28 protein-coding genes and 8 pseudogenes (1 of these 36 only partly in view) are annotated in these 42,644 nt (G+C 52.2%); 12 read left to right on the top strand and 24 right to left on the bottom strand.

Annotated elements, in window-relative coordinates; translation table 11 throughout:
• Positions 1 to 138: 138 nt before the first annotated feature.
• A pseudogene (locus ACMZI0_RS02260) lies at positions 139 to 303 on the bottom strand (YacL family protein); the annotation flags it as partial.
• A gap of 546 nt (positions 304 to 849) precedes the next feature.
• Positions 850 to 3,450 (bottom strand): bifunctional aconitate hydratase 2/2-methylisocitrate dehydratase, encoded by a 2,601-nt coding sequence (gene acnB / locus ACMZI0_RS02255; protein ID WP_415671787.1) that lies wholly within the window; start codon positions 3,448 to 3,450, stop codon positions 850 to 852.
• Positions 3,451 to 3,897: 447 nt separating this feature from the next.
• Between acnB and ACMZI0_RS02250 the strand changes: the two genes are divergently transcribed.
• The 3 genes and pseudogenes from ACMZI0_RS02250 to ACMZI0_RS02240 form a co-directional block, all read left to right on the top strand.
• Positions 3,898 to 5,097, top strand: coding sequence for a Tar ligand binding domain-containing protein (locus tag ACMZI0_RS02250; RefSeq protein WP_415671786.1), 1,200 nt, complete (start codon positions 3,898 to 3,900; stop codon positions 5,095 to 5,097).
• Positions 5,098 to 5,304: 207 nt separating this feature from the next.
• Positions 5,305 to 6,044, top strand: a pseudogene (locus ACMZI0_RS02245) (SIS domain-containing protein); the annotation flags it as partial.
• A pseudogene (locus ACMZI0_RS02240) lies at positions 6,043 to 6,756 on the top strand (PfkB family carbohydrate kinase); the annotation flags it as partial. The pseudogenes ACMZI0_RS02245 and ACMZI0_RS02240, both read left to right, overlap by 2 nt.
• A gap of 521 nt (positions 6,757 to 7,277) precedes the next feature.
• Here ACMZI0_RS02240 and ACMZI0_RS02235 read toward each other — a convergent pair.
• The 7 genes and pseudogenes from ACMZI0_RS02235 to ACMZI0_RS02205 form a co-directional block, all read right to left on the bottom strand.
• Positions 7,278 to 7,424: a hypothetical protein gene (locus ACMZI0_RS02235; protein WP_415671785.1), complete on the bottom strand. Its 147-nt coding sequence runs from the start codon at positions 7,422 to 7,424 to the stop codon at positions 7,278 to 7,280.
• A 674-nt stretch (positions 7,425 to 8,098) separates the two neighbouring features.
• Complete coding sequence (locus tag ACMZI0_RS02230) at positions 8,099 to 9,085, bottom strand: Gfo/Idh/MocA family protein (protein WP_415671784.1); 987 nt, start codon at positions 9,083 to 9,085, stop codon at positions 8,099 to 8,101.
• Between the two features lie 168 nt (positions 9,086 to 9,253).
• On the bottom strand, positions 9,254 to 10,678 hold the full coding sequence (gene lpdA / locus ACMZI0_RS02225) for a dihydrolipoyl dehydrogenase (RefSeq protein WP_415671796.1): 1,425 nt from the start codon (positions 10,676 to 10,678) through the stop codon (positions 9,254 to 9,256).
• A 215-nt stretch (positions 10,679 to 10,893) separates the two neighbouring features.
• A pseudogene (aceF, locus tag ACMZI0_RS02220) lies at positions 10,894 to 12,177 on the bottom strand (pyruvate dehydrogenase complex dihydrolipoyllysine-residue acetyltransferase); the annotation flags it as partial.
• Between the two features lie 16 nt (positions 12,178 to 12,193).
• Positions 12,194 to 14,857 (bottom strand): pyruvate dehydrogenase (acetyl-transferring), homodimeric type, encoded by a 2,664-nt coding sequence (gene aceE, locus ACMZI0_RS02215; RefSeq protein ID WP_415671783.1) that lies wholly within the window; start codon positions 14,855 to 14,857, stop codon positions 12,194 to 12,196.
• Positions 14,858 to 15,008: 151 nt separating this feature from the next.
• The gene (gene pdhR / locus ACMZI0_RS02210; RefSeq protein WP_415671782.1) at positions 15,009 to 15,776 is read right to left on the bottom strand and encodes a pyruvate dehydrogenase complex transcriptional repressor PdhR; all 768 of its coding nucleotides are present in this window, start codon (positions 15,774 to 15,776) and stop codon (positions 15,009 to 15,011) included.
• A 537-nt stretch (positions 15,777 to 16,313) separates the two neighbouring features.
• A complete protein-coding gene (locus tag ACMZI0_RS02205) occupies positions 16,314 to 17,306 on the bottom strand; it encodes a hypothetical protein (protein ID WP_415671781.1) in 993 nt (330 codons plus the stop codon).
• A gap of 470 nt (positions 17,307 to 17,776) precedes the next feature.
• On the opposite strand from ACMZI0_RS02205, the gene ACMZI0_RS02200 reads away from it, so the two are divergent.
• Together ACMZI0_RS02200 and ACMZI0_RS02195 are read left to right on the top strand one after the other, a co-directional pair.
• Positions 17,777 to 19,147 carry an amino acid permease gene (locus tag ACMZI0_RS02200; protein ID WP_415671780.1) on the top strand — a complete coding sequence of 457 codons (1,371 nt, stop codon included), beginning with the start codon at positions 17,777 to 17,779 and terminating at the stop codon, positions 19,145 to 19,147.
• Between the two features lie 616 nt (positions 19,148 to 19,763).
• Positions 19,764 to 20,507, top strand: a pseudogene (locus ACMZI0_RS02195) (helix-turn-helix transcriptional regulator).
• An 85-nt stretch (positions 20,508 to 20,592) separates the two neighbouring features.
• Here ACMZI0_RS02195 and ampE read toward each other — a convergent pair.
• Together ampE and ampD are read right to left on the bottom strand one after the other, a co-directional pair.
• Positions 20,593 to 21,432, bottom strand: a pseudogene (gene ampE, locus ACMZI0_RS02190) (beta-lactamase regulator AmpE).
• A gap of 15 nt (positions 21,433 to 21,447) precedes the next feature.
• Positions 21,448 to 22,006 (bottom strand): annotated as a pseudogene (gene ampD / locus ACMZI0_RS02185) (1,6-anhydro-N-acetylmuramyl-L-alanine amidase AmpD).
• Between the two features lie 279 nt (positions 22,007 to 22,285).
• On the opposite strand from ampD, the gene ppdD reads away from it, so the two are divergent.
• The 3 genes and pseudogenes from ppdD to hofC all read left to right on the top strand — a co-directional run bounded on the left by ppdD (position 22,286) and on the right by hofC (position 25,228).
• Positions 22,286 to 22,723: a prepilin peptidase-dependent pilin gene (gene ppdD, locus ACMZI0_RS02180; protein WP_415671795.1), complete on the top strand. Its 438-nt coding sequence runs from the start codon at positions 22,286 to 22,288 to the stop codon at positions 22,721 to 22,723.
• A gap of 2 nt (positions 22,724 to 22,725) precedes the next feature.
• Positions 22,726 to 24,150: pseudogene (gene gspE / locus ACMZI0_RS02175) on the top strand (type II secretion system protein GspE).
• A 19-nt stretch (positions 24,151 to 24,169) separates the two neighbouring features.
• Complete coding sequence (hofC, locus tag ACMZI0_RS02170; protein ID WP_415671779.1) at positions 24,170 to 25,228, top strand: protein transport protein HofC; 1,059 nt, start codon at positions 24,170 to 24,172, stop codon at positions 25,226 to 25,228.
• Between the two features lie 183 nt (positions 25,229 to 25,411).
• Here the strand turns inward: hofC and ACMZI0_RS02165 are convergent, their stop codons facing one another.
• The gene (locus tag ACMZI0_RS02165; protein ID WP_415671778.1) at positions 25,412 to 26,458 is read right to left on the bottom strand and encodes a GMP reductase; all 1,047 of its coding nucleotides are present in this window, start codon (positions 26,456 to 26,458) and stop codon (positions 25,412 to 25,414) included.
• A gap of 185 nt (positions 26,459 to 26,643) precedes the next feature.
• Between ACMZI0_RS02165 and coaE the strand changes: the two genes are divergently transcribed.
• From coaE to yacG, 3 genes are read left to right on the top strand one after another with little or no spacing between them, the layout of a single operon-like run.
• Complete coding sequence (gene coaE, locus ACMZI0_RS02160) at positions 26,644 to 27,261, top strand: dephospho-CoA kinase (RefSeq protein WP_415671777.1); 618 nt, start codon at positions 26,644 to 26,646, stop codon at positions 27,259 to 27,261.
• A 2-nt stretch (positions 27,262 to 27,263) separates the two neighbouring features.
• A complete protein-coding gene (zapD, locus tag ACMZI0_RS02155; protein ID WP_415671776.1) occupies positions 27,264 to 28,016 on the top strand; it encodes a cell division protein ZapD in 753 nt (250 codons plus the stop codon).
• A gap of 24 nt (positions 28,017 to 28,040) precedes the next feature.
• Positions 28,041 to 28,241 (top strand): DNA gyrase inhibitor YacG, encoded by a 201-nt coding sequence (gene yacG / locus ACMZI0_RS02150; protein ID WP_415671775.1) that lies wholly within the window; start codon positions 28,041 to 28,043, stop codon positions 28,239 to 28,241.
• Between the two features lie 17 nt (positions 28,242 to 28,258).
• Here yacG and mutT read toward each other — a convergent pair whose 3' ends face one another.
• The 3 genes from mutT to secM form a co-directional block, all read right to left on the bottom strand.
• On the bottom strand, positions 28,259 to 28,699 hold the full coding sequence (gene mutT, locus ACMZI0_RS02145) for an 8-oxo-dGTP diphosphatase MutT (protein ID WP_415671774.1): 441 nt from the start codon (positions 28,697 to 28,699) through the stop codon (positions 28,259 to 28,261).
• Between the two features lie 35 nt (positions 28,700 to 28,734).
• The gene (gene secA, locus ACMZI0_RS02140; protein WP_415671773.1) at positions 28,735 to 31,443 is read right to left on the bottom strand and encodes a preprotein translocase subunit SecA; all 2,709 of its coding nucleotides are present in this window, start codon (positions 31,441 to 31,443) and stop codon (positions 28,735 to 28,737) included.
• A 178-nt stretch (positions 31,444 to 31,621) separates the two neighbouring features.
• Positions 31,622 to 32,134: a secA translation cis-regulator SecM gene (secM, locus tag ACMZI0_RS02135; RefSeq protein WP_415671772.1), complete on the bottom strand. Its 513-nt coding sequence runs from the start codon at positions 32,132 to 32,134 to the stop codon at positions 31,622 to 31,624.
• A gap of 34 nt (positions 32,135 to 32,168) precedes the next feature.
• Here secM and ACMZI0_RS02130 point away from each other — a divergent pair, with 34 nt between their 5' ends.
• Positions 32,169 to 32,699: a DUF721 domain-containing protein gene (locus ACMZI0_RS02130; RefSeq protein ID WP_415671771.1), complete on the top strand. Its 531-nt coding sequence runs from the start codon at positions 32,169 to 32,171 to the stop codon at positions 32,697 to 32,699.
• A 44-nt stretch (positions 32,700 to 32,743) separates the two neighbouring features.
• On the opposite strand, the gene lpxC is transcribed toward ACMZI0_RS02130, so the two are convergent.
• The 9 genes from lpxC to murD all read right to left on the bottom strand — a co-directional run.
• Positions 32,744 to 33,661 (bottom strand): UDP-3-O-acyl-N-acetylglucosamine deacetylase, encoded by a 918-nt coding sequence (lpxC, locus tag ACMZI0_RS02125; protein WP_415671770.1) that lies wholly within the window; start codon positions 33,659 to 33,661, stop codon positions 32,744 to 32,746.
• Positions 33,662 to 33,763: 102 nt separating this feature from the next.
• On the bottom strand, positions 33,764 to 34,915 hold the full coding sequence (gene ftsZ, locus ACMZI0_RS02120; protein ID WP_415671769.1) for a cell division protein FtsZ: 1,152 nt from the start codon (positions 34,913 to 34,915) through the stop codon (positions 33,764 to 33,766).
• Between the two features lie 66 nt (positions 34,916 to 34,981).
• Positions 34,982 to 36,238 (bottom strand): cell division protein FtsA, encoded by a 1,257-nt coding sequence (gene ftsA, locus ACMZI0_RS02115; protein ID WP_415671768.1) that lies wholly within the window; start codon positions 36,236 to 36,238, stop codon positions 34,982 to 34,984.
• A 29-nt stretch (positions 36,239 to 36,267) separates the two neighbouring features.
• Positions 36,268 to 37,110: a cell division protein FtsQ gene (ftsQ, locus tag ACMZI0_RS02110; protein WP_415671767.1), complete on the bottom strand. Its 843-nt coding sequence runs from the start codon at positions 37,108 to 37,110 to the stop codon at positions 36,268 to 36,270.
• A gap of 1 nt (position 37,111) precedes the next feature.
• The gene (locus ACMZI0_RS02105; RefSeq protein ID WP_415671766.1) at positions 37,112 to 38,032 is read right to left on the bottom strand and encodes a D-alanine--D-alanine ligase; all 921 of its coding nucleotides are present in this window, start codon (positions 38,030 to 38,032) and stop codon (positions 37,112 to 37,114) included.
• A gap of 2 nt (positions 38,033 to 38,034) precedes the next feature.
• Positions 38,035 to 39,495, bottom strand: coding sequence for a UDP-N-acetylmuramate--L-alanine ligase (gene murC, locus ACMZI0_RS02100; RefSeq protein WP_415671765.1), 1,461 nt, complete (start codon positions 39,493 to 39,495; stop codon positions 38,035 to 38,037).
• 96 nt (positions 39,496 to 39,591) lie between these two features.
• Positions 39,592 to 40,656 carry an undecaprenyldiphospho-muramoylpentapeptide beta-N-acetylglucosaminyltransferase gene (gene murG, locus ACMZI0_RS02095; RefSeq protein ID WP_415671764.1) on the bottom strand — a complete coding sequence of 355 codons (1,065 nt, stop codon included), beginning with the start codon at positions 40,654 to 40,656 and terminating at the stop codon, positions 39,592 to 39,594.
• A complete protein-coding gene (ftsW, locus tag ACMZI0_RS02090; RefSeq protein WP_415671763.1) occupies positions 40,653 to 41,855 on the bottom strand; it encodes a cell division protein FtsW in 1,203 nt (400 codons plus the stop codon). The genes murG and ftsW overlap by 4 nt, the downstream gene beginning before the upstream one ends.
• Positions 41,855 to 42,644 carry the 3' portion of a UDP-N-acetylmuramoyl-L-alanine--D-glutamate ligase gene (murD, locus tag ACMZI0_RS02085; RefSeq protein WP_415671762.1) on the bottom strand. Its footprint extends 521 nt past the window's final position, so only the last 790 of its 1,311 coding nucleotides appear in the window; the start codon falls outside the window, past its right edge; it ends in the stop codon at positions 41,855 to 41,857. The genes ftsW and murD overlap by 1 nt, the downstream gene beginning before the upstream one ends.

Here is a 42,644-nt window from a genome sequence, read left to right as displayed (position 1 = left end):
ACCTCCAAGCCCATTTTTGTTTATTTTTTATCCATTGATATCAAATCGATAAATTAGCATTAACTCTATGAAATCCCATGAGTTCCCGCTAGATCCCGCCAATTCCCGGAAGTATCAAATAAATCACCTCTCTATACATTGGCGCTCACTTCCTGCCACATCGCGCGCCGCCTCTTCTACCTCGTCAAGCAGAGTAAGCTGTTCTTTGACTTCTTCATTAAACCAGTGGCCAACGGCTTCGTGCCCCATTGACATACGCACAATGACCTGGCCTGAGACATCCCGTAAAAATTCATAATCCATGACGCCATCCTCCCATGGTAGTGCTTACTATCAAGTGTAGCGGGCCACACTGCATCGCACAGTGATAGCCTGCAAATATTGCAAGGTCGCGTAGCGCGGCGGGGATGATACCCGTTATTGCTGTCAAACGCGCACGTTTCTCTGGAAGAAAGAAACAATCAATACAGTGACAATAAGCCAGTAGCTTCCCCCCGGCTTAAAAAAGAAATGTTTTACACTCGCCACACATGAAATCGTGCACGGAGCCAACATATGGATATACCTGGCGTAGCGGTAGGGGAAATCCCCCCCGAGAGACGACCGTATTTATGAGGATTCAAAAGGAAGGCCGGTTGGCATCGCCGCCATCATTAACCGTATCACCAACACCATTGAGCTCCCCCCAGATAACACCCTCAATGACACCGGAGGATAAACGCATTCTGGATTATCTGTTTAAGCGTTGCATGGACCATGCAGAGACCTGTCTGCGTTCTCATCGGCGATCGGCCAAAAAAAAGAGCCCATATCATCATGGGCTCTTGTCTTATCCATCAAGCGAAGAAACTAGACGGCGCTTTGGAAAATCACCCCGTCCGCTTTCGCCGTATACTGATCCAGCCGATCGAAATTCAGGTAGCGATAGGTATCCTGCGCGGTTTTATCCACCTGGGCCATCGCGGCGAGATATTCGTCAGGCGTCGGCAGTTTGCCCAGCAGTGAAGCCACCGCCGCCAGCTCAGCAGATGCCAGATACACATTAGCGCCGGTACCCAAACGGTTCGGGAAGTTACGGGTGGAGGTAGATACCACCGTTGCGCCATTGGCCACACGCGCCTGGTTGCCCATGCACAAGGAGCATCCCGGGATCTCAACGCGCGCCCCGCTCTTGCCAAACACGCTGTAATAGCCCTCTTCCGTCAGTTGCGCCGCGTCCATTTTGGTCGGCGGTGCTACCCACAGGCGCGTCGGCAGTTGGCCTTTGTGCTGATCCAGCAGTTTACCCGCTGCACGGAAGTGGCCGATGTTGGTCATGCAGGAGCCGATAAACACTTCATCAATCTTCTCGCCCTGAACATCCGACAGCCAGCGTGCATCGTCCGGATCATTCGGTGCACACAGAATCGGCTCTTTGATTTCTGCCAGATCGATATCGATCACCGCGGCATATTCTGCATCAGGATCGGCTTCCAGCAGTTGCGGATCGGCCAGCCATTTTTCCATGCCCTGCACGCGACGCTCCAGCGTACGACGATCGCCATAGCCTTCGGCAATCATCCACTTGAGCAGCACAATGTTAGAGTTCAGATACTCAATGATCGGGGCTTTATCCAGCTTGATGGTACACCCGGCGGCAGAACGCTCTGCTGACGCATCGGTCAGTTCAAACGCTTGCTCCACTTTCAGGTCAGGCAAACCTTCGATTTCCAGAATGCGACCAGAGAAGATGTTCTTCTTGCCTTTCTTCTCAACGGTTAGCAGACCCTGTTTGATGGCATACAGCGGAATGGCGTGCACCAGATCGCGCAGGGTAATCCCCGGTTGCATCTTGCCTTTAAAGCGCACCAGCACCGATTCCGGCATATCCAGCGGCATCACGCCGGTGGCGGCGGCAAAGGCCACCAGCCCTGAGCCCGCCGGGAAAGAGATACCGATCGGGAAACGGATATGGGAGTCACCGCCAGTGCCTACCGTATCCGGCAGCAGCATGCGGTTAAGCCAGGAGTGGATAACGCCATCGCCCGGACGCAAGGAAACACCGCCGCGGTTCATGATAAAATCCGGCAGCGTGTGATGCGTGGTGACGTCAACCGGCTCCGGATAAGCGGCCGTATGGCAGAATGACTGCATCACCAGATCGGCGGAGAAGCCGAGACAAGCCAGATCTTTCAGCTCATCACGGGTCATCGGGCCGGTGGTATCCTGAGAGCCTACGGAGGTCATCTTGGGTTCGCAATACTGATCCGGGCGAATCCCGGCAACGCCACAGGAGCGCCCCACCATCTTCTGCGCCAGCGAGAAGCCGCGCGTGCTCTGCGCCACATCCTTCGCCTGACGGAAGACATCACTCGGCGGCAGGCCCAGCGCTTCACGCGCTTTGGTCGTCAGGCCACGCCCGATAATCAACGGAATACGACCGCCCGCTCGCACTTCATCGAGCAGTACGTCGGTTTTCAGTTCAAAGGTTGCCAGCACTTTGTCGCTGTCGTGCAGGCGAACTTCGCCTTTGTAGGGGTAGTAGATGTCGATAACATCGCCCATGTTTAATTCATTAACATCGACTTCGATCGGCAACGCGCCCGCATCTTCCATGGTGTTGAAGAAGATAGGCGCGATTTTGCCGCCCAGCACCACGCCACCACCGCGCTTGTTCGGCACGTGAGGGATGTCTTCACCCATAAACCACAGCACCGAGTTGGTGGCGGATTTACGGGAAGAACCGGTACCGACCACGTCACCCACATAGGCCAGCGGGTATCCTTTCTGGTTGAGCGCTTCAATCTGTTTGATGGGGCCAACGGCACCGGGTTGATCCGGCGTAATGCCATCGCGGGCGTTTTTCAGCATTGCCAACGCGTGCAGCGGGATATCCGGGCGGGACCAGGCATCGGGTGCCGGAGAGAGATCATCGGTATTGGTTTCACCGGTGACTTTGAAAACGGTGACGGTAATTTTATCCGCCAGTTGAGGGCGAGACAGGAACCACTCGGCATCGGCCCAGGATTGCACGACACGTTTGGCGTGCACATTGCCCGCTTTGGCCTTCTCTTCGACATCGTAGAAGTTATCGAACATCAATAGCGTGTGCGACAGCGCATCGGCGGCGATCGGCGCCAGTGCATCATTATCCAGCGCTTCAATCAGCGGATGAATGTTATAACCACCTTGCATGGTGCCAAGCAGTTCAACGGCTTTTTCCGGGCTGACCAACGGAGAATGGGCCTCCCCTTTAGCGATAGCCGCCAGAAAACCGGCTTTTACATAGGCCGCTTCGTCAACGCCCGGCGGCACGCGGTTTACCAGCAGATCCAGCAACACCTCTTCTTCGCCAACAGGCGGTTTCTTCAGCGCATCCACCAGCGCTGCCATCTGTGAAGCGTCTAACGGCTTGGGTACGATGCCCTGTGCAGCCCGGTCGGCCACGTGCTTGCGATATTCTTCTAGCACGATTCTCTCCTCGCTCTCATTGTCTTCATTATGTCCGGCGCTCTTGCTCCCGGTTGTGATGTCCATACCCGGTTACGCGTCAGGCGATGTTCCCTCCGCCTGTGAAAATGTAGGGTGGCGTACCCGGCAGTAAGATCGTCATGCACTCCAGCATATCAATTTTTGAACGCTTTGTTAATTCCGTTTACATAAACGCAACATTGCCTGCCCGCGCAAATGCACAAGCCCTATGAAGTATGACGGGTATAAACGTTTTTTTACTTGAGCATACCACGAGCGCCCCTCGTCGACATATCCCCCACGCGCGATTGGGGTTTACATTGGGTAACTTTCAACAATTTCAGCTTGTTATGTCGTAATCGACCTATAAAAAAGACGTATGTAAGAATTCTCGTATCTTGCCGTAGCTTAACATCACTAGGGGTTAGAAAATGGATAGGTATAATCATGTCTTTTTTACGCAATATGACCATCAGAAAGGTGCTGCTGATGGTATTGACGCTGTTTCTTTTGCTGTGGGGAGGCGTGGCATGGTTTACGCTCTCCGCCCTTAATCAGGCAACGCACTATTTGATCGTAGGCAATACCCAGGTGGAGGGGTTGAATACGCTGACCAAGGGCGCGAACCAATCCATGAACACGGCAATCCGCCTTAATCAGGTGGTGACACTGATGCAAAGCGGCAAACTGACCGATGTCGATGCCACGCTGGCGCAGGCCGTCGACGAATATAACAACAGTGCGGCCAGTCTGGACGCCTTTAAAGTCATGCACCATCCTCAGGTTGCACAGCAAACGGTAGATGAAACGGCGCAGAACTGGCAGAACGTCCTGCAACAGGGTCTGCAACCGATGATGAGCGCGCTGCAAGAGAAAAAATTTGCCGAATATCGGCGCGTTTTCCGCGATGATTTTCATCCGCTGAATGAAAAATTCATTGCGGCCGTCAATAGCTATCAAGCGGTAGCCGCCGATAACCAGACAGTGCAAACCATCGATCGTCTGGTGTCATGGTGCAAAAACATCCTGATTGTGGCACTGCTGGCGGGGGCCTTGATCCTGCTGCTTACCGATCGCTATCTGGTCGGTTACGTCATCAAACCCCTCACCGCTATCCGCCGCCACTTCCGCACCCTGACCGAAGGCAAACTGGAGAAGAATCTGGACGGTTTTGGTCGCAACGATGCCGGACAACTGGTGCCCTATTTACGTGAAATGCAGGACAGCCTGAAGGCGACGGTGATTGCCATTCGCGGCAGCGCAGATGCCATCTACGTGGGTACGTCAGAGATCTATGCAGGCAATAACGATCTCTCCAGCCGCACCGAGCAGCAGGCTGCCGCATTGCAACAAACGGCGGCCAGCATGGAGCAACTGGGTACCACGCTCAAGCACAACACCGACAATGTCCATCAGGCAACGCGTTTGGCAGAAAAGGCCACCGGCGTGGCGAAACAGGGCTGGGAAATGGGCAAAGAGTTGGGTGACATTATGGACAGCATTGCCGCCAGCTCGCATAAAATTACTGACATCACCGAGCGCTATCCGCTCATCTCCATCAAGAGTGAAATGGTGGACAACCACCGCAATATCTCGTGCATTTCCCACCAATTAGTCGTCGGTGACAAGCTGCGCTTCACCGTGTAATCACTTTTTCGTTCTGTTCATCGCTTCCTGTTACGGCTTAAATCGGGATCCGCATCGCGGGTCCCGATTTTTTATAGTCGCGTGTATTGCTATAAATGTATCTCAATATTATACACATTAAAAAATACATTTAAATATATTTAAGACTCAATGTGAAAGACACGACGTGATAACGCCAATGTCAGCAGCGACCGAAGAGGAAAAGTGATGAGTATTAAAGACATTATTAGCGGCATCGTAGCAAGCAGAGCGGAGAAAGGGGGCGTAAAACACATTTACTACGTCGCCTGCGGGGGCTCCTATACGGCGTTTTATCCGGCGAAAGCCTTCCTTGAGAAAGAAGCGCAAACGGTTTCTGTCGGGTTGTATAACAGCGGGGAATTTATCCATAACCCGCCGGTAGCGCTGGGTGAAAATGCCATCGTGGTTGTGGCGTCTCACAAGGGAAATACGCCGGAAACCATTCAGGTGGCAGCGCTGGCGCAAAGTCGAGGCGTGCCGGTTATCGGGTTAACCTGGGTGACGGATTCCCCGTTGGTGGCTCACTGCGATTTTGTGGAAACCTACAGCTTTGGCGACGGCAAAGATATCGCGCAGGAGAAGACGCTGAAAGGGCTGATCAGCGCCGTAGAAATTCTGCACCAAACGGAAGATTATGCCCATTATGATGATTTCCAGGATGGTCTGAGCAAAATAAACCGCATTGTTTATCGTGCCTGTGAACACCTGAGCAAACGGGCTGCGGCGTTCGCTCAGGAATATAAAGATGACAAGGTGATTTACACCATGACCAGCGGAGCCGGTTACGGTGCGGCCTATTTGCAAAGTATCTGTATTTTTATGGAAATGCAATGGATCCACTCCGCTTGTATTCACAGCGGCGAGTTTTTCCACGGTCCTTTTGAAATTACTGATGCCAACACCCCCCCTTCTTCTTCCAGGAGAGTGCGTTTCTTGGGGGCATTCGGTCATGACGATGCTGCTCGCCACGTGCGGGCGACACTGCGCGAATTGGCCATCGATACGCAGCGTTGCCGTCACTACGACGGCGAGAACGGTTATGCCCGCATTCGGTTGAATCAGGGAGACCGGGAGTTTGTCACCAGCAATAAGAATGGCGTACTGCGCGAACATCCTCTGCATTTGACACCCGAGGATTTGGATTATATCGCGCAGTTCGACATGGCGCATTCCAGTTTAAACGGACACCTCGAAACGGAACTGGAGAAAATAAAACAACGCAACATCACGCTGTCATTTGATTTCTCCGCACGCGGAACGGATGACTATTTTAAACAGGTTTGCCCGTGGGTGGATTATGGTTTTGTCTCCTGCGGTGCGCTAACACCCGATGAAACACAAACAAAAATAAGGCAGCTTTATGATTACGGTTGCCGCCATATTATCGCCACACGGGGACATGAACATGTTTATTACTATTCTGAAAAAACACGCATCACCTGGCAGCCTGAATATATCGAACCGGTAGATACGCTGGGAGCCGGAGATGCATTTTTAACCGGCTTTATGCTATCGCTGTTAACCGCCAAACAGTCCGAACCGAACGAAGACACCGTTCTTCGCGCCATGACGGCTGGCGGAATATCGACACGCCATGTTCTTAATCACTATGGTGCCTTCGGGTTCGGGAAACCTTACAACAAAATCCACACAGGGAAGCATTGTTGTAGAATAATGCCCTGGGTAAGAAAATTCTATATTTACTTAGTGCTGATACTGTTGATAGTCTGGGGGAATCCTTTAAGCAAGCTGGTTTTGGTGGTCAGATTAAAGCGTTATCCAGTAAAACCAGTAAACAATTTCAAGAACAGAGTGTTTACAAATCGCATAACTAAATAGGTGATTTCATTAAACGAGGCGACATATTGGGTAATGAAGAGCAAGTCATCAGAGATTAAATATCAATAGAAACTGCAGGCAGATTTTATAGCCGCAACAGTACTTATAGCCACTCTAAACCAGCGGCGGCTATAGTTCGTTAATCGGTTATCGCTTTCAGGGGCATGTCATTGGATTGGCTATCACATAATCTTTATCACTAAAACATTGTGAGTTCATTCCTCCACCACTGCCATTCCAGCTCGGCCCAATTAAAACGGGGACAGGAACACTGACCGGACCATTATTTATAGCCCCATGGATAACACTGGCTGCGGCACCTAACCCTGCACCAACCCATGGTGCCGCTGGGCTCCCAATCCAGCGTCAATAGTAATATCCTTGATAATTTGTGCGTTTGCCGGGTCAATTGCTGGGCCGTTACCACCTGAAACTAAATCAACTTCAAAAGAGCTTAATTCTTTCATTTTTAATCCCTAATCTTTAATAGTATTAGAAAACACCCATAAAATAATCAAGTTAAACGAGACAAGAATAAAAGACCCTATTAAATTCGCAATGCTAAAAAAACTTCTGATATTATACATTGAGAATTCATTAAAAAATAGTGAGTAACAAAATACAAAAACATAGCCAAGACTGCTATAGCAAAAGAAAAAAATAATTTTTACCATTAGTTTCTTATCTTTCAAAAACAACGCAAGGACCAAATAATTTAAACACTTAAAAAACAAAGGGACAACATAGATGCTAAATATCATTTAATAGCCCTCATTGATCAAAGCGAACCCCTTGTTTAAGGCTTTCTTATGGTTAATGACCGTTCCTTTCCAGCCAAACTTGGAACTCAGTCTATATGTCTTGCTCTTCCCTAATTAATCGAATTTAGGTTATATGTCATCAGCCAAAATACCTAGAAAACGCTGTATTGTGCGCAAGTATGCCCTATTGCGATAGAGATACCTGTTCAAAAAACAGGCTTACTGTAAAATATTTTCCAATCTGCAATCTGCCCCCAATTCGGGCTGATAGCGATAATAAACGTATTTTATTTTCGCCGTTTTAATCCCCCCCCTCCCCCTGACCAGTGGTCGGGGGGAGGGGGGGGATTAACGCCATAGTTCCAATAGGAACTACATCATCAACCGCCCTCACCCGGAAACACAACCCCCCACTGCCGCCGCAGTTCATCCATCTGTGCCATAATCTCCAGACCCTCATCCAGCGGCATAAGCTCGCATTCGGTTTTGCCTGCGCGCAGGCACGCCATGACGGCGGCTGCCTGGTAGTTATAGCCATTTCCCTCAAGCGGGAATGTTACCGTTACGGGTTCTTCACCTATCACCGCCAGCGTGGCGGAGGTCGCTTTGGAGAATTCAGGAATAACGATCGTCCCTTTATTACCGATAATTCGCGCTTCTTTTTGCGTCGGTGTGTTTATTGAGCGGGACAACACCGCCACTTGTCCATCAGGATAGAGAAGAGCCATGGCAGAAAGGTCATCCACACCGGTTTCGTACAGGCTGGCAACGCCGGTAATCGTGGACGGAATCTGCCGAAAGACCCAGGAAGCAAACGAGATAGGGTATACACCCACATCCATTAACGCGCCACCGCCACGATGCAGACCCATTTTGCGATCCTCGGCAGGTCCTTCACGACGAAAACCGAAATCAGAACTGACCATGCGCACCGGGCCGATGGCGTCAGCATCGAGCCATTCACGCACCTGACGATAAACCGGGAAGAAGCGCGTCCACATACCTTCCATCAGAAAAAGATTTTTTTCTCGTGCGATACGGATCACTTCCGCCGTTTCATGACGATTCAGGGTAAAGAGCTTTTCACACAATACGGGTTTACCGTGATCCAGGCATAGCAGAACATTGTCTTTGTGGGCACTGTTGGGGGCTGCGATGTATACCACGTCAACATCCGGATCGCTGACCAATGCCTCATAGCTGCCGTAGTATTTCTGCGCGGGAAAATTATTGCCAAACTGTTCGGCATTTTGCAAAGAACGAGAGCCTACGGCATAAAGCTCCGCATCCGCTAGCTGGCCCAGCCCTTGTGCGAAGCTTTTCGCAATGGTGCCGGTACCCATGATTGCCCATTTAATGGTTGCCATCTCTTTTCCTCAATCAACCTGACCTGTTTTTAAAATACCGTTTTGATTTTGGATGTATAGCAGGAAAAGAAAAAAGTGTTAGCGTGCTAGCTTTTGTCGATAGCAAAAAACAGATAAAAAAAATCCGGCACCTAAGCGCCGGATTTTCATGCCTGCAAACCTGAAAACTTATTTTTTCTTCGCTTTCGGGTTCGGCAGGTCGGTGATGCTGCCTTCGAAGACTTCAGCCGCCAGGCCAACAGATTCGTGCAGCGTCGGGTGGGCGTGAATGGTCAGCGCGATGTCTTCCGCATCACAGCCCATTTCGATCGCCAGACCGATTTCGCCCAGCAGCTCGCCGCCGTTGGTGCCGACAATCGCACCACCAATAACACGGTGAGTTTCTTTATCGAAAATCAGCTTGGTCATACCGTCTGCGCAGTCAGAAGCGATGGCACGGCCAGATGCCGCCCACGGGAAGGTGGCAGTCTCAAAGCTGATGCCTTTCTCTTTCGCTTCTTTCTCTGTCAGACCAACCCATGCCACTTCCGGTTCGGTGTAGGCAATGGATGGGATCACTTTCGGATCGAAATAGTGTTTTTTGCCCGCGATAACTTCAGCGGCCACATGACCTTCGTGCACGCCTTTGTGCGCCAGCATCGGCTGACCGACGATGTCGCCGATAGCGTAGATGTGCGGCACGTTGGTGCGCGATTGTTTGTCAACGTGGATAAAGCCGCGCTCGTCAACTTCCACGCCCGCTTTACCGGCATCGAGGTTTTTACCGTTCGGTACACGGCCGATAGCCACCAGCACCGCGTCGTAACGTTGCGGTTCAGCAGGGGCTTTCTTGCCTTCCATCGAGACGTAGATACCGTCTTCTTTGGCTTCTACCGCCGTCACCTTGGTTTCCAGCATCAGGTTGAATTTCTTGCTGATGCGTTTGGTGAAGACTTTAACGATGTCTTTATCCGCTGCCGGGATCACCTGATCGAACATTTCAACCACGTCGATCTGAGAACCCAGTGCGTAATACACGGTGCCCATCTCCAGACCGATAATACCGCCGCCCATCACCAGCAGACGTCCCGGAACGCTTTTCAGTTCCAACGCATCGGTGGAATCCCACACGCGCGGGTCATTATGAGGAATAAATGGAAGCTGAATCGGACGAGAACCTGCGGCGATGATCGCGTTATCAAAGTTGATCACGGTTTTACCTTCGGCACCGTCAACTTCCAGCGTATTTGCACCGGTAAATTTACCCAGGCCGTTGACCACTTTCACTTTACGGCCTTTCGCCATACCGGCCAGACCGCCCGTCAACTGGATGATAACCTTCTCTTTCCACAGACGGATCTTGTCGATGTCGGTTTGCGGTTCGCCAAATACGATACCGTGCTCCGCCAGCGCTTTCGCTTCTTCGATAACTTTTGCTACGTGCAGCAACGCTTTAGAAGGGATACAGCCCACGTTCAGACACACACCACCCAGCGTGGAGTAGCGCTCTACCAGTACGGTTTCCAGCCACAGGTCCGCGCAGCGGAACGCTGCAGAGTAACCCGCAGGGCCAGCACCCAGTACCACTACCTGAGCTTTAATTTCTGTACTCATCATGACCTCTTAATTGATTTCCGGCGGGTCTGTGACGTCATTATTATTGAGTCTTAACGCCCTCTTCCACCGGGACGTGTCTTTGCCGCTGTAGTTTACAAAATCGTTAACAATTTTGAAACAACGAGCGACTAACGATTTGTCCTTAATCACTGACAGCTGTAACAAATAACAGCTTATCAGAAAAAAGCCGACCGTAAGGCCAGCTTTTTCGATTACATCACCAGGCGGCGGATGTCAGACAAGGTGTTGTTGATGATGGTGATAAAGCGAGCACCATCAGCACCGTCAATGACACGGTGGTCGAAGGACAGAGAGATCGGCATCATCAGACGCGGCGTACACTCTTTACCATTCCAGACCGGTTCCATCGCAGACTTGGACACACCCAGGATAGCCACTTCCGGCGCGTTGACGATTGGCGCGAAGTGCGTGGTGCCGAGACCACCGATGCTGGAGATGGTGAAGCATCCACCCTGCATTTCGCCAGCGGTCAGCTTGCCGTCACGGGCTTTCTTGGAGATGGTCATCAGCTCGCGAGACAGCTCGATAATGCCCTTCTTGTTCACGTCTTTGAACACCGGAACCACCAGACCATTCGGCGTATCAACGGCAACACCGATGTTGATGTATTTTTTCAGCGTCAGACGTTGAGCATCTTCAGACAGCGAGCTGTTGAAACGCGGCATCTGCTCAAGCGCAGTGGCAACGGCTTTCATGATGAACACCACTGGGGTGATCTTCACGTCCAGTTTGCGTTTTTCTGCTTCCACGTTCTGCTGTTTACGGAACGCTTCCAGATCGGTGATATCGGTTTTGTCGAAGTGCGTAACGTGCGGGATCACCACCCAGTTACGGCTCAGGTTGGCACCAGAGATCTTCTGGATGAGGCCCAGTTCAACTTCTTCCACTTCACCGAACTTGCTGAAGTCCACTTTCGGCCACGGCAGCAGACCCGGCAGAGAACCACCGGTCGCAGCGCCCACAGCAGGTGCAGACTCAGCGCGTTTGACCGCATCTTTCACGTAAGCCTGAACGTCTTCGCGCAGGATACGACCTTTACGGCCGCTGCCCTTCACTTTCGCCAGGTTTACACCGAACTCACGCGCCAGACAGCGGATGACAGGCGTAGCGTGAACGTAAGCATCGTTCTCAGCGAATTCACCCTTGGCTTCTGCCTTGGCAGCCGTCGGTGCAGGTGCAGCGGCTTTCGCCGGTTGCGCTGCCGGAGCGGCTTCTTGTTTAGCAGCCGGAGCAGCAGGCGCTGCGCCTTCCACTTCAAACACCATGATCAGCGAGCCAGTTTTCACTTTATCGCCGGTGCTGACTTTAATCTCTTTCACGGTGCCCGCGAACGGTGCCGGAACTTCCATAGACGCTTTGTCGCCTTCCACGGTGATCAGCGACTGTTCAGCTTCTACTTTGTCGCCCACCTTCACCATCACCTCGGTGACTTCAACTTCATCTGCACCGATATCCGGTACGTTGATTTCGATAGCCATTACTCTTTCCCTCTTATGTTAAGCGCGGGTTAACTTTTTCAGGATCGATGTTGAATTTCTTGATGGCTTCAGCCACCACAGAAGCTTCAACTTCACCGCGTTTAGCCAATTCGCCCAGTGCGGCAACTACCACGTAGGAAGCGTCCACTTCGAAGTGGTGACGCAGGTTTTCACGGCTGTCAGAACGACCGAAGCCATCAGTACCCAGTACGCGATAATCGCTGGCCGGAACGTAAGTACGTACCTGCTCGGCGAACAGTTTCATGTAGTCAGTGGACGCAACAGCCGGTGCATCGTTCATCACCTGAGCGATGTACGGTACGCGCGGCGCATCAGTCGGGTGCAGCATGTTCCAGCGTTCACAGTCTTGACCATCGCGCGCCAGCTCCGTGAAGGAGGTTACGCTGTAAACATCGGAACCGATGCCGTAGTCGTTGGCCAGAATCTGTGCCGCTTCGCGAACGTGACGCAGGATAGAACCAGAGCCCAATAGCTGAACTTTGCCTTTCGCGCCCGCTACCGTTTCCAGTTTGTAAATACCCTTACGGATACCTTCTTCCGCGCCTTGCGGCATGGCTGGCATGTGGTAGTTTTCGTTCAGCGTGGTGATGTAATAGTAGACGTTTTCCTGCGCTTCACCGTACATACGCTCCAGACCGTCCTGCATGATCACTGCCACTTCGTAAGCGAAGGACGGATCGTAGGAAATACAGTTCGGGATGGTCAGCGACTGAATGTGGCTGTGGCCATCTTCGTGCTGCAGACCTTCGCCGTTCAGCGTAGTACGACCAGAAGTACCACCGACCAGGAAGCCGCGCGCCTGTTGGTCACCCGCTGCCCAGCACAGGTCGCCAATACGTTGGAAACCGAACATGGAGTAGTAGATGTAGAACGGAATCATCGGCAGGTTATTGGTGCTGTAAGACGTTGCCGCCGCCAGCCAGGATGCGCCTGCGCCCAGTTCGTTGATGCCTTCCTGCAGAATCTGACCTTTCAGGTCTTCTTTGTAGTAAGCCACCTGCTCACGATCCTGCGGGGTGTACTGCTGGCCGTTCGGGCTGTAGATACCGATCTGACGGAACAGACCTTCCATACCGAAGGTACGCGCTTCGTCCGCGATAATCGGAACCAGACGATCCTTGATCGACTTGTTCTTCAGCATCACGTTCAGGGCACGCACAAAAGCGATAGTGGTAGAAATTTCTTTGGTTTGTTCTTCCAGCAGAGAGCTGAAGTCTTCCAGCGTCGGCAGTTCCAGTTTTTCGTCAAAGTGCGGCTGACGAGACGGCAGGTAGCCACCCAGAGCCTGACGGCGCTCATGCAGGTATTTGTATTCATCAGAATCTTTATCGAAAGTGATGAACGGCAGTTTTTCGATGTCGGCATCAGCCACCGGCACGTTGAAGCGGTCGCGGAAGTAACGCACGCCGTCCATGTTAACTTTCTTAACCTGGTGAGCGATGTTCTTACCTTCTGCCGCGTCACCCATCCCATAACCTTTGACGGTATGCGCCAGAATAACGGTCGGTTTGCCTTTGGTGTCTTGCGCTTTTTTCAGTGCAGCGAAGACTTTCTTCGGATCGTGACCACCACGGTTGAGGGACCAAATCTGATCGTCGCTCCAGTCTGCAACCAGTGCAGCCGTTTCCGGATATTTGCCGAAGAAGTGCTCACGCACGTAGGCACCGTTTTTGGATTTGAACGTCTGATAGTCACCGTCAACGGTTTCATTCATCAGTTGGATCAGTTTACCGCTGGTATCTTTACGCAGCAGTTCGTCCCAACGGTCGCCCCACATGACTTTGATCACATCCCAGCCAGCGCCACCGAAGATGCCTTCCAGCTCGTTGATGATCTTGCCATTACCGGTAACCGGGCCGTCCAGACGCTGCAGGTTACAGTTGATGACGAATACCAGGTTGTCCAGTTTCTCACGGGTCGCGATGGTAATCGCGCCTTTGGATTCCGGCTCATCCATTTCACCGTCGCCCAGGAAAGCATAAACGGTTTGTTTGGAGGTGTTTTTCAGACCACGATTTTCCATATATTTCATGAATTTAGCCTGATAGATGGCGCCAATCGGGCCAAGACCCATGGATACTGTCGGGAACTGCCAGAAGGTCGGCATCAGTTTCGGGTGCGGGTACGAAGAGAGCCCCTTGCCGTGTACTTCCTGACGGAAGTTGTTCATCTGATCTTCAGTCAGACGCCCTTCAAGGAATGCACGTGCGTAAATGCCCGGAGAAATATGGCCCTGGAAATACACCAGATCGCCGCCGTCCTGCGCATTGCTGGCACGGAAGAAATGGTTAAAGCACACTTCGTAGAAGGTCGCGGAAGACTGGAAGGAAGCCATGTGGCCGCCCAGTTCCAGATCTTTCTTGGACGCGCGCAGCACGGTCATGATGGCGTTCCAACGAATAGCAGAACGAATGCGGCGCTCAAGGTCCAGGTTACCCGGATAGGCGGGTTCGTCTTCCACTGCAATGGTGTTCACGTAATTGCTGACGGCGCTTCCCACCCCTACGTTTACGCCACCCTTGCGCGCTTCTGACAATACCTGATCGATCAGGTACTGCGCACGTTCAACACCCTCTTCACGGATAACCGATTCGATCGCCTGTAGCCAGTCGCGAGTTTCGATCGGATCCACGTCATTATTCAAACGTTCTGACATGGTTTATTCCTTATCTGTTTCTAATCAGTTAATTTTCTAGAGCCTGTCTTGCTGCGCTCTGGCACTGTTGCCCAAGCATAAACTGTGGTCAAAGCACGGTAAGACAGGTCCAATCTCGTCATTTACGCATTCAACGCCCCAATCAGAGCGCTCAATCCTTGCGTTGCTGGAGCCGACGTAGCGAACGCTCTCTTCGGCTATGTTCCCGGTTAAGATCCAGCAGTACTTCCTCAATAAACGCCAGATGACGATGCGACGCTTCACGTGCCTTTTCAGGCTCGCGGGCGACAATCGCCTCGAAAATCCCGGCGCGATGACTGCTCACCTGAGCCAAAACCTCCCGGCTCAAGTACAACAATTCAAAATTCTGCCGTACGTTCTGTTCCAGTAACGGTCCCATCATACAGCGTAGCAAATGTAGCAAAACCACATTGTGCGTTGCTTCTGTGACAGCCACTTGATAATGCATAACGGCTTCTGACTCTGCGACCAGATCGCCTGAGGCCCGCACCTGCTCAATCTGCGTGTGGCACTCGCGGATGCGCTGGAAATCTTCTTCCGTCCCACGTAAAGCCGCATAGTAGGCAGCAATGCCTTCCAGCGCATGACGGGTTTCCAGCAGATCGAATTGAGATTCAGGATGGGTGCTCAGCAGTTCCGACAACGGGTCACTCACGCTCTGCCACAGGTTGTTCTGGACAAAAGTCCCACCACCCTGACGACGCAGCAGCAGACCTTTCGCTTCTAAACGCTGGATAGCTTCTCGCAGAGAAGGGCGGGAGACATCAAACTGTTTCGCCAGTTCGCGCTCCGGGGGGAGTTTCTCGCCGGGGCGCAAGGTTCCTTCGAGGATCAAAAACTCCAGCTGTTGTTCAATCACATCTGACAGTTTGGGCTGACGGATCTTGCTATAGGCCATGGTAAGTGTTTCTCTGCGAAGTGCGCGGAGTCAATTGGTAATACCAATTTCAAAAACGTGACGCTAAAGTAACAAAGTATTCACCTTCTGTCCATAAGGACGTTGAGCTAAATCATGATTCCCACCAGATTTTAACAATTGCACGATCCGATTGGGTCAAAGCCCCATATTCATCTGGATCTACCCGCAGCAACCCTATAAATGTTTTAACTTTTATGAAACGGAAACCAGTCGATGCTGAACCGTTCAACCTGCAATAAAGTGAATAAAAAATCATATTTATTGAATTTAAATACAGACAGAGTTTATGAAGTCAAGGTTGGTGACACTTATTGTTAACATCACGCACTTTTCAAGCGGTGATATTTCCAGCAACAAAACGCCATACACAAAATCATCAACCTCCTCGCTTTTGCCAAAACAAAATCAGCTATAGCCCATCAGTTTTACCCTCTCGATTTGGCGAAGGACATCACTGATTGCGGCGTCATAAACCTGCAACTTCATCTTGAGGGTGCGTATACGTTCGTCTGTCTTTTATGCCCGATTTGTATATTTTTCATATTTTTTATCATACGTATCAATAGAATAAGAGATATCTTTCTCCAAAGTCATTCGGCACCTTTCGGTGAGACACAACCCATCACGACTCCCTTTTTTCAGGGCATTTTTATATTCTTTTAACGCAGCATACGCATTACAATAATCGATGAGAGTGCTCTGCCACTTTTTTCCTTGTGCGCTGGGGATTTCCCTTTCAATGTACTTTCTTCGGCCATAAACGCGTTGCGTTCCAAAATATTTCTTGGCGTAGGTATCACCAGAGAGATAACTTTTCCATGTTGTCGGCCCAAACCCGATATCTTTGGCACTGTATATTTTGTTATCCGCCGCCAAACGCAGAATATAATCCAGATTAGAGATGTTTTTCTGTGCATGGCGCGAAATTTCGCTAAGTTCGTTATAAAAAGACGCTACATATCTCTTTGTTTCGGATAAATTATTGTTAACTTTCTTTATCACTGTTTCAGCATCATCATTGAGCAATGCTTTCAACTGCAAACTACACTCTTCACTTTTACGCTTAAAACATTCCGCCTTATCTACATTGCTATTTTTAATCTCTGTATGTTTTAAAATCTCTTTTTCGATAAGTGATTTCTCGATTTTTATCTGATTCAAATTATTTTTATAACGACTAATATAGTGATCTCGCAAATTGGGATCTTTAGTGACCTGCCTCTTCAATGCTTCGGATATTACCGTTAATTTATCCTTTTTCTTGTCATAATGTTTAGATTGCTGGTTAATGAGTTTTTCAAACAACGGCGCAAGTCTTTTATCCATATCATAATGATCTTTTATTTTCATGCGTCTAAATAAATCAAGACCATTTGTGGCGAAATCTAATCCTTTGGCGACCTTCCCCATTTTATCTAAATCATCATGGCTTATTCTATCCCGATGATTAAAGGATAGGTAAGTAGACATAAACACATCGACATCCACACGCTCAAATTTAATGGGCATAGCGAAGCATACTCCTGTTAAAAAACAAGTTTCTAAGAGGCTATGATGTAATGTTATCGACACCATGTATTCCATAAAGCGTTCATTAAATTTAACGCTATTTTGATAAAAATAATAACGACAAATTCATCAGCTATATTTTACGGATTTATCACCACTTAGAGATACGCCAATTTAATGCATGACTTGCGATAGCAATCGCGCATCATTGCATCCAAGATAGCGTCGAGAGAGCATCGACAGTTTCCAGGCTGGTCTAAAAATGTACGCACACCCTATTTTCGTGGGGTTGATCGGCAAATCGCTGCAAGAAATCAGTGCAATCTCTTTCGCATACCACTATTCTCTGTCAAACGGTAGTCATCCACGAATTTTCGTTTATTGGGTGCCGTAAAAATAACATTACACTAACGTAAAAAGACGCGAACAAACTTATCGCGTCTACTGCGCTCTGACAGAGGGTCACATTAATGGATGGTCAACAACACGACGGGACGCTGAAACGCGGCTTAAAAAACCGTCATATTCAGTTGATTGCCCTGGGTGGTGCCGTCGGCACCGGGCTGTTTTTAGGGATTGCTGCCACGATCAAAATGTCTGGTCCTTCCGTGCTGCTGGGCTATGCCATCGGCGGTATTATCGCGTTTTTTATTATGCGTCAATTGGGAGAGATGGTCGTCGAAGAACCTGTCGCGGGCTCTTTCAGCCATTTTGCCTATAAATATTGGGGCGATTTTGCCGGGTTTGCTTCCGGCTGGAACTATTGGGTGCTCTACGTGCTGGTTGCGATGGCTGAGCTGACCGCTGTTGGTATCTATGTGCAGTACTGGTGGCCGGATATCCCCACCTGGGTTTCTGCGGCCGTGTTTTTCCTGGTAATTAACGCCATTAACCTTGCCAATATAAAAGTGTACGGTGAAATAGAGTTCTGGTTTGCCATCATTAAAGTGGCAGCGATTATCGGCATGATTGTGTTTGGCGGCTGGCTGCTGTTAAGCGGTCAGGGCGGACCAGAAGCCACCGTGACCAATCTGTGGGCGCAAGGCGGGTTCTTCCCCAATGGCGTCAACGGTCTGGTGATGGCGATGGCGGTAATCATGTTCTCATTTGGCGGCCTGGAGCTGGTGGGTATCACCGCAGCAGAAGCCGATAACCCGGAAACCAGTATTCCGCGCGCAACCAATCAGGTTATCTACCGTATTCTGATCTTCTATATCGGCTCGTTGGCCATTCTGCTGTCGCTCTACCCTTGGGGGAAAGTGGTGGAAGGGGGTAGCCCGTTCGTTATGATCTTCCACGAGCTGGACAGTAATGTGGTGGCAACCGCACTAAACGTCGTGGTGTTGACAGCAGCATTGTCGGTATACAACAGCTGCGTGTACTGCAATAGTCGTATGCTTTACGGCCTTGCCAAGCAAGGTAACGGCCCGAAAGCGCTGCTAACCGTCGATCGCCGTGGCGTTCCCGTCATTGCTATCGGTATTTCTGCCGCCGCAACAGCGCTGTGCGTTCTAATCAATTACCTGATTCCGGGGAAAGCCTTTGAGCTCCTGATGGCACTGGTGGTATCCGCATTGGTCATCAACTGGGCGATGATCAGCCTGGCGCACCTGAAATTCCGTAAAGCAAAAGAGCAGGAAGGCGTGCAGACCAAATTCAAAGCGCTGCTATATCCGCTGGGCAACTATATTTGTCTGCTGTTCCTTGCGGGCATTTTAGTGATTATGTATCTGACGCCGGGAATTCAAATTTCCGTGCTGTTGATTCCTGTATGGCTAGTAGTGCTTGGCATCGGTTATGCGGTAAAGCAGAAAAAACAACGCATTGCGGCAACCCGCTAAGCGATATGACAACGGCACCTTTGGGTGCCGTTTTCCTTCCTCTGCATTGTTTCTTCGTCGCTTAGCTACGCTTAGGTTCTTATCGTGAGCGTGGGGCTGTGAGGAGTGTTGATGTGAGAAGCAATACTTGAACATGTGTACATTTAATCGAAAGCACGGGTTGAGACTGTACTTTAGTACATCTGGTATTTATAAATTAAAAGAATTATCGTTACCTAATAAAAATTAGAGGATTTAGAAAAAAAAAGTGATCCTCAAGAAGAGGATCATATGCCAAATTGGCCAACACCAGGGAAAAATTTCGCATATTATTGCGAATAACGCATATGTTGTCAATCGCTGGCCATTCTCCGTCGAGTTAATTAGGAATTTATATACACTTCATTTATATTGAAAGCGTAGCAAAATCATTTCACACGCAACAATTACCCATATTAACAATACCTACCTAAATATTTACATATCATAAACTCATCTCCATTTTTTAAAAACTTAACTGACTGTAAGATAAATCCTACTTTTCGACTAAAAAAACACGTTTAATACGTATTAATAACACAAGCTAAATTTATGCTATAAGTCATGACGATTCCTATTTATCAATGGAGAGAAATGCATGCCTTATTTATTTTGTAATAATGCAACAATTAACACGTTAATAAAAACCACTTAGAGAAAAAATTAAATGAATATAGCAAAACCAAATTTGCTTATGCGGTAATGAGCAAAAAAATCCAACTAACTTTTCAGTAATATCAAATAAGAAAGAATGATTTTCATTTTATACAAGAAATAATTATCAATTTATCGATCCTGTGCTCATTACCGCATCATGCCGTGTTACCCCCTTTGCTTGGGATGAAAGTATCACTGTGGGCACAGAAACGAAACAAAATACACTCTTCAAGATGGCCAAATACTATAACATACTCAATGGATATACTTTTCTGCTTCACGATCACTGCGACAACCTTGCTGTTTTATCGATTATCATGGATAAATATTGTGATAATAATATGGAGAGCACAATCAGTGATCATAAAAACGATCTCCAAATGTTGTTATTAACAGCTCATGATAAATTGATGAACCTCTATCATGAAGAAAACAACGCTGATAATGTTAGTACACACAAATCAAAAATTTCTTCTCAAACAGAGAAAATGAAATTCTCTATTGGGCAAGCATTGGTAAATCTTATCAAGAAATCGCTATCATTCTTACCATCAAACTTACCACAGTGAAATATCACATGGGCAATGCTATCAAAAAATTAGGCGTTAATAATGCCAAGCACGCAATAAGACGAGGGGTCGAGTTAAAACTCATTAGGCCTATTCCCCTCTATATCAATGAATAAAATGTGGTCCTTGAAAAAAACAGCACAAGATGAGATATGCTTTGCCGATGCTACACATCTTGTGAGATATACAATCAGTCTCAAATCAAAGCAAGGTGCCATAAATCGTCAGCACAGCCACCACCGACACTTTTTTCGCCAATATCACCGCAGCGCGCGGCGCATCAATAGGATCGGTGTGGGATTCTCGAGCCAAAGAAAACTGTGCCAGTTGAGTGACAACCCAATAGGGGGAATGGTGCAGATCGCCCAGCGATGCCAGCTAGGCCGGAAGCGCTTTTTCGCCGTGGCCCAGCAGCGCATAGGTAATACCCACCAGACGTGCCGGGAGCCAATCCAGCCAGCGCAACAAGGCGTCTATCCCCGACTGCGCGCGGGCCAATGGTGTATGGTGCCGCGCCAGACAGGTTTGGCGAGCACGTAAAATTGCATAGCCAACCAGCGCTATCGGCCCGTATGGCCCAGCGACAACGAACCAGAACAGCGGTGCCAGATAAAAGCGAAAGTTAAGCCACAGCAGTGCATTCTGCAATTCACTCAACTTTTCTCTTTCCGTGGCATCGAGCGGCAAACCATGGATTAAAGCTAGTTCTTCTGCCAGCGCCTGCATCGCATCATTTTCACCACGTTGCGCTGCGGCAAGGTAATTCTGATAATGCTGTCGCACCTCGCCTGCGCCGATACAAAACAGCGCAATGGCTATCCAGAGCACCAACCCGACCAACCCAAACAACAGCCCCTGCACCAACCACAGCAATGCAGCTGTCGCGACCATCCCCAATAACGCCAGCAGCAGTGTCTGCAATAACGAGGGGGCAGAGAGGCGGCGAAAAATCACTTCCAAATGCGAGTCGATCTGCCAGCGATCGCTTTTCTTGAACAAACGCTCCCACGTCAGGGCCAGCAGCAGGGTAAACAGGATCATGAGCGCTCACTCCTCTTAATCGTCAATATCCGACACCTGAATTAGCTGGTGATAGTGCTGCCAATCAAATGCCGGGCCGGGATCAGTTTTACGCAGAGGGGCGATATCACTGTGCCCGGTTATACGCGGTGGCATAATGGGGTAAATATCCAGCAACAACTGGGTGATACGTGCCAGCTGTTGATACTGTTCCTGAGTAAAAGGTAGCGTATCAGTGCCTTCCAGCTCGATGCCAATGGAGAAATCGTTACATCTCTCACGACCTGCAAACTGTGATACCCCGGCACGCCAGGCGCGTTGGTCAAAAGGAACGTATTGCACAATGCAGCCATCACGGCGAATCAGACAATGCGCGGACACTCGCAAATGGCTGATATCTTGAAAATAGGGATGAGCGTGAGGATCGAGCGTCCCGGTGAACAGTTGATCGATATAGGGGCCGCCAAACTCTCCGGGCGGTAAGCTGATATTGTGTATCACGAGCAAGGAGGGAAGCTCTTCGTCAGGGCGCGCGTCACAATGGGAGGGAAGGCACCCGTTTTACGCCAGTTAACCAGCCCGCTTCCAATTGCATACCACACGCTCCCAGAATAAATTGTGTCACGCTATTATCACCCAGCTTTGGTTATTTTCCTAGCGAGGCATCCATAACATAGTTATTAACTCATTAAAATATAACAAATTTATTAAAATTCGCTTCTTTTCTGCGATATCGATTGCAGATTTAAAGAGAATCGTGCAATCCACACCGTTCGCTGTGACGCGACTTTCCAGTTATCTAATCCAGCACTCGCCCTTCCATCGCCTCTCTTTTACCTTTATGCCAAACCTGCTGACGGATAAAAGGACGATGATGACCACAGAGCACGGATTCACCCTGGTTGAATTGATGATCGTTATCGCGATTCTCGCCTCCATTGGTATCCCGGCTTATCAGGGATACCTGCAAAAGGCCGCCATGACGGACATGCTACAAACGCTGGCACCGTATCAAACCGCCGTTAATCTGTGTGCGCTGGAAAACAGCAGCGTTGTACCTTGTAACACAGGAAGCCAGGGCATTCCCACAGCTAGAGGTTCACGTTATGTCAGCAGTGTCACTGTAACACAAGGCGTGATTACGTTGACGGGACAGTCTGCCTTACAAGGGTTGAACGTGACCTTAACACCACGCTGGGATAGCGGCAGCAGTTCTGTCATCTGGAGTCGAAACTGTCAGGCAGCAACGCAGTCCGACAGCTTGATCGCTGCCTGCCAGCGAGTATTCCGTTTCGATGATGCCCCGGAGTGAACATGAGTACTTACGCCCCGCTGGATCAAGAACTCAAACACCTGTGCCAACGCTATCAGGCGCTGTTGCTGACGCTGGATGAACAAACGGTCACCATCGCCATCACCGGAGACGTTCCTCCGGCATTGCTAACGGCGCTGAAATTCGCCAGCAATCGCCGCATCGAGGTAGAACAGTGGTCTCAGGCCAGACTGGAGCAGGCTTTACGCCCTGCACCTCAGGCAGCAGAACCCGACGCAGTGTTCAGCGTAACACCCGCGACCGTGCAAGCAGACGAAGACACGCCCGTCATCCACTATATCAATCAAACGCTGGCGCAGGCTTTCCAGCGCTGGGCATCTGATATCCACTTTGAACCCATGGCGGATAGCTATCGCGTGCGAATGCGTATTGATGGCGTATTGCATATTTGCACTTCACCGCCGTTAGACTGGGCGGCACGTCTTACTGCGCGGCTAAAAATCATGGGGGAATTGGCTATCACAGAGCGCCGTTTACCGCAAGACGGTCAGTTTTCTTTTATCTTCAATGCCCAGACATTCTCTTTGCGCATCGCCACACTGCCCGTACTGGAAGGCGAGAAAGCGGTACTGCGTGTATTACAAACCTACCAACAGATGCTTACCCTCAACAGTTTGGGTTTATCTCCAGAGGCGTACACCTGCCTGACACAAGCGTTGCAGCAGCCGCAGAGCATGATCCTGGTTACCGGACCGACGGGAAGCGGTAAAACGGTTACGCTCTACAGTGCGATATGCTGGCTTAACGAGAGTCAACGTAATATTTGCAGCGTGGAGGATCCGGTTGAAATCCCGCTGCCGGGAATTAATCAAACCGTGTTGAATGTCAAGGCAGAACTGGATTTCAGTCGCATTTTGCGCGCATTGCTGCGCCAGGATCCTGATGTTGTCATGATTGGCGAGATACGCGATCGAGAAACAGCGGAAATTGCCGTTAAAGCGGCGCAAACCGGGCACCTGGTATTATCGACGCTACACACTAATTCAGCGATTGAAACCCTGACCCGGCTCGGGCATCTGGGCATTCCCGGCTATCTGCTTGCAGGCGCGTTGACCTTGCTTATTGTCCAGCGTCTGGTGCGGCGTCTCTGCCAGTATTGAAAAGCGCCCGCTTCGCAACCCTTACTTTTTCCCGATACGCTGTGGGCGACCCCTTTGCCGCATTGGGAGGCACGAGGCTGTGAACACTGCTTGAGCGGTTATTATGGCCGTATTGCGCTGTACGAACTGCTGCCGCTCACCCCAGCACTGCGACAGGCATTGAGCAGTGGAGCCAACGCGCAAGAGATTGCCGCGCTCGCCAATGAGATCGGCTATGACACACTGTTGATTTCGGCATTACATCGCGTTTCTCAGGGGGAGACATCCGCCGCCGAAATGTATCGCGCCATTGGCGCATCGCCATAATCTCATTGAGTATGAGGTCATGTCACAAAAACTCTATTCCTGGCTTGCCATCACACCAAACGGCGAATTGCTACGTGGAGAAAGCATCGGCAGCGCACGCCAGCAGATCTATCTGCGTTTGACCCAATTGGGATACCAACCGCTGCGCTTGAAATACCGACAGACCCTCACACAGCGATACTGGAAAGCAACAACACGTATCGCCTTGTTTAAACAGGTTGCTGCGTTGTTACAGGCTGGCCTGCCACTACTGAATGCGTTGAGACTGCTCGCCGAACAGCATGAACTGCCGGGATGGCGATGCTTGATTAATACACTGGCTGATGATGTTGCCGAAGGCGAGTCCCTTTCCGATACCCTGCGCCGCTATCCACAGGTGTTTCCCGCGCTTTATGCCACGCTGATCGCCGTCGGGGAGATGACCGGTAAGCTGGATGTTTGCTGCCAGCAGTTAGCCTTACAGCAAGAGCAGCAGCTTCAATTGCAAAAGAGAGTGAAGCAAGCGTTGCGCTATCCCAGCTTTGTACTGGGCGTGACCGTAACGGTGAGTATCATCATGCTGATATGGGTCCTGCCCGAGTTCGCCTCCTTGTATGATGCCTTTGAAACACCGCTGCCGAGGCTCACTCAACGCGTTCTGGCACTGGCGGATGTGGTGGAACATCACAAGGCACTCCTGTTCACGCTGCCTGTTAGCCTCGCACTGGGCTACCCGGTTTGCCGTAGGCGCTACGTCACCCTGCGGAGAAGAGAAGAGCAAATATTACTGAAAATCCCACTGCTCGGTACGCTGGTGTGCGGGGAGGCACTGAGCTATCTTTTTACCCTGCTCGCCTTGACGCAACGTGCCGGACTCACGCTGCCCTCGGGGTTGGCAGCCGACGCCACCCTCCCCTATTTTGCCTATCAGGAAGCATTAAACGCGATTCTGCGTCATATCGAACAGGGGAATTCCCTGCAACAGGCGTTAACGTCTCACGGCACGCTATTCCCGCCCCCTTGTACGCAGTTAATTCGCGTTGGAGAAGAGACTGGGACGCTGGATAACATTTTCAGCCAGCTCGCACAGTGGCATTAGCAGCAGACAACACAGCGCGCGGAAACGCTGACCCACTCGTTGGAACCCCTGCCGATTGTATTGGTAGGAGGAATTATCGGCACCCTGGTGATCGCGATGTATCTGCCGATCTTCCAGCCCGGAAATCTGATGGCGAATGCCTGATGCCCTCGCCATCTTTATATTGGCAGCACAATTTGTGTGCTATGCGTTGCCATTATAAATACGGTTTTCCTGCTCGGCAACGCGAATAAACGTGGTGCGTTTGGTGAGCTCTTTCAGGCGAGAAGCGCCAACGTAAGTGCACGCCGAGCGCAAACCGCCCAGAATATCACGCACCGTGTTGTCAACCGGCCCGCGTAGCGGCAACTTGACGTTTTTCCCTTCTGCGGCGCGATACTCTGCCACACCGCCGGAATGACGCTCCATCGCGGAGGCCGAACTCATACCGTAGAACAGCATCAGTTTCTCGCCGTTCTCTTCCACCACTCGGCCTTCGCACTCCTCGTGGCCCGCCAGCATTCCGCCGAGCATCACGAAATCCGCACCGCCGCAAAATGCCTTCGCGACATCGCCCGGCATCGCGCAGCCACCGTCGCTGACGATCTGCCCGCCCAAGCCATGCGCGGCATCCGCACACTCGATCACCGCAGAGAGTTGCGGGTAGCCCACACCGGTTTTCACCCGGGTGGTGCACACGGAACCAGGGCCAATGCCCACCTTGACGATATCCGCGCCAGAAAGAATCAGCTCTTCGACCATTTCACCGGTCACTACATTCCCGGCACAAATGACTTTATCCGGCCAGGCTTCACGCGCTTTTTGCAGGAAATTGACAAAGTGCTCAGAGTAACCGTTGGCCACATCGATGCAGATAAACTTGAGTTCCGCCGACGGCGCTAGGATCTGTTTAACCTTGACGAAATCCGCCTCCGACGTACCGGTAGACACCATCACATGACGTAACACCGTTTCAGGTGCGTCTTTCACGAACTGCGCCCACTGCTCCACGCTGTAGTGCTTGTGCACAGCGGTCAGCACATCAAACTCCTCCAGCGCACGCGCCATGCGAAAGGTACCTACGGTATCCATATTGGCGGCAATCACCGGTACACCAGACCATGTGCACTGGGCATGAAGGAAAGTGAATTGGCGTTCCAGTTCAACGTCAGAGCGACTTTTCAAGGTTGAACGCTTAGGACGAATAAGGGCATCTTTAAAACCGAGCTTCAAATCTTCTTCAATACGCATGACAGTTATCTTCCTGGTTATAGCGGCGAGTGTGCCAACAATGCGGCCACGTAAAGTACAGAGGGAGAAAGCCATTCCCAGTTACCTCATCATACGCAGTAATATTGCAACAACAAGACTGCGAATTTCCCTTTATTTGGGCTAGAATCCCATAAATTTACCTGCTCATTTTCACACAAGGCATTATGACCTATATCGTAGCCTTAACGGGGGGTATCGGCAGCGGTAAAAGCACCGTCGCTGATGCATTCGCCGCCTTCGGGATCCCGATTGTCGATGCGGATATGATTGCCCGTCAGGTCGTTGAACCGGGCACACCAGCGTTATCTGCTATTCAGGCGCATTTTGGTAACGATATTCTGAATAGCGATGGCACCTTGAACCGTGCGATGCTGCGCCAGCGCATTTTTTCCGCCCCAGAGGAAAAAACGTGGCTAAATGCCTTATTGCACCCATTGATTCACGCGGAAACACGGCGACAATGGCAGCAAGCAAAAGGTCCTTATGTGCTGTGGGTGGTGCCGTTGTTGGTGGAGAATGGGCTGCAATCCCTGGCGCAGCGTGTTGCGGTTGTGGATGTGGACAGAAATACGCAGATGGAACGCCTTCCCGCTCGCGACAGGGTAAATCGCCAGCAGGCTGAGAACATACTCGCGGCACAGGCGACCCGTGAACAGCGGTTGGCCTGTGCTGATGACATTATTGATAACAACGGTCGCCCCGGGGCGTGGATGGAGCAGGTTGCCGCGTTGCACCAACGCTACCTCGCCCTTGCCGCCGAAAGCGACCGACAGGACAAGTAACAATGAGCGATGCCCTTTCCACCGTGTTGTTTGAATACCCGCTAAATGAAAAAACGCGTACCTGGCTGCGTTTGGAAGCCCTGCTGCAACAGTTGCATGAAAATCACAGTTGGTCAGATATGGGCAGTGCGCTTGCTTTTTTCCGCGCAGTCGTCGATTTGCTTGATGTATTAGAACGCGGAGATATTCGCACTGAATTGCTCAAAGAGCTGGAGCGTCAGCAGCAAAAGCTGCTGCAATGGAGTGATGTGCCAGGCGTCGATCATGACCGTATTCATGCCTTGCGCCAGCGCTTGAAGCAGCTCGCATCCGTGCTGATGTCCGCACCGCGTATGGGGCAATTTCTCCGTGAAGACAAGCTGATCGGCATGGTCCGACAGCGTCTGAGCATTCTGGGCGGGTGTTGCAGCTTTGACGTGCCGACTCTGCATCTGTGGCTGCACCAGCCGCAGATGCAGAAGCAACAGGTGATAGATACCTGGCTCCACTCGCTTTCATCGCTTAAAAATTCACTCGATCAGGTGCTGGAACTGATACGTCACTCCGGTGCATTTCGGGCACAAACCAGTTTGAATGGCTTTTTTCAAGATAACGCCGTGGATGCCGATCTGATTCGTTTACAACTGGCTATCGAGCTTCAGCTCTACCCGCAGGTCTCCGGCCACAAGACGCGCTATGCTATCCGCTTCTTGCCGCTGGACAGTGAAAACGGCCAGGTTCCCGCGCGCTTGTTATTTGAACTGGCATGCTGTTAACCGCCATTGCTGTAGGATTAAACCATGGATAACGAAACCCTCACTGTCAACTGCCCCACCTGCCACAAACCTGTTGAGTGGGGAGAAAACAGCCCTTACCGCCCGTTTTGCAGCAAACGCTGCCAGCTTATCGACCTAGGGGAATGGGCGGATGAAGAAAAACGCATCCCGAGCAATGAGGACATCTCAGACAGTGACGAGTGGAGCGAAGAACCTCGCCATTAACGGCGGGGCTACACCTTTTAGCAATGAGTTTCCTTCAGCCAGCGGATCATCTCCGCGTTGGCGGGAGGAAATTCATCTTCCAGCAGTGACGCGGCATCCAGCCAGCGAGAAGGCTGTCCTTCACGCCCATAGGGTTCTCCCTGCCAGCGCTCAACCATAAAGAAGTGCAGCGTAATCGTGCGCTCCTCGGTTTCCACGGTTTTACTGTTCAGTGCTTTTGGTGCCAGTGCTTCAATCCCGGCTTCTTCACGCAGTTCACGAATCAGCGCTTGCTCAGCGGTTTCGCCCGGCTCTACTTTCCCGCCGGGGAACTCCCACGTTCCCCCCATATGCACCCCCTGGGGGCGACGGGCGATAAAAAACTCGCGTTGCGCATTACGAATAATGCCTACCGCAACGTTCAGGTGTTTGCGCACAGCTTTACTCCTCCATATTCCACCCAAATAAAAGGCGGTCATCGACCGCCTCTTCGTTATACACAGTGAGAGAGGGATTAGTGCTGTAAGCGGCCATGACACTGTTTGTACTTTTTACCGGAACCGCACGGGCACGGATCGTTACGGCCAATCTTGCGATCGCCCTGCCCGGCTGCCGCTGCTGCCGCGCTGATTTGATCGTCGCTCTGGTGGCTCAGCTGTTGTTGACGTGCCAGACGTTCCGCTTCCTCACGACGCTGTTGTTCCAGCGCTTCAACTTCTTCCGGCATTCTGACCTGCACCTTGCTCAACGTGCTGATCACCTCATATTTCAGGGATTCCAGCATGTTGGCAAACATGGAGAAGGATTCGCGCTTGTACTCCTGCTTCGGATCTTTTTGCGCGTAACCACGCAGGTGGATGCCTTGACGCAGATAGTCCATTGCTGCCAGATGCTCTTTCCACAAGGAATCCAGCGTTTGCAGCATGGCACCTTTCTCAAAGTTGCGCATCACGTCAGTGCTCACCACATCCTCTTTGCGCTTATAGACATCGACAGCTTGTTGCAAAATGCGCTCACGCAGCGTCTCTTCATGCAAAGTATGCTCTTCATCCAGCCAGGTGGAAATCGGCAAATCGAGGTCAAAATCGTTTTTCAGACGTTGCTCCAGCCCTTCGATATCCCACTGCTCTTCCAGAGACTGCGGCGGAATGTGGTTATCAATTGCCAGCTTGAACACATCTTCACGGATGCTGTTGATGGTTTCGCTGATATCCGCCACATCCAGCAATTCATTACGCTGGGTATAAATGGCGCGACGCTGATCGTTGACCACATCATCATATTCCAGCAACTGCTTACGAATATCGAAGTTGCGGCTTTCCACCTTACGCTGGGCGTTGGCGATCGCTTTGGTCACCCACGGGTGCTCAATGGCCTCACCCGGTTTCATACCCAATTTACGCATCATGTTGGAGACGCGATCGGAGGCAAAAATACGCATCAGCGCATCTTCCATCGACAGATAAAAACGGGAAGAACCCGCATCCCCCTGACGACCAGAACGACCACGCAGCTGGTTATCGATACGGCGTGATTCATGGCGCTCGGTACCGATAATGTGCAAACCACCGGCAGCCAGTACCGCATCGTGACGCACTTGCCACGCGGCTTTGGTTTCGGCAATCGCGGCTTCATCCGGATCTTCCAGCAGAGCCAGATCGGCCTGCAAACTCCCGCCCAGCACGATATCGGTACCACGGCCCGCCATGTTGGTGGCGATGGTCACCGCGCTTGCCTGACCGGCCTGCGCAACGATATCCGCTTCCTTGGCGTGGAATTTGGCGTTCAGGACGTTGTGTTTGATGCTTGCTTTGGTCAGCGCTTCTGACACCACTTCCGATTTCTCGATGGAGATGGTCCCCACCAACACCGGCTGCCCTTTGGCGCTACGCTCTTTAATGTCTTCGATGATCGCATCGATCTTTTCCTGCTCGGTCATGTAGACCAGATCGGGCAAATCTTTACGGATCATCGGGCGGTTGGTCGGCACCACGATGGTATCCAGCTTGTAGATGGAGCTGAATTCGAACGCTTCGGTATCAGCGGTACCGGTCATCCCGGCCAGCTTTTCATACAGGCGGAAATAGTTCTGGAAGGTAATCGAGGCCAGCGTCTGGTTTTCATTCTGGATCTTCACGTTCTCTTTGGCTTCAACCGCCTGATGCAAACCATCAGACCAGCGACGCCCCTGCATGGTACGGCCGGTGTGTTCATCCACAATGATCACTTCGCCGTCTTTCACGATGTAATCCACATCACGGGTGAACAGTACATGGGCGCGCAATGCAGCCGTCACGTGGTGCATCAACATGATATTCGCCGGAGAGTAGAGCGATCCTCCCTCTTCCATAATACCCTGTTTTACCAGCAGCTCTTCCACCAGCACCAGACCGCGCTCGGTCAGGTTAACCTGACGCGCTTTTTCATCTACCGAGAAGTGCCCTTCACCGTAGAACGTATCTGAATCTTCTTTTTCCTGACGAATCAGGTGCGGAATGATTTTGTTAACGCGAATATAGAGATCGGAGCTATCTTCCGCCGGACCGGAAATGATCAGCGGCGTACGCGCTTCATCGATCAGGATGGAGTCCACTTCATCCACCAGCGCATAATACAGTTTACGCTGCACGCGCTCTTCCGGGCTGAATGCCATGTTGTCGCGCAGATAGTCAAAACCGTACTCGTTGTTAGTCCCGTAAGTGATATCGGCAGCATAGGCTTCGCGCTTGGCCGGTGCAGGCATGCCCGGCAGGTTGATGCCAACCGTCAGGCCCAGGTATTCAAACAACGGGCAGTTATTTTCGGCGTCACGCTGTGCCAGATAGTCGTTCACCGTCACCACATGCACACCACGCCCCGTCAGGGAGTTCAGGTAGGCAGGAAGCGTTGCGGTCAGGGTCTTACCTTCACCGGTACGCATTTCTGCGATGCAACGTTCGTTCAGCACCATGCCGCCCATCAGCTGAACGTCAAAATGGCGCATACCAAACACACGTTTACTGGTTTCACGCACAACCGCAAACGCCTCAGGCAGCAAGGCTTCAAGGGTTTCCCCTTTCTCAAGACGGGCGCGGAACTCAGCGGTTTTCGCTTTCAGTTCATCATCCGACAGCGCTTCGATTGCGGGTTCCATACGGTTGATCACGTCAACGATTTTACGCATACGACGCAGCGTACGATCGTTACGGCTGCCAAAAACTTTAGTCAGGATACTGGTTAACATAATGATTTTATTCTCACGTAGGCCGCTGTATCAGCGACGATACGATAGCTACTCATAATTCCTTTCATCACAGATCGAAAGATCGGCGAGAGAAGCGGTGTTCGCGTTTGCATTCAAAACAGTGGCAATCGCCCCTGTTCGTCGTTATACGCCAAAAAAACGCGAGTGAAACGGCGTGTCAGGCAGAAAATGCTGGCCCGGCGCGGATGCCACGGACCTGAGACAACCACAGCCCGGTACGATGAGGAGAAGCAGCAAAAACGAGAGTGCCGCGCGGTAAAGGGTGCAACGCCGAGGGTGTTTCCGGCAACGTCAGCAGCGCATTGAGCGTATCCAGTATCACCAGAGGATGCGCACTCAGCGCCGTCTCGGCCGGGGGCAATGCATGTGCCTGAGGCACCGTCAACGCAAAGGAGAGATGGCGAATAACGGTGCGGATGGCATGTTGATGCCAATAATCGATACCAAACGAGGTGCGGCGATGCACCTCTTTCAAACTGGCCAGTTCGGTCAGGCTAAAAGCAACGGGATTCTGGCGACTGATACTGGCCGTTGCATTTGACGCAGAGGCATGCTCGTTGGACTCGTTCAGGCTGTTCGGCAGGCTAAGACTGGCCGCGACCATCCCCAACAGGAGATGCGGCCAAAAATAACGTCTGCCAAATTGTCGCCAACGATTTAGAATACCCATGACGAGTTTATGTGCCCACCGGAGCCTGATACCTATGCATGATAGCCGCCCCCAATCACTGGAGTCTCTGTTCGATAGCGTGTCAGGGGGAAATAAAGGTCCCTTGCACGATGTCCAACAGCGCGCCATCGCCTTGTTAAAACTTAATCGGGCCGTTAAAGGCTTACTGCCTTCCCAACTGCACCCGTGGTGTCGCGTCGCCAATTACCGACAGGGCCACCTGATTCTGGAAACCGCCAATGCAAGCTGGTTAATGCGGTTACGTTATGAACAACCGACCTTACTCTCAGCATTGCGCGCTCAGATATTACCATCATTGGCATCAATCGACATCAGGATTAATCCCGCGCTGGCCGCAAAAGGGGATGAAACTGTATCGGGAAAAGATAATTTCCGTGCAGAAAGCGGGAATTCAGATACGCCGCCCCGACAACTGAGCGAACAAAGCGCCGAAACATTAAGACATTTGGCCAGTCACAGCCCGGAAAAACTGAGGAAGATATTAGAAAGGCTGGCTTCACTCGCCGGAGAGGGTACGAGTAAAACCAGCCAACAGAAAAAATAACGTGTTGTATTCGCCTGAACGACTACACAGACGCCCGTTGTCGGTTATGCCAGCACCGTAGAAGGCGCTTTGAACGCCAGCGGCACTTCGCGCTCATTTTCAAAGGTCACGTATTCCCACGCTTCCTGTTTAGCCAACACCGCCTGCAACAGTTTGTTGTTTAGCGCATGACCAGACTTGAACGCAGAGAACGCACCGATGATGTTATAACCGCACATAAACAGGTCGCCGATGGCATCCAGCATTTTATGACGCACAAACTCGTCTTCAAAACGCAGGCCGTCTTCATTCAGCACACGATAATCGTCTACCACGATGGCGCAATCCATACTACCGCCCAGGCACAGGCCGCGGGATTGCAGGTATTCGATATCGCGCATAAAGCCGAAAGTACGCGCACGGCTGATCTGGCGAATAAACGCATCGGCTGAGAAATCCAGGCAATAACGTTGAGCGCCCGCATCGATGGCCGGGTGGTTGAAATCGATGGTGAAATCGAGGCTGAAACCGTTATACGGCGTCAGCTCTGCCCATTTGTCACCGTCTTCAACCCGCACTGGCTGTTTGATGCGAACAAACTTTTTGGCGCAGTTCAGCTCTTCAATACCGGCATCAAGCAGCAGGTAGACGAACGGGCTGGCACTGCCATCCATAATTGGAATTTCCGGGGCATCAACATCAATCACGATGTTATCGATACCCAACCCCGCCAAGGCGGCGTTCAGGTGTTCCACCGTTGATATACGCACGTCATGCTCGTTTACCAGGCAAGTACAGAGCATGGTATCACGCACGGATTTGGCATCAGCCGGAAAATCAACCGGTGGATTCAAGTCAGTGCGGCGATAGATGACCCCGGTATTCGCTGGTGCAGGTCGCATCGTCAGCGTGACTTTCTTGCCGGTGTGCAAACCGACGCCCGTCGCCTGTACGATACGCTTTAATGTACGTTGTTTGATCATCGTATTATCTCGCAATGTTACTGAACCAACCGTCCTAGCTTACACCAGGATCGGCGGGACAGTTTAGCACAAAGAGCGGAGATTCCAATCACAAGGCGGAGGTTAATCCGCCTGTTTGCGCAAAAATGCGGGAATATCCAAATAGTCAGGCTCTTTGCTGGTTTGTGCCGTTTGGTCGTTAACCACCTTGGCCACCGGCTTTTCCTGCGTCAGCGGCATCATGCCGTGCTGCTGGTAACGGTGATCCATGACCGGCTGGCTCGCTTGTTTATTGGTCACCAGCGTAATTTCCGGACGCTTGTCCATGCCGATCCCCGTCGCCACCACGGTGACGCGCAGTTCGTCGTTCATGTCCGGATCCAACGAGGTACCGATAACCACGGTGGCATTGTCAGACGCGAACGCACGAATGGTGTTACCCACAGTTTCGAACTCATCCAGACGCAGGTCAAAGCCCGCGGTGATGTTAACCAGCACGCCGCGTGCGCCAGACAGGTCGATATCTTCCAGCAGCGGGCTGGAGATCGCCATTTCTGCCGCTTCTTCGGCACGGTCTTCACCGCGTGCCACGCCGGAGCCCATCATGGCGTAGCCCATTTCTGACATCACGGTGCGCACGTCAGCAAAGTCCACGTTCATCAGACCAGGACGGGTAATCAGCTCTGCGATACCTTGGACAGCGCCTTTCAGTACATCGTTCGCTGCACCGAACGCGTCCAGCAAAGAAATGCCGCGACCCAGCACTTTCAGCAGTTTGTCGTTGGGGATGGTGATCAGCGAATCCACGTGCTTGGACAGCTCGGCAATCCCCTGTTCGGCAAACGCCATGCGTTTTTTGCCTTCAAAGTTGAAAGGCTTGGTCACCACGGCAACCGTCAGGATGCCGAGATCTTTCGCCACTTCAGCTACCACTGGCGCAGCCCCGGTACCGGTGCCGCCGCCCATGCCGGCCGCGATAAAGACCATATCAGCACCTTCAAGCGCAGCGCGCAGTGCTTCACGGTCTTCTTCCGCCGAGTCACGGCCCACTTCCGGGTTAGCGCCTGCGCCCAGCCCTTTGGTGATACCGCTACCAATCTGAATCGTCTGGCCCACCGCGGTTTTGCGCAGTGCCTGCGCATCGGTGTTCACCGCGAAGAATTCGACACCTTCGATGCGCTCGCGCACCATATGTTCGACTGCGTTACCGCCGCCACCGCCGACGCCGATGACTTTAATCACCGCGTCGTTGGTTAACTCCATTGGTTCAAACATGATTTCTCTCCGTTTTGTGCCTGTACCGCGAGACCGTCAAGTGTGCCACACGATCTCTGATAAACATTAAAATTCCTTTCTCAGCCAGCTATTGATGCGTTTAAACCAATTGCCCACTGAGCCGCGTTTTTCTACTTCGTGCTCACCGCCCAGGTGAGACTCTTTGCCGTAATGCAGCAGCCCGACCGCCGTCGAGTAGAAGGGCTCCTGCGCATAATCCGTTAAGCCTGTTATATTCAATGGCTGACCGATACGCACCTGCGTGTGGAACACGCGCTTGGCACACTCAACCAGCCCGTCGATTTGAGCGGCACCGCCCGTCAGCACAATCCCTGCGGCCAGATGGTGTTTCACGCCCTGTTGACGTAGCTGCTCCTGCAATTGCAAAATTTCATCGTTCACCAAATTGAGCAATTCGGTGTAACGCGGTTCAATCACTTCTGCCAGCGTCTGCCGTTGCAGACTGCGCGGCGGCCGACCGCCAACGCTCGGCACTTCCAAATTCTCATCTTTGCTGACGATCGCCCCTAGTGCGCAGCCGTGACGCACCTTGATGGCTTCCGCATCCGTGGGCGGCGTACCAAACGCATAGGCGATATCGCTGGTCACCACGTTACCCGCATAAGGGATCACTTTGGTGTAGCGCAGTGCACCACCGGTATACACCGCAATATCCATGGTGCCACCGCCGATATCTACCACGCAAACGCCCAGTTCACGCTCATCTTCAGTCAGCACGGCATAGCTGGAAGCCAGACCGGCAAAAATCAGTTGGTCTACTTTCAAACCGCAGCGCTCTACGGCTTTGACAATATTTTTCGCCATATCGTTATGACAGGTGATCAAATGCACCTTTGCCTGCATGCGCACGCCGGAAAGCCCGATTGGGTTCTTGATCCCTTCCTGGTAATCAATGGCGTACTCCTGCGGAATCACATGCAGAATGCGGTGTTCATCACGCACACGCACCGATTTCGCGGTGTGCACCACGCTCTCCACGTCATCCTGCGTCACTTCTTCTTCCGAAATCGGCACGATACCGATTTCATTCTGGCAACTGATATGCTTGCCCGACAGCGCCAGATAGACGGAAGAAATTTGACAATCCGCCATCAGTTCAGCCTGGTCAATGGCCCGTTGCACGCATTTTACAACGGACTCCAAATCGTTAACGCCGCCTTTATCCATCCCGCGTGACGGACAACTGCCCACGCCAATGATATTGACCATGCCATCGGGCAGAACCTCCCCTACCAGCGCAGCCACTTTTGCTGTACCGATTTCCAGCCCAACTACCAGTTTTCTGTCCGTCGACTTGATCATTGTTGTTTAGCCTGTGCCTGATTCTGTTGCTAATTACCGTTCTGTTTTTGATCAACGTCTTTTCGCTGAGCGTTTCCCTGCTGCTGATCCAGCAGAGGCGGTGCCCACCCTATCGCGGCACCGGTGTCGTAGCGTAAGTCCACGTAGCTAACACGTTTGTTGTCGTTCTGGGCCTGCCGTTGCAATAACGGATAGAGCTCAAGAAAACGTTCCAAACGTCGGGCTCGCTCATCACGCCCCAATTCCAGACAGATGTCGTCTTCCAGCCCTAACTGCCACGAATGTCGTGCACTCATCGCCACCATTTTTAATGTCAGCTTATTGCTTGCCAACACCTGACTCATGGTGCGGTATCCTTCCAGCACATCTTCTTCACTGCCTTCTGGCCCATACAGCAGCGGCATTTTGCGATTACCGACGCGCTCTGCGGGCACACTGAAGGAATTTCCCTCTGCATCCACCATAAGCAGATCATTCCACCGTGCTACGGGCACATATTCAACCAGATGAATCTTTAATTCGTCTGGCCACTGCTTCCGTACGCTGGCCTGTTTAATCCACGGCAGACGTTCAATCTGCTGCTGGATCACATTCACATCCTGCGTCATAAAGGTGCCCGGTGACCCCAGAGACAATATCGCCTGGCGAATATCATCATTGGTGGTGTAGTGCCGTTCACCGGTCACCACCAGGCGGGACAGCGGTAGCCGGCTAGCATCTTTCATCCACTGCAGCACCATCCAGCCGCCCCACAGTATGGTGCCCAGCACCATCAGCAGGAACAGCACCCCCGCTAACTGCCCACCATTGCTGCGACGCCCGCCTTTCGGCTCTTCGTCGCGTCCGCGCAAATTCCGCGCCGCCTGCGACATATCAAACAGCCGAGGCCAGGATCTGCGCGACAAGCTGTGAGAAGCTCATCCCGTGCTGTCGCGCTGCCATCGGCACCAGACTGTGATCCGTCATGCCTGGTGAGGTATTCACTTCCAGCAGGTAAAATGCACCGTCGGCGTCCTGCATCAAGTCAACTCGCCCCCAGCCGCGACATCCCAATGCTGCAAAGGCGGCCTGCGCCAGTTCACCAATGGCCTGCTCCTGCTCGACGGCCAACCCACTGGGACAAAAGTACTGCGTCTCGTCCGAGAGGTACTTGGCGTCGTAATCGTAAAACGTGCCTGCCGCCTGAATACGGATGGAGGGCAAAACCGTCTCGCCCAACAGCGCTACCGTGTATTCCGGCCCACTCAACCACTTCTCAACCAGCACGTCGTCTTCATGGCGAAAAGCCGTTTCCAGTGCAGCCACCAGCGCATCCTGCTGCGTCACTTTGCTCATGCCAACGCTGGAACCTTCACGGCTCGGCTTCACCATCAGCGGCAACCCGAGGTGTGCACAGGCTGTCTGCACCTGTTCAGGCGTTAACGAGCGATACTGTGCCCGCGTTAATACCACATAAGGCACAATCGGCAATCCCAACGCCTGCCACACCAGCTTGGTGCGCCACTTATCCATGGTCAGCGCTGAAGCCATCACGCCGCTGCCGGTATAAGGCAGTTGTAAAAACTCCAGTACCCCTTGCAGCGTGCCGTCTTCACCGCCACGGCCATGCAGCGCGATAAACACTTTGTCAAACCCCGCCTCTTTCAGGCGAGTGACCGGAAAATCGCGCGGGTCAATGGCTTCGGCATCAATTCCAGCCTCTTTTAATCCGGCAATCACCGCTTGCCCGGAACGCAGTGACACTTCACGCTCCGCCGACGTTCCGCCCAGCAGTACTGCGACTTTTTCCGCCATACTCACTCCGCAACCTGAGGTTGTAAGCGGGTATCCGCCAGTTTACGCGCCAGCTTACCAACATTACCTGCGCCTTGAATCAGCACCAGATCGCCATCCTGCAACGTCGGTGCCAGCAGCGTGGCCAGCATATCCGGATCGGTAACCAGAATCGGATCAACCTTGCCACGTCCACGAATGGTTCGGCACAGCGAGCGGCTATCTGCTCCTGGGATCGGACTTTCTCCCGCCGAGTACACATCCAGCATCAGCAGTACATCCACTTGCGACAGCACGTGGGCAAAATCATCATACAGATCGCGCGTGCGCGTAAAACGGTGCGGCTGAAACACCATCACCACGCGTTTTTCCGGCCAGCCGGCACGGGCGGCTTTGATTGTCGCATCCACTTCTGCCGGGTGGTGACCGTAGTCATCCACCAGCATCACGCTGCCTGCGCTGCCATTCACCGCAGCCAGAGGGAATTCCCCCAGAAAATCGAAACGACGTCCGGTTCCCTGGAAGCTCGACAGCGCGCGCAAAATTGCCGCGTCGTCAATGCCTTCTTCCGTCGCCACCGCCACGGCTGCTGCCGCATTCAGTGCGTTATGGCGACCCGGCGCATTCAGCGTAACCTGCAACAGCGGCTTACCCTGACGTGCCAGCGTAAAGTGCCCCTGCGCGCCGGACTGCCGGTACTCTGCGACACGCACGTCGGCATCGTCGCTAAACCCATACGTAGTGATATGACGTCCCACGCGCGGCAGCAATTCACGAATCACCGCATCATCCACGCACATCACTGCACGCCCATAAAACGGCAGGTTGTGCAAAAAGTTGATGAACGTCTGCTTTAAATTTTCAAAATCACCCTGATAGGTATCCATATGATCTGCTTCGATATTGGTGACAATCGCCACCATCGGTTGCAGATGCAGGAAGGACGCATCGCTCTCGTCGGCTTCCGCAATCAGGTAACGGCTGGACCCCAGACGCGCGTGCACGCCAGCCGCTTTTACCAGACCACCGTTGACAAAGGTCGGATCCAGACCTGCCTCGGCATAAATACTGGCCACCATCGCCGTGGTTGTGGTTTTGCCGTGCGTTCCGGCAATCGCGATACCGTGGCGAAAGCGCATTAACTCAGCCAGCATCTCCGCGCGGCGGATCACCGGAATACGCGCCTCGTGGGCTGCAACGATTTCCGGGTTATCAGCATTAATGGCGCTGGAGACCACCACCACGCTCGCATCTTTCACGTTCTCAGGGCGGTGATGAAAATAGATCTGCGCCCCCAGCGCCGCCAACTGTTGTGTCACCGCATTCGGTGCCAGGTCAGAGCCGCTGATGTGGTAACCTTCATTCGCTAACACTTCGGCAATACCGCCCATGCCAGCACCGCCGATGCCGACAAAATGGATGTGCCGCACGCAATGCATTTCGAGCACGATGGAACGCAGTTTTGCCAATTGCTGTGTATTCACTTTTTCTACCGCTACCTTTTCACTTGTACTTCATTCACTTGTCATGAGGAGGATGAACAACCTTCACCCCACGCATTCTGCGCTTTCCGGTGCGCATTAACGCGCTGCTGCGGCCACTTCTGCGGCTACGCGTTCGGTGGCATCCGGCATCGCTACGGAACGGGCGCGCTGCGCCATATCGCGCAGCGTGGCGCGATCCCAACCGGATAGCACATCGCTTACTGCATCCACACTCAGCGTGGACTGTTCAATAATTTTGGCGGCACCCGCCTGCTCCAGCGGCAGCGCATTCCAATATTGCTGCCGGTCTTTGTGCTGAAAGGGCACAAACAGCGCGGGCAAACCGGCGGCGGCAATCTCACTGACGGTCAGCGCACCGGAGCGGCATACCACCACGTCAGCCCAGCTATAGGCTTGCGCCATGTCGTCAATAAATTCGGTGACCTTGTGCTGTGCGGCACCTGCCGCTTCATAAGCCTGCTGCACCTCGGCCAAGGTGCCTTTGCCCGTCTGGTGCCAAATCGTTACGTTGGCACCAAGTCGCGCCGCGACGTCCGGCAACGTGCGATTCAATATCCAAGCACCTTGACTCCCGCCTACCACCAGCACACGAATCGGGCCTTCACGCCCGGCCAGACGCTCGTCCGGTGCGGGCAAAGCCAGCACATCGGTGCGAACCGGGTTACCCACTACGTCAGCATTGGGAAACGCACCGGGGAAAGCCTGCAATACCTTGCGCGCAATGCGCGACAGCCAGCGGTTGGTTAACCCTGCAATGCCGTTTTGCTCATGTAACACCACTGGAATACCGCACAGCCACGCCGCCAGACCGCCCGGCCCAGACACATAGCCTCCCATGCCCAGTACCACGTCCGGCTGGTAGCGTTTCATAATCACTTGCGCCTGACGCACAGCGCGAAAAATACGTAATGGTGCACACAACTGTGCGACAATACCTTTGCCGCGCAAGCCAGAAATGCGAATAAAATCAATCTCAATGCCGTTTTTTGGCACCAAATCGGCTTCCATGCGATCGGCGGTTCCCAACCAGCGAACCTGCCAACCCTGCGCCATCAAATGATGCGCGACCGCCAGTCCCGGGAAGACGTGTCCTCCGGTACCACCAGCCATCACCATCAAGCGCTTACCTTCGCCACTCATTTGGCACTCCTCGTGAACGCCTGCGCCTTGGTCAGGCGCGTCTCAAAATCGATCCGCAACAACAATACGATCGCGGTCGACATGATGATCAAACTCGAGCCACCGTAACTGATTAACGGCAGCGTCAGCCCTTTGGTAGGCAACATTCCCGCGGCAGCGCCGACGTTTACCAGCGTTTGGAAACTAAACCAGATGCCGATAGAACACGCCAAAAAGCCGGAAAAACGCTGATCGATCTCCAGTGCACGCTTGCCGATGGACATGGCCCGAAAAGTGACGAAGAATACCATTAACAGCGCCAAAACCACACCGATATAGCCGAGCTCTTCACCTAAAATGGAAAAAATAAAGTCGGTGTGCGCTTCCGGTAAATACTCCAGTTTCTGCACCGAGTTTCCTAATCCTTGTCCCCATAACTCACCGCGACCAAATGCCATCAGCGATTGGGTTAGTTGGTAACCACTGCCAAACGGATCGTCCCACGGGTTCCAGAACGAGGTCACACGGCGCATACGGTAAGGTTCTGCCACAATCAGCAGCCCGACGGCAAACATGCCACAGCCAATGATGGCGAGAAACTGCCACAGTTTGGCCCCCGCGAGAAACAGCATCGCCAGCGTAGTGATAAACAGCACCACCGCCGTTCCCAGGTCTGGCTGTGCCAGCAGCAGCACGGCCAGCACCACCATCACGCCCATCGGTTTGCAAAAACCCCAGAAGTTGTTACGTACTTCTTCTACCTTGCGCACCATGTAGCTGGAGAGGTAGCAAAACAACGCCAGCTTCGACAACTCCGCCGGCTGCACACGCAGCGGCCCCAGCGCAATCCAGCGCGAAGCACCATTTACCGAACTGCCTACCACCAGCAGCACCAGCAGCATCACCAGTGTGAGTACCAGCAATATCGGGCTGTAACGTTGCCAGACTTCCATCGGCACGCGCATGGTGATCAGTGCCAACGCAAATGCCAAACCAATATAGAACGCATCGCGCTTGGCAAAAAAGAACGGGTCGCTGGTCAGACGCTGCCCCACAGGCATGGATGCCGATGTCACCATCACGAACCCAATGACTGCCAGCCCGAACGTCAGCCAGAGCAGGGTGCGGTCATACATCACGATGCTCTGCACATCGCTTTCCCGCGTCCCCATGACCCAGCTTTTCAGTCGTTCAATCACTGACAGCCCAATAAAACGCATCAGCCAAGCTCCTCCGCCAGACGGGCGAACTCATCGCCACGGTGTTCGAAACTCTTGAACTGATCGAGGCTGGCACACGCCGGTGACAACAGCACCAGATCGCCCGGTACCACTCGCGTGGCAAGCAAGCGCATCGTCTGTTCCATCGTCTCGGTTTGCTCGGCAATCTCAGGACGCAGCGCCGCCAGTTGAGCGCCATCACGCCCGAAGCAATACAGGCGGATATTGTCACCCTGGACATAACGCAGCAGCGGCGAAAAATCTGCCGACTTGCCGTCGCCACCCAACAGCAAATGCAGTGTACCTTCGACCTGCAACCCGTTGAGCGCCGCTTCAGTGCTGCCGACGTTGGTCGCTTTGGAATCGTTAATCCAGCGCACGCCGTTACGCTGCCACACGCACTGGAAACGGTGCGGCAAGCCGGTAAAGGTAGTGAGCGCCGTCAACGCCGGGGCGCGTGGAATACCCACCGCATCCGCCAATGCCAGCGCCGCCAGCGCGTTGGTGTGGTTATGCTGCCCCACCAGAGAAATCTCTTTGGTATTCAAAACGCGCTCGCCTTTCACACTCAGCCAGTTTTCGCCCTGCTGGGTGTTGAGGTGATAGTCTCCCACATCAACGCCAAAACTGATGCAGCGCGTATCCGCACCTTTGATCGGCATGGTCAGCGCGTCATCCGCGTTCACGACACACACCTGCGCATTGTCATAGATACGTAACTTGGCAGCACGATACTGCTGAATACCAAACGGATAGCGGTTGGTATGATCTTCCGTCACGTTGAGAATG

This window comes from Symbiopectobacterium sp. (assembly GCF_047692315.1).
In the GTDB taxonomy this organism is placed as follows: domain Bacteria; phylum Pseudomonadota; class Gammaproteobacteria; order Enterobacterales; family Enterobacteriaceae; genus Symbiopectobacterium.
Note: the sequence above shows the minus strand (reverse complement) of the source record. Positions and strands in the feature narration are given on the sequence as shown.

Excerpts from the sequence above, each read along its gene's own strand:
- ACMZI0_RS02250 (WP_415671786.1), top strand. The coding sequence starts at position 3,898 with ATGTCTTTTTTACGCAATATGACCATCAGAAAGGTGCTGCTGATGGTA.
- ACMZI0_RS02235 (WP_415671785.1), bottom strand. The coding sequence starts at position 7,424 with ATGAAAGAATTAAGCTCTTTTGAAGTTGATTTAGTTTCAGGTGGTAAC.
- ACMZI0_RS02230 (WP_415671784.1), bottom strand. The coding sequence starts at position 9,085 with ATGGCAACCATTAAATGGGCAATCATGGGTACCGGCACCATTGCGAAA.
- lpdA (WP_415671796.1), bottom strand. The coding sequence starts at position 10,678 with ATGAGTACAGAAATTAAAGCTCAGGTAGTGGTACTGGGTGCTGGCCCT.
- aceE (WP_415671783.1), bottom strand. The coding sequence starts at position 14,857 with ATGTCAGAACGTTTGAATAATGACGTGGATCCGATCGAAACTCGCGAC.
- pdhR (WP_415671782.1), bottom strand. The coding sequence starts at position 15,776 with ATGGCCTATAGCAAGATCCGTCAGCCCAAACTGTCAGATGTGATTGAA.
- ACMZI0_RS02205 (WP_415671781.1), bottom strand. The coding sequence starts at position 17,306 with ATGCCCATTAAATTTGAGCGTGTGGATGTCGATGTGTTTATGTCTACT.
- ACMZI0_RS02200 (WP_415671780.1), top strand. The coding sequence starts at position 17,777 with ATGGATGGTCAACAACACGACGGGACGCTGAAACGCGGCTTAAAAAAC.
- ppdD (WP_415671795.1), top strand. The coding sequence starts at position 22,286 with ATGACCACAGAGCACGGATTCACCCTGGTTGAATTGATGATCGTTATC.
- hofC (WP_415671779.1), top strand. The coding sequence starts at position 24,170 with ATGTCACAAAAACTCTATTCCTGGCTTGCCATCACACCAAACGGCGAA.
- ACMZI0_RS02165 (WP_415671778.1), bottom strand. The coding sequence starts at position 26,458 with ATGCGTATTGAAGAAGATTTGAAGCTCGGTTTTAAAGATGCCCTTATT.
- coaE (WP_415671777.1), top strand. The coding sequence starts at position 26,644 with ATGACCTATATCGTAGCCTTAACGGGGGGTATCGGCAGCGGTAAAAGC.
- zapD (WP_415671776.1), top strand. The coding sequence starts at position 27,264 with ATGAGCGATGCCCTTTCCACCGTGTTGTTTGAATACCCGCTAAATGAA.
- yacG (WP_415671775.1), top strand. The coding sequence starts at position 28,041 with ATGGATAACGAAACCCTCACTGTCAACTGCCCCACCTGCCACAAACCT.
- mutT (WP_415671774.1), bottom strand. The coding sequence starts at position 28,699 with ATGACCGCCTTTTATTTGGGTGGAATATGGAGGAGTAAAGCTGTGCGC.
- secA (WP_415671773.1), bottom strand. The coding sequence starts at position 31,443 with ATGTTAACCAGTATCCTGACTAAAGTTTTTGGCAGCCGTAACGATCGT.
- secM (WP_415671772.1), bottom strand. The coding sequence starts at position 32,134 with ATGGGTATTCTAAATCGTTGGCGACAATTTGGCAGACGTTATTTTTGG.
- ACMZI0_RS02130 (WP_415671771.1), top strand. The coding sequence starts at position 32,169 with ATGCATGATAGCCGCCCCCAATCACTGGAGTCTCTGTTCGATAGCGTG.
- lpxC (WP_415671770.1), bottom strand. The coding sequence starts at position 33,661 with ATGATCAAACAACGTACATTAAAGCGTATCGTACAGGCGACGGGCGTC.
- ftsZ (WP_415671769.1), bottom strand. The coding sequence starts at position 34,915 with ATGTTTGAACCAATGGAGTTAACCAACGACGCGGTGATTAAAGTCATC.
- ftsA (WP_415671768.1), bottom strand. The coding sequence starts at position 36,238 with ATGATCAAGTCGACGGACAGAAAACTGGTAGTTGGGCTGGAAATCGGT.
- ftsQ (WP_415671767.1), bottom strand. The coding sequence starts at position 37,110 with ATGTCGCAGGCGGCGCGGAATTTGCGCGGACGCGACGAAGAGCCGAAA.
- ACMZI0_RS02105 (WP_415671766.1), bottom strand. The coding sequence starts at position 38,032 with ATGGCGGAAAAAGTCGCAGTACTGCTGGGCGGAACGTCGGCGGAGCGT.
- murG (WP_415671764.1), bottom strand. The coding sequence starts at position 40,656 with ATGAGTGGCGAAGGTAAGCGCTTGATGGTGATGGCTGGTGGTACCGGA.
- ftsW (WP_415671763.1), bottom strand. The coding sequence starts at position 41,855 with ATGCGTTTTATTGGGCTGTCAGTGATTGAACGACTGAAAAGCTGGGTC.